At 61.0% G+C, this 57,671-nt stretch carries 46 protein-coding genes, 1 other RNA gene and 1 pseudogene (2 of these 48 only partly in view); 20 read left to right on the top strand and 28 right to left on the bottom strand.

Features of this window, described 5'->3' with window-relative positions; all coding sequences use genetic code 11:
- On the top strand, positions 1–777 hold the 3' portion of the coding sequence (locus tag AC1RBR_RS09190; protein WP_064586767.1) for a quinone-dependent dihydroorotate dehydrogenase. It extends 243 nt beyond the left edge of the window; 777 of the gene's 1,020 nt are visible here — the last part of the coding sequence; its start codon lies off the left edge, out of view; the stop codon is at positions 775–777.
- A gap of 267 nt (positions 778–1,044) precedes the next feature.
- On the opposite strand, the gene rmf is transcribed toward AC1RBR_RS09190, so the two are convergent.
- Positions 1,045–1,260, bottom strand: a complete 216-nt coding sequence (gene rmf, locus AC1RBR_RS09195; RefSeq protein ID WP_003223300.1) for a ribosome modulation factor — start codon at positions 1,258–1,260, stop codon at positions 1,045–1,047.
- A 531-nt stretch (positions 1,261–1,791) separates the two neighbouring features.
- Here rmf and rlmKL point away from each other — a divergent pair.
- Both rlmKL and AC1RBR_RS09205 read left to right on the top strand, forming a co-directional pair.
- Positions 1,792–4,062 carry a bifunctional 23S rRNA (guanine(2069)-N(7))-methyltransferase RlmK/23S rRNA (guanine(2445)-N(2))-methyltransferase RlmL gene (gene rlmKL / locus AC1RBR_RS09200; protein WP_097087615.1) on the top strand — a complete coding sequence of 757 codons (2,271 nt, stop codon included), beginning with the start codon at positions 1,792–1,794 and terminating at the stop codon, positions 4,060–4,062.
- A gap of 146 nt (positions 4,063–4,208) precedes the next feature.
- Positions 4,209–6,596 carry a sensor domain-containing diguanylate cyclase gene (locus tag AC1RBR_RS09205; protein ID WP_492563944.1) on the top strand — a complete coding sequence of 796 codons (2,388 nt, stop codon included), beginning with the start codon at positions 4,209–4,211 and terminating at the stop codon, positions 6,594–6,596.
- A 159-nt stretch (positions 6,597–6,755) separates the two neighbouring features.
- Here the strand turns inward: AC1RBR_RS09205 and dacB are convergent, their stop codons facing one another.
- Complete coding sequence (dacB, locus tag AC1RBR_RS09210; protein WP_166495587.1) at positions 6,756–8,216, bottom strand: D-alanyl-D-alanine carboxypeptidase/D-alanyl-D-alanine endopeptidase; 1,461 nt, start codon at positions 8,214–8,216, stop codon at positions 6,756–6,758.
- 235 nt (positions 8,217–8,451) lie between these two features.
- Here dacB and AC1RBR_RS09215 point away from each other — a divergent pair, with 235 nt between their 5' ends.
- Entirely contained in the window at positions 8,452–8,796 is a 345-nt protein-coding gene (locus AC1RBR_RS09215; protein ID WP_003223308.1) for a YggL family protein, read from the top strand.
- 127 nt (positions 8,797–8,923) lie between these two features.
- Here the strand turns inward: AC1RBR_RS09215 and AC1RBR_RS09220 are convergent, their stop codons facing one another.
- Entirely contained in the window at positions 8,924–10,114 is a 1,191-nt protein-coding gene (locus AC1RBR_RS09220; RefSeq protein WP_492563946.1) for a benzoate/H(+) symporter BenE family transporter, read from the bottom strand.
- A gap of 406 nt (positions 10,115–10,520) precedes the next feature.
- Between AC1RBR_RS09220 and AC1RBR_RS09225 the strand changes: the two genes are divergently transcribed.
- Complete coding sequence (locus tag AC1RBR_RS09225; RefSeq protein ID WP_007961054.1) at positions 10,521–11,285, top strand: GntR family transcriptional regulator; 765 nt, start codon at positions 10,521–10,523, stop codon at positions 11,283–11,285.
- Between the two features lie 183 nt (positions 11,286–11,468).
- Here the strand turns inward: AC1RBR_RS09225 and guaD are convergent, their stop codons facing one another.
- From guaD to xdhA, 4 genes are all read right to left on the bottom strand, one after another.
- Complete coding sequence (gene guaD / locus AC1RBR_RS09230) at positions 11,469–12,773, bottom strand: guanine deaminase (protein ID WP_492563947.1); 1,305 nt, start codon at positions 12,771–12,773, stop codon at positions 11,469–11,471.
- A 13-nt stretch (positions 12,774–12,786) separates the two neighbouring features.
- Positions 12,787–13,644: a xanthine dehydrogenase accessory protein XdhC gene (gene xdhC / locus AC1RBR_RS09235; protein ID WP_492563949.1), complete on the bottom strand. Its 858-nt coding sequence runs from the start codon at positions 13,642–13,644 to the stop codon at positions 12,787–12,789.
- Between the two features lie 116 nt (positions 13,645–13,760).
- The gene (gene xdhB, locus AC1RBR_RS09240; protein ID WP_492563950.1) at positions 13,761–16,160 is read right to left on the bottom strand and encodes a xanthine dehydrogenase molybdopterin binding subunit; all 2,400 of its coding nucleotides are present in this window, start codon (positions 16,158–16,160) and stop codon (positions 13,761–13,763) included.
- Entirely contained in the window at positions 16,153–17,607 is a 1,455-nt protein-coding gene (gene xdhA / locus AC1RBR_RS09245; protein WP_492563951.1) for a xanthine dehydrogenase small subunit, read from the bottom strand. Before xdhA ends, xdhB begins: the two co-directional genes overlap by 8 nt.
- 267 nt (positions 17,608–17,874) lie before the next feature.
- On the opposite strand from xdhA, the gene AC1RBR_RS09250 reads away from it, so the two are divergent.
- From AC1RBR_RS09250 to AC1RBR_RS09280, 7 genes are all read left to right on the top strand, one after another.
- Positions 17,875–18,534 carry a GntR family transcriptional regulator gene (locus tag AC1RBR_RS09250; protein ID WP_007961062.1) on the top strand — a complete coding sequence of 220 codons (660 nt, stop codon included), beginning with the start codon at positions 17,875–17,877 and terminating at the stop codon, positions 18,532–18,534.
- Between the two features lie 2 nt (positions 18,535–18,536).
- Entirely contained in the window at positions 18,537–22,025 is a 3,489-nt protein-coding gene (gene smc, locus AC1RBR_RS09255) for a chromosome segregation protein SMC (RefSeq protein ID WP_492563952.1), read from the top strand.
- Between the two features lie 259 nt (positions 22,026–22,284).
- Positions 22,285–23,148 carry a cell division protein ZipA gene (zipA, locus tag AC1RBR_RS09260; protein ID WP_027613270.1) on the top strand — a complete coding sequence of 288 codons (864 nt, stop codon included), beginning with the start codon at positions 22,285–22,287 and terminating at the stop codon, positions 23,146–23,148.
- A gap of 215 nt (positions 23,149–23,363) precedes the next feature.
- Positions 23,364–25,721, top strand: a complete 2,358-nt coding sequence (gene ligA / locus AC1RBR_RS09265) for an NAD-dependent DNA ligase LigA (RefSeq protein WP_492563953.1) — start codon at positions 23,364–23,366, stop codon at positions 25,719–25,721.
- Between the two features lie 240 nt (positions 25,722–25,961).
- Positions 25,962–27,125 carry a zinc-binding metallopeptidase family protein gene (locus AC1RBR_RS09270; protein ID WP_492563955.1) on the top strand — a complete coding sequence of 388 codons (1,164 nt, stop codon included), beginning with the start codon at positions 25,962–25,964 and terminating at the stop codon, positions 27,123–27,125.
- A 147-nt stretch (positions 27,126–27,272) separates the two neighbouring features.
- Positions 27,273–27,369: signal recognition particle sRNA small type (ffs, locus tag AC1RBR_RS09275), an RNA gene on the top strand.
- A 228-nt stretch (positions 27,370–27,597) separates the two neighbouring features.
- Positions 27,598–29,547 (top strand): hypothetical protein, encoded by a 1,950-nt coding sequence (locus AC1RBR_RS09280; protein WP_492563956.1) that lies wholly within the window; start codon positions 27,598–27,600, stop codon positions 29,545–29,547.
- Positions 29,548–29,672: 125 nt separating this feature from the next.
- On the opposite strand, the pseudogene AC1RBR_RS09285 reads toward AC1RBR_RS09280, so the two are convergent.
- Positions 29,673–29,974: pseudogene (locus AC1RBR_RS09285) on the bottom strand (amino acid ABC transporter substrate-binding protein); the annotation flags it as partial.
- 195 nt (positions 29,975–30,169) lie between these two features.
- On the opposite strand from AC1RBR_RS09285, the gene dnaX reads away from it, so the two are divergent.
- The 5 genes from dnaX (at position 30,170) to AC1RBR_RS09310 (ending at position 36,010) form a co-directional block, all read left to right on the top strand.
- A complete protein-coding gene (gene dnaX / locus AC1RBR_RS09290; protein ID WP_095138662.1) occupies positions 30,170–32,269 on the top strand; it encodes a DNA polymerase III subunit gamma/tau in 2,100 nt (699 codons plus the stop codon).
- Positions 32,270–32,336: 67 nt separating this feature from the next.
- Complete coding sequence (locus AC1RBR_RS09295) at positions 32,337–32,675, top strand: YbaB/EbfC family nucleoid-associated protein (protein WP_003223337.1); 339 nt, start codon at positions 32,337–32,339, stop codon at positions 32,673–32,675.
- A gap of 300 nt (positions 32,676–32,975) precedes the next feature.
- Positions 32,976–34,010 (top strand): NADPH-dependent curcumin/dihydrocurcumin reductase, encoded by a 1,035-nt coding sequence (gene curA / locus AC1RBR_RS09300; RefSeq protein ID WP_492563957.1) that lies wholly within the window; start codon positions 32,976–32,978, stop codon positions 34,008–34,010.
- A gap of 66 nt (positions 34,011–34,076) precedes the next feature.
- Positions 34,077–34,679 carry a recombination mediator RecR gene (gene recR / locus AC1RBR_RS09305; RefSeq protein WP_115985782.1) on the top strand — a complete coding sequence of 201 codons (603 nt, stop codon included), beginning with the start codon at positions 34,077–34,079 and terminating at the stop codon, positions 34,677–34,679.
- A gap of 182 nt (positions 34,680–34,861) precedes the next feature.
- The gene (locus AC1RBR_RS09310; protein WP_492563959.1) at positions 34,862–36,010 is read left to right on the top strand and encodes an acyl-CoA dehydrogenase family protein; all 1,149 of its coding nucleotides are present in this window, start codon (positions 34,862–34,864) and stop codon (positions 36,008–36,010) included.
- Positions 36,011–36,129: 119 nt separating this feature from the next.
- Here the strand turns inward: AC1RBR_RS09310 and AC1RBR_RS09315 are convergent, their stop codons facing one another.
- Together AC1RBR_RS09315 and fnr are read right to left on the bottom strand one after the other, a co-directional pair.
- Positions 36,130–36,678: an adenine phosphoribosyltransferase gene (locus tag AC1RBR_RS09315; RefSeq protein ID WP_003223345.1), complete on the bottom strand. Its 549-nt coding sequence runs from the start codon at positions 36,676–36,678 to the stop codon at positions 36,130–36,132.
- A 78-nt stretch (positions 36,679–36,756) separates the two neighbouring features.
- Complete coding sequence (fnr, locus tag AC1RBR_RS09320; RefSeq protein ID WP_003223347.1) at positions 36,757–37,491, bottom strand: fumarate/nitrate reduction transcriptional regulator Fnr; 735 nt, start codon at positions 37,489–37,491, stop codon at positions 36,757–36,759.
- A 155-nt stretch (positions 37,492–37,646) separates the two neighbouring features.
- On the opposite strand from fnr, the gene AC1RBR_RS09325 reads away from it, so the two are divergent.
- Positions 37,647–38,129: a hypothetical protein gene (locus AC1RBR_RS09325; protein ID WP_166495600.1), complete on the top strand. Its 483-nt coding sequence runs from the start codon at positions 37,647–37,649 to the stop codon at positions 38,127–38,129.
- Here the strand turns inward: AC1RBR_RS09325 and hemN are convergent.
- From hemN to AC1RBR_RS09365, 8 genes are all read right to left on the bottom strand, one after another.
- Positions 38,126–39,508, bottom strand: a complete 1,383-nt coding sequence (gene hemN, locus AC1RBR_RS09330; RefSeq protein WP_492563960.1) for an oxygen-independent coproporphyrinogen III oxidase — start codon at positions 39,506–39,508, stop codon at positions 38,126–38,128. The genes AC1RBR_RS09325 and hemN overlap by 4 nt on opposite strands.
- Positions 39,509–39,718: 210 nt before the next feature.
- On the bottom strand, positions 39,719–40,402 hold the full coding sequence (locus AC1RBR_RS09335; RefSeq protein ID WP_097087645.1) for a sulfite exporter TauE/SafE family protein: 684 nt from the start codon (positions 40,400–40,402) through the stop codon (positions 39,719–39,721).
- A complete protein-coding gene (gene ccoS, locus AC1RBR_RS09340; RefSeq protein ID WP_025110359.1) occupies positions 40,395–40,607 on the bottom strand; it encodes a cbb3-type cytochrome oxidase assembly protein CcoS in 213 nt (70 codons plus the stop codon). Before ccoS ends, AC1RBR_RS09335 begins: the two co-directional genes overlap by 8 nt.
- A gap of 22 nt (positions 40,608–40,629) precedes the next feature.
- Positions 40,630–43,080 (bottom strand): heavy metal translocating P-type ATPase, encoded by a 2,451-nt coding sequence (locus AC1RBR_RS09345; RefSeq protein ID WP_492563962.1) that lies wholly within the window; start codon positions 43,078–43,080, stop codon positions 40,630–40,632.
- A gap of 164 nt (positions 43,081–43,244) precedes the next feature.
- A complete protein-coding gene (locus AC1RBR_RS09350) occupies positions 43,245–43,784 on the bottom strand; it encodes a FixH family protein (RefSeq protein ID WP_166495603.1) in 540 nt (179 codons plus the stop codon).
- Positions 43,785–43,795: 11 nt separating this feature from the next.
- Positions 43,796–45,211, bottom strand: a complete 1,416-nt coding sequence (gene ccoG / locus AC1RBR_RS09355) for a cytochrome c oxidase accessory protein CcoG (RefSeq protein WP_095138670.1) — start codon at positions 45,209–45,211, stop codon at positions 43,796–43,798.
- Positions 45,212–45,433: 222 nt separating this feature from the next.
- Positions 45,434–45,844, bottom strand: coding sequence for a type II toxin-antitoxin system VapC family toxin (locus AC1RBR_RS09360; RefSeq protein WP_139055686.1), 411 nt, complete (start codon positions 45,842–45,844; stop codon positions 45,434–45,436).
- Positions 45,844–46,098 carry a type II toxin-antitoxin system Phd/YefM family antitoxin gene (locus AC1RBR_RS09365; protein WP_492567224.1) on the bottom strand — a complete coding sequence of 85 codons (255 nt, stop codon included), beginning with the start codon at positions 46,096–46,098 and terminating at the stop codon, positions 45,844–45,846. Before AC1RBR_RS09365 ends, AC1RBR_RS09360 begins: the two co-directional genes overlap by 1 nt.
- 627 nt (positions 46,099–46,725) lie before the next feature.
- On the opposite strand from AC1RBR_RS09365, the gene AC1RBR_RS09370 reads away from it, so the two are divergent.
- Positions 46,726–47,730 carry a metallophosphoesterase family protein gene (locus tag AC1RBR_RS09370; protein WP_492563963.1) on the top strand — a complete coding sequence of 335 codons (1,005 nt, stop codon included), beginning with the start codon at positions 46,726–46,728 and terminating at the stop codon, positions 47,728–47,730.
- Between the two features lie 56 nt (positions 47,731–47,786).
- Here AC1RBR_RS09370 and ccoP (AC1RBR_RS09375) read toward each other — a convergent pair whose 3' ends face one another.
- From ccoP (AC1RBR_RS09375) to ccoN (AC1RBR_RS09410), 8 genes are all read right to left on the bottom strand, one after another.
- Positions 47,787–48,770 (bottom strand): cytochrome-c oxidase, cbb3-type subunit III, encoded by a 984-nt coding sequence (gene ccoP / locus AC1RBR_RS09375; RefSeq protein ID WP_095138672.1) that lies wholly within the window; start codon positions 48,768–48,770, stop codon positions 47,787–47,789.
- Complete coding sequence (locus AC1RBR_RS09380) at positions 48,767–48,952, bottom strand: CcoQ/FixQ family Cbb3-type cytochrome c oxidase assembly chaperone (protein ID WP_003175465.1); 186 nt, start codon at positions 48,950–48,952, stop codon at positions 48,767–48,769. The genes ccoP (AC1RBR_RS09375) and AC1RBR_RS09380 overlap by 4 nt, the downstream gene beginning before the upstream one ends.
- A gap of 6 nt (positions 48,953–48,958) precedes the next feature.
- Entirely contained in the window at positions 48,959–49,567 is a 609-nt protein-coding gene (gene ccoO, locus AC1RBR_RS09385) for a cytochrome-c oxidase, cbb3-type subunit II (protein ID WP_492563964.1), read from the bottom strand.
- On the bottom strand, positions 49,567–51,009 hold the full coding sequence (ccoN, locus tag AC1RBR_RS09390; RefSeq protein ID WP_007969186.1) for a cytochrome-c oxidase, cbb3-type subunit I: 1,443 nt from the start codon (positions 51,007–51,009) through the stop codon (positions 49,567–49,569). The genes ccoO (AC1RBR_RS09385) and ccoN (AC1RBR_RS09390) overlap by 1 nt, the downstream gene beginning before the upstream one ends.
- A 482-nt stretch (positions 51,010–51,491) precedes the next feature.
- Positions 51,492–52,445: a cytochrome-c oxidase, cbb3-type subunit III gene (gene ccoP / locus AC1RBR_RS09395; protein ID WP_492563965.1), complete on the bottom strand. Its 954-nt coding sequence runs from the start codon at positions 52,443–52,445 to the stop codon at positions 51,492–51,494.
- Positions 52,442–52,639 (bottom strand): cbb3-type cytochrome oxidase subunit 3, encoded by a 198-nt coding sequence (locus tag AC1RBR_RS09400; RefSeq protein WP_253150099.1) that lies wholly within the window; start codon positions 52,637–52,639, stop codon positions 52,442–52,444. Before AC1RBR_RS09400 ends, ccoP (AC1RBR_RS09395) begins: the two co-directional genes overlap by 4 nt.
- Positions 52,640–52,644: 5 nt before the next feature.
- The gene (gene ccoO / locus AC1RBR_RS09405) at positions 52,645–53,253 is read right to left on the bottom strand and encodes a cytochrome-c oxidase, cbb3-type subunit II (protein WP_003223389.1); all 609 of its coding nucleotides are present in this window, start codon (positions 53,251–53,253) and stop codon (positions 52,645–52,647) included.
- Positions 53,254–53,263: 10 nt separating this feature from the next.
- On the bottom strand, positions 53,264–54,688 hold the full coding sequence (gene ccoN, locus AC1RBR_RS09410; RefSeq protein WP_041067879.1) for a cytochrome-c oxidase, cbb3-type subunit I: 1,425 nt from the start codon (positions 54,686–54,688) through the stop codon (positions 53,264–53,266).
- A 95-nt stretch (positions 54,689–54,783) separates the two neighbouring features.
- On the opposite strand from ccoN (AC1RBR_RS09410), the gene AC1RBR_RS09415 reads away from it, so the two are divergent.
- Complete coding sequence (locus AC1RBR_RS09415) at positions 54,784–55,461, top strand: alpha/beta family hydrolase (protein ID WP_492563967.1); 678 nt, start codon at positions 54,784–54,786, stop codon at positions 55,459–55,461.
- 1,010 nt (positions 55,462–56,471) lie between these two features.
- Here AC1RBR_RS09415 and AC1RBR_RS09420 read toward each other — a convergent pair.
- Entirely contained in the window at positions 56,472–56,939 is a 468-nt protein-coding gene (locus AC1RBR_RS09420; protein WP_492563969.1) for a hypothetical protein, read from the bottom strand.
- A 182-nt stretch (positions 56,940–57,121) separates the two neighbouring features.
- Positions 57,122–57,671, bottom strand: the end of a protein-coding gene (locus AC1RBR_RS09425; RefSeq protein ID WP_492563970.1) for a methyl-accepting chemotaxis protein. The gene runs 1,016 nt beyond the window's last position; the window shows 550 of its 1,566 coding nt (coding positions 1,017–1,566); the start codon falls outside the window, past its right edge; the stop codon is at positions 57,122–57,124.

Consider the following 57,671-nt stretch of genomic DNA (forward strand, 5'->3'; position numbering starts at 1 on the left):
GAAATCGGCACCGTGACCCCGCGTCCGCAGCCGGGCAACCCGAAACCACGGATCTTCCGTCTGCCGGAAGCCGAGGCGATCATCAATCGCATGGGCTTCAACAACCTCGGTGTGGATAACCTGCTGGCGCGGGTCGCGGCGGCCAAATACAAGGGCGTGCTGGGGATCAACATCGGCAAGAACTTCGACACCCCGGTCGAGCGCGCGGTGGACGACTATCTGATTTGCCTGGACAAGGTGTATGCCCACGCCAGCTATGTCACGGTCAATGTCAGCTCGCCGAACACCCCGGGCCTGCGCAGTCTGCAGTTCGGTGATTCGCTCAAGCAGTTGCTGGCGGATCTGGCCACGCGCCGCGCCGAACTGGCCCTGCGTCACGGCAAGCACGTACCGCTGGCGATCAAGATCGCTCCGGACATGACCGACGAAGAAACGGCGCAGGTGGCTCAGGCGCTGATCGAAACCGGGATGGACGCAGTGATTGCCACCAACACCACCCTGAGTCGCGTCGGCGTCGAAGGCATGGAGCACGGTGACGAGGCGGGCGGTCTGTCCGGCGCTCCGGTGCGTGACAAGAGCACGCATACCGTGAAGGTGTTGGCGGCTGAGCTGGGTGGTCGGTTGCCGATCATTGCGGCCGGTGGCATCACCGAAGGCAAGCATGCGGCCGAGAAGATCACGGCGGGGGCGAGTCTGGTGCAGATTTACTCGGGCTTCATCTATAAGGGCCCGGCGTTGATTCGTGAATCGGTCGACGCGATCGCCGCGCTGCGCTGAGGTTTTCTGAGGGCTTTTGTGGCGAGGGAGCTTGCTCCCGCTGGGTTGCGAAGCAGCCCCAAGTTTGTCAGGTATAGCGAGGATTCAGGATTTACGACTGCTGCGCAGCCGAGCGGGAGCAAGCTCCCTCGCCACAGGGGATTGCATTTGCAGGCATAAAAAAGGGCTCCTCGAAGGAGCCCCTGGGCCGTAGCCCGCCGTCCGGGAAGGACGTGCATGGTAAGTCGCTAGAAATTCAGATTGTCGTGTTGCAATAAGTGCCCTGTGTCAGCCGACGGCGTGAAGTTCGTTGAGTCTGTGGATTCCCGCAGTGCCGGTCATACCGTCCCAGTTGTCGCCGCGTCCTTCTCGCCAGCCGTTGATCCAGGCTTGACGTACCGACGGTAGAGTAAATGGGCAAAGCTCGCGGGATTTGCCACCAACGCCATATTGATATCCGCGCAAAAATGCTCTTTCCAACGGATCACGCTTAAGTCTTCTCATAGGGTGTTTCCCTCACTTGTTGACTGTTTTCGTCGCGTTGACCTCAATCGAGGTCTGGCAGAAAAACTCTGCCGTTGGGCGGCTCGCTGCCGGCGTGGCGAGCCAAGGTGTTGACGCCGTTGCGACGTCAACCTGTGGTCAGTTCTAACCAATGAGTCACACCGAGGGAATGATCGTTTTGTCATAAGGACGTAACGAAAATAGTGCTACAGCCATAAGTAACGACCGGTTTCATGAACGTTTTTTCTGCAAACCCCGGTATGATCGGCCCCGCGCTGGATGATGGGGTTAATCCTTTAGTGAGAATGACCCACGTTTACGCTCGGTTACTAAGCGACGAAGGGTCGCTTTAAGACTTTTTGTTTCATCAACTATTTTCTCTGTCCCGGCATCTAAGCTCTTTTAACCCGAGCAGCGGGGATGGAACGGCACACCTTCGTGCCACGCGGGCGCTCTTTTAGAAAAGCGCCTGATTGAAAACCGGATCGGCAATGCGTTGCCGGTTCACTAGCCAAAGGCTCTGGAAATACCATGTCCGACCGTTTCGAACTCTTCCTCACTTGCCCCAAAGGCCTTGAAGGCCTGCTCATCGAGGAAGCCGTCGGGCTTGGCCTTGAAGACGCCCGCGAGCACACCTCCGCCGTGCGAGGCATGGCGACCATGGAAACCGCTTATCGCCTGTGCCTGTGGTCGCGTCTGGCCAACCGGGTGTTGCTGGTGCTCAAGCGCTTCCCGATGAAAGACGCTGAAGACCTGTACCACGGCGTGCTTGACGTCGAGTGGCAGGATCACATGCTCGCCGACGGCACCCTGGCCGTCGAATTCAGCGGCCACGGCTCGGGCATCGACAACACCCACTTCGGTGCGCTGAAAGTCAAAGACGCCATCGTCGACAAACTGCGTACCCCGCAAGGCGACCGTCCGTCGATCGACAAGCTCAACCCGGATCTGCGCATTCACCTGCGCCTGGATCGCGGCGAAGCGATCCTGTCCCTCGACCTTTCCGGCCACAGCCTGCATCAGCGCGGTTACCGCCTGCAGCAGGGCGCGGCGCCGCTGAAGGAAAACCTCGCGGCAGCGATCCTGATCCGTTCCGGCTGGCCGCGCATTGCGGCCGAAGGCGGCGCGCTGGCTGACCCGATGTGCGGTGTCGGTACGTTCCTCGTCGAAGCCGGGATGATCGCCGCCGACATGGCGCCGAACCTGCGCCGCGAGCAGTGGGGCTTTACCGCATGGCTCGGCCACGTTCCGGCGCTGTGGAAAAAACTCCATGAAGAAGCGGTCGAACGTGCCGCTGCCGGTCTGGCCAAGCCGCCGCTGTGGATTCGCGGTTACGAAGCCGACCCGCGCCTGATTCAGCCGGGCCGCAATAACGTCGAACGCGCTGGTCTGAGCGAGTGGATCAAGATCTATCAGGGCGAAGTCGCGACCTTCGAGCCGCGTCCGGACCAGAACCAGAAAGGTCTGGTGATCTGCAACCCGCCGTACGGCGAGCGACTGGGCGACGAAGCCAGCCTGCTCTATCTCTACCAGAACCTCGGCGAGCGCCTGCGACAGGCCTGCCTGAACTGGGAAGCGGCGGTATTCACCGGCGCCCCGGATCTGGGCAAGCGCATGGGCATTCGCAGCCACAAACAGTATTCGTTCTGGAACGGCGCGCTGCCGTGCAAACTGCTGCTGATCAAGGTGCTGCCGGACCAGTTCGTCACCGGCGAGCGGCGGACTCCGGAACAGCGTCAGGCCGAGCGCGAGCAAGCAGCCTACGATCAGACCCCGAACGAGCCGCAAGAGCGCAAGTTCAACAAGAACGGCAACCCGATCAAACCGACGCCAGCCCCGGCGCCAGTGGTCGAGCAGCCGCGCCTGAGCGAAGGCGGGCAGATGTTTGCCAACCGCCTGCAGAAAAACCTCAAGGCGATGAGCAAGTGGGTCAAGCGCGAAGGCATCGACTGCTACCGCGTCTACGATGCCGACATGCCGGAATACGCCATGGCCATCGACCTGTACCACGACTGGGTGCACGTGCAGGAATACGCCGCGCCGAAGTCGATCGATCCGGAAAAAGCCTCGGCGCGCATGTTCGACGCCTTGGCGGCGATCCCGCAGGCGCTGAACGTCGACAAGAGCCGCGTGGTGGTCAAACGCCGCGAGCGTCAGAGCGGCACCAAGCAATACGAGCGTCAGGCGGCGCAGGGCAAGTTCAATGAGGTCAGCGAAGGCGGCGTCAAGCTGCTGGTGAACCTCACTGACTACCTCGACACCGGGCTGTTCCTCGACCACCGGCCAATGCGCATGCGCATTCAGAAAGAGGCGGCCGGCAAGCGCTTCCTCAATCTGTTCTGCTACACCGCGACCGCCAGTGTGCACGCGGCCAAGGGCGGTGCGCGCAGCACCACCAGCGTCGACCTGTCGAAGACTTACCTCGACTGGGCGCGGCGCAACCTGTCGCTGAACGGCTTCTCCGACAAGAACCGTCTGGAGCAGGGCGACGTGATGGCGTGGCTGGAAAGCAGCCGGGACGAGTACGACCTGATCTTCATCGACCCGCCGACCTTCTCCAACTCCAAGCGCATGGAAGGCATCTTCGACGTGCAGCGTGACCAGGTGCAGTTGATCGACCTGGCCATGGCACGCCTGGCCCCGGGTGGCGTGCTGTACTTCTCCAACAACTTCCGCAAGTTCCAGTTGGAGGAAAACCTCGCCGAGCGTTACGCGGTCGAGGAAATCAGCGCGCAGACCATCGATCCGGATTTTGCCCGTAACACCAAGATCCACCGCGCCTGGAAAATCACGGCACGTTGACGCTCGGACTGGTTGGATCCACAGAGCCTTGATTTTTAAAGGCTCTTGGATCCGATCAGCGCTAGCCAAATTAATGGCTAATAGCTATAACTCAACGCATGGCCAATGGGTTTTCCCCCGAAACAATGGCGTCGTGAGTTGCCCTTATGTCGTTGCACCCCGTGCGCCCAAAGATTCTGGGTTTTATCAGCGAAGACGTCTCGGCCTGGCTGGTCGCGCTGCTGGTATTGCTCGCCGGCGGGATTCTCACGGGGCTGCTCGCCTGGGCCTCCCTCAATCAGTTTCACCATCAACTGCGCCAACGCTTCCAATTGCTGGCCAATGAGCGTTACAGCCGCATCGAAGAACGTTTCCAGGATCAGGAACAGCGTCTCGATGGCCTGCGCCGTTTCTTCGCCAACTCCGATTCGGTCTCGCGCAGCGAATTCGACGGCTATGCCAAACCGCTTCTATTACGCACCCAGGCCTATTCCTATGCGCCACGGATCAGCCGTGCCGAACGCCCGGCGGTCGAACAGGCCGTGCGTAACGAAGGCTTCAGCACCTTCACCTTTCGTGAACTGACCGCTGACGGCCAGTTGCAGACCGCCGCTGATCGCCCCGAATACGTACCGGTGATCTACACCCAGAGCCAAAGCCGCTTGCCCACGCCGCTGGGTTACGACTTGCTGGCGCAACCCCTGCGCCGGGCGACGCTGGAACGCGCCGACCGCACCGGGCACATGGTGGTGTCGCAGCCATTGCATCTGGTGGGGATTGATCCGGCGTATGCCCGGGGCGTCTTGCTGCTGGCGCCGGTCACTCGTGAAGGGGCGCCGAAAGGGCCGCCGCAAGGCTATGTGATGGCGGTGATCAGCATGCAGCAGTTGCTGGCCGACGGACTGCCGGAGGAGCACCAGGATTTCCTCAATGTACGCATTCTCGACCTGTCCACCGATGAACAGCATGAAGTGCTCTACGAGTCCGCCAACCAGGCTGGGGCCAGTGATCTGTCCGCCACACGTCTGTTGCGCATGGCCGACCATGACTATCAAGTGGATATGCAGCCCAGCGAAGCGTTTCTGCAGGCCAACCATTCGTCAATCAGCAGCCTGGTGGTGCTGGGGGCGCTGCTGAGTCTGTTGCTCAGCGCACTGCTTTACGTGCTGGTCAGTCAACGCCAGCGCGCCTTGCGCATGGTCGAACTGCGCACCCAGGAACTGCACGCCCGCGAGCAGGAATTGCGCGGCACCCACGGTCAGTTGCGCGGGGTACTGAATGCCGCGACCCAGGTGGCAATCATCGCCACCGACCTGCGCGGGGTGATCAACACCTTCAACCCCGGCGCCGAACAGATGCTCGGCTACAGCAGCACCGATGTGGTCGGGCACATGACCCTGGAAAACCTGCATCTGCCGCGAGAACTGGCCGCGCGTTCGGCGGAGTTGAGTGCGCGTTACGGCAAGAGCATTCCGACCTGCCACGCGATGTTGGTCGAGGGCGGCGAAGTCGGCGGGCACGAGGCACGCGAGTGGACGCTGGTGCGCAGCGACGGCAGTCACCTGCCGGTAAATATGCTCGCCACCCCGGTGCTCGATGAGCAGGGGCTGTGGGTCGGGCATCTGGCGATCTGCATCGACATCACCGAGCGCAAGCGCGTGCACGAAGCGCTGGCGGCGCGGGATGTATTGCTGAAAAAACTCAGCGCGCACGTGCCCGGCGGCATCTACCAGTTCAAGATGGAATTCGACGGACGCTTCAGCGTGATTTATGCCAGCGACGGCATCCGCGAGATCTACGAGCTGGAGCCGGACGTGTTGCTGCTCAATGCCGAGGCGATTTTCACCCGCATCCATCCACAAGACGTCTCGCGAGTGCGCAGCTCGATCCGCGCTTCGGCGGACAGCCTCAGCCCATGGCGCGAGGAGTACCGTGTGCAGTTGCCCGAGCGCGGCCTGCGCTGGGTGCGCGGCGAGGCGACGCCGGAGGAGCTGCCGGGCGGCGGCGTACTGTGGCACGGCTACATCTCGGACATTTCCGACTTGAAACGAGTGGAAGAGGAATTGCGGGCGCTTTCGGTTACCGACTCGCTGACCGGCATCCACAACCGCCGCTACTTCCAGGAACGCCTGACCACCGAAATGGCCCGGGTCGAACGCGGCGGCGGTGAGCTGTCGGTGATCATGCTCGACATCGACCACTTCAAACGGATCAACGACCAGTACGGCCATGCCGTGGGCGACCGGGTGCTGCAAGCGGTGTGCGAGCGCATCGGCCATCGTCTGCGCCGAACTGATGTGTTCTGCCGCCTGGGCGGAGAGGAATTCATGGTGCTCTGTCCGGACATCGACGGCGAGCACGCGCACATGCTGGCGGTGGAGTTGTGGCAAGGCCTGCGCAGTGCGCCGGTGGATGTGGTCGGAGTGGTGACGGCCAGTTTCGGCATCGCCAGCTGGCGCCCGGGGGAGGGCGCGGATGCGCTGTTGCTGCGCGCGGATTCAGGGGTGTATGCGGCGAAGCAGGGCGGGCGTGATCGGGTGGAGCAGATGAGCTGAGCCGTTACACCAATCCTCTGTGGAACCCTGTTTTGTGGCGAGGGAGCTTGCTCCCGCTTGAGTGCGTAGCGCTCACAAAATCATTTGGGGCCGCTGCGCAGCCCAGCGGGAGCAAGCTCCCTCGCCACAGAGAGTTGCGTCCACAGGTTCGACGGTGGGTTACAGGGCCGAAGCGGTCTGCGGCAGGCGCGGCTGCTTGTACAGATCCAGCAGCACCTGATCCAGCACCGACGATGCGCCGAACGGCGCCTTGTCGTTGAGGATCGCCACCACCGCCCAGGTGTTGCCGTTGACGTCGCGGCTGAAGCCGGCGATCGCGCGCACGGTGTTCAGGGTGCCGGTCTTGACGTGGGCTTCGCCGCGCATCGCGGTGGTCTTCAGGCGTTTGCGCATGGTGCCGTCGGTGCCGGCAATCGGCATGGAGCTGATGTACTCGGCGGCGTACGGGCTATGCCAGGCGGCTTGCAGCATGTTGGCCATCTCGCGGGCGCTGACGCGTTCGGCGCGGGACAGCCCGGAGCCGTTCTCCATCACCAGGTGCGGCGCGGTGATGCCTTTTTTCGCCAGCCACTGACGAACCACCCGTTGCGCGGCCTTGGCGTCGTCACCGTCGGCTTCGTTGCGGTACTTCTGACCGAGGCTCAGGAACAACTGCTGGGCCATGGTGTTGTTACTGTATTTGTTGATGTCGCGGATGATTTCCGCCAGATCCGGCGAGTAGGCGCGGGCCAGCAGCTTGGCGCCGCTCGGGGTCGCGGCGAGGCGATCCTTGCCCTGGATGCTGCCGCCCAGTTCTTTCCAGATCGCGCGCACGGCACCGGCGGTGTAGGTCGCGTGGTCGAGCAGCGACAGATAAGTCTGTGAGCTGCAGCCTTCGCCCAACTGACCGGCGACGGTCACGGTGACGCTGCCGTCCGCCTGGGTCACCGGGTTGTAGCGCACACCCCCGGTGCACTGTTTGGAGTTGAGCGCCTTGACCGTGTTTTCGATGCGCACGCTGGCAATCGGCGGCTCCACCGAGATCAGCACCCGGCCTCCATCATTGCGCGCGACGAAGCGCAGGGCCTTGAGGTTGACCAGCAGCGAGTCGGGTTTGACCAGAAACGGCTTGTTCTCGTCGTTGCCGTCGTCGTTGAACTCGGGCAGTTGCGGCTGGATGAAGAAGCCGCGGTCGAGGATCAGGTCGCCGGTGACCTGGGTCACGCCGTTGGCGCGCAGATCGCGCATCAGCAGCCAGAGTTTTTCCATGTTCAGCTTCGGATCGCCGCCGCCCTTGAGGTACAGGTTGCCGTTGAGAATGCCGCCGCTCAAATCGCCGTCGGTGTAGAACTCGGTTTTCCACTGATGGTTGGGGCCGAGCATTTCCAGCGCGGCGTAGGTGGTGACCAGTTTCATGGTCGAAGCCGGGTTGACCGAGACGTCGGCGTTGTACATCGTCGGATTGCCCGGGCCGTCGAGCGGAATCATCACCAGCGACAGCGCGGTCGGCTGCAGCTTGCTGGCCTTGAGGGCTTTTTCGACGTTAGGGGTGAGGGCGGTATTGATAGTGGCAGCGGCAACCGGCAGGGCCAGGGGCAGAAGAAGGCCGGCAAGAAAGAGAGGACGCAACGATTTGATCATATGAAATAAAACCCTGCAGAAGAGGGGAAAAATAACGAGGGCATGGATGAAAAAGCCCTCAGTGGTCATGAAAGTGTCGGCATTATGCCCCAAGGTGTAACAGCTTGTGCCTTGCCCGAGGCGGCCATTTCGTTATTTTTTTTACAGGCGGTCGACCACCGCGCCCAGAGAGTCGGGCAATTGACCGCTTAAACTGGTAAAGTGCCGGCCGTTATTACTTAAGAGGATTGTTCCAATGGCGACTAACCGTTCCCAGCGTCTGCGCAAAAAACTGTGCGTTGATGAATTCCAAGAGCTGGGTTTCGAACTGAACCTGGACTTTAAAGAAGATTTGTCCGAAGAAGCCATTGACGCTTTCCTCGAAGCATTCATCAAAGAAGCCATGGAAGCCAACGGTCTGGGTTATGTTGGCGGCGATGACTTCGGTCTGGTTTGCCTGCAGAAGCGTGGCTCGGTCAACGAAGAGCAGCGCGCTGCCGTTGAAGCCTGGCTGAAAAACCGTAGCGAACTGACCGGCATGACCGTCAGCCCGCTGCTGGACGTCTGGTATCCGGAAAAGCCGATCAACGCGGCCAAGTGATACTGAAAAAAACGGCGACCTGAGGGTCGCCGTTTTTTTGCAAGATCAAAAGATCGCAGCCTTCGGCAGCTCCTACATGGGAGGGTGTACACCCTGTAGGAGCTGCCGAAGGCTGCGATCTTTTGCTTTAAGCTTTACGCCAGTTCAAAATCAGTAACGTCAAAACCCCCGCCACAATCCCCCAGAACGCCGAGCCGATGGAAAACAGCGTCAACCCCGACGCCGTGACCATGAAGGTGATCAGCGCCGCCTCGCGTTCCTTCACTTCGGTCATGGCAATGCTCAGGCCGTTGATGATCGAGCCGAACAGCGCCAGCGCGGCAATCGACAGCACCAGTTCTTTCGGCAACGCGGCAAACAGCGCCGCCAATGTGGCGCCGAACACCCCGGCAATCCCGTAGAAAATCCCGCACCAGACCGCCGCGGTGTAGCGCTTGTTGCGATCTTCATGGGCGTGCGGCCCGGTGCAGATCGCCGCGCTGATGGCCGCGAGGTTGATGCCGTGGGAGCCGAATGGCGCCAGCAGCAGCGAGGCGATGCCGGTGCTGGTGATCAGCGGCGAGGCCGGCACGTTGTAGCCGTCGGCGCGCAGCACGGCGATGCCGGGCATGTTCTGCGAAGTCATCGCCACCACGAACAACGGAATGCCGATGCTGATGGTCGCGGCCAGCGAGAAGTGTGGCGTGGTCCAGACTGGCGTCGCCAGTTCCAGATGGAAAGCGCTGAAATCCAGCAGGCCCATGAAGCCCGACAGCGCGGTGCCGATCAGCAATGCGGCGAGCACCGCGTAACGCGGCGACAGACGTTTTACCAGCAGATAAGTGAAGAACATCCCCAGCACCAGCCCGGTGCGGTGTTGCGCGGCGACGAAGATTTCGCTGCCGATCTTGAACAGAATCCCCGCCAGCAACGCTGCCGCCAGCGACGCCGGGATCTTTTTCACCAGGCGTTCGAAGCTGCCGGTCAGCCCGCAAATCGTCACCAGCACCGCGCAAGTGATGTAGGCGCCGATGGCCTCGCCGTAGCTGACGCCGCCCAGGCTGGTGATCAACAGGGCTGCACCCGGTGTCGACCAGGCAATCGTGATCGGTGTGCGATAGCGCAGCGACAAGCCGATCGAGCACACCGCCATACCGATCGAGATCGCCCAGATCCACGAGGAAATCTGTCCGCTGCTCAGGCCCGCCGCTTGCCCGGCCTGGAACATCAGCACCAGCGAACTGGTGTAGCCGGTCATCATTGCGATGAAACCGGCAACGATCGCCGAGGGCGAAGTGTCGGCGAGAGGGCGCAGGCGGGTGTAGGTGGCGTCGTTCATGACGGCGGTGTTCCTTTTATAGAAGCGGTGAATCCAACGAAATATTTGTGTCTGTCACATACCTGTGGCGAGGGAGCTTGCTCCCGCTGGGTTGCGAAGCGGCCCCAATGCAGGCACCCCGGTGCGCCAGACAGACGCTATCGGCTGCTTTACGACTGCTGCGCAGCCGAGCGGGAGCAAGCTCCCTCGCCACAGTGTTCGGTAGGCGGCGGTTTTGATGTTTAAGCCTAAACTCAATCGTAACGGATCGTTGCAATACAGCCGTGGTCACAAACAGCCATACAGTCGTGTTGCCACCATCCATTGTGTACAATCGCGCTGTTTTTTACGCGATACTTGCCAGCGACCTACTGTGCCGTATTACAGTCACGGTCTATTCGCCGCAGTTCTCCCGACTCGAGTGCCCATGAACGAACAGTTGCAACCCCTCAAGAAACAACCGCGAGCAGGCAAAGCCGGCCGCAGCGGAACCCAGGACGATATTGTCTACGCGCATATCTTCGAGGCCATCCTCGAACAGCGTCTGGCGCCCGGTACAAAATTGAGCGAAGAAGCGCTGGGGGAAATCTTCGGGGTCAGCCGCACCATCATTCGCCGCGCACTGTCGCGTCTGGCCCATGAAGGCGTGGTGCTGTTGCGGCCGAACCGTGGCGCCGTGGTCGCCAGCCCGAGCGTTGAAGAAGCGCGTCAGGTGTTCATGGCCCGCCGTCTGGTGGAGCGCGCGATCACCGAGCTGGCCGTGCAGCACGCCACTGCCGAGCAGATCGCCGAATTGCGTCAGATGGTCAACGACGAGCGCGACAGCTTCTCTCGTGGCGATCGCGGCGCCGGTATCCGTCTGTCGGGCGAATTCCACCTGAAACTGGCCGAAGCGGCGAAGAACGCGCCACTGATCAGCTTCCAGCGCAGTCTGGTCTCGCAGACCTCGCTGATCATCGCCCAGTACGAAAGCGGCAATCGCTCGCATTGCTCCTACGACGAGCACACCCAGTTGATCGACGCCATCGAAGCACGCAACGGTGAGCTGGCAGTGGACCTGATGATGCATCACATGGATCACATCGACAGCAAACTCAACCTCGATGAGGAAAGTGCGTCGGATGATTTGCATGCGGTGTTCTCGCATTTGTTGCAGACCAAGAAGCCTGGGCGCCCGGCGGCCAAGCTCTGACTGGCACCGAGTCGCGGCCTTCGCGAGCAAGCCCGCTCCCACATTGGATCTTCAGTGAATATAAAATTTGGCATCGACTGAGATCCCCTGTGGGAGCGGGCTTGCTCGCGAATACGGACAGATAGGCAACAAAAATCCCCCGGGGCTAACACCGCCGGGGGATTTTTTATGCCTCGGGAAAACTCAGCGCTGATGCACCAAAGCCCCTGCCGCATAAGTTTGCTGCACCGTGCGGTCATCGCCCAGCGTCATCAGCACAAACAACGTTTCAGCAATGTTGTTGGCCTGTTTCAGGCGGTAGCTCAGCAGCGGCGTGGCGTTGTAATCCAGCACCAGGAAGTCCGCATCGGAACCCGGCTGCAGGTTGCCGATCTTCTCTTCCAGACGCAGCGCCCGCGCACCGCCCAGCGTTGCCAGGTACAGCGACTTGAACGGACTCAGGCGCGCGCCCTGCAATTGCATGACTTTGTAGGCTTCGTTCAGGGTTTGCAGCAGCGAGAAACTGGTGCCGCCGCCGACGTCAGTACCGAGGCCGACATTCAGCTTGTGTTTCTCGGCCATCGGCAGGTTGAACAGGCCGCTGCCGAGGAAGAAGTTCGAGGTCGGGCAGAACGAGATTGCCGAGCCGGTTTCCGCCAGACGCGCACATTCGTCGTCACACAGGTGCACGCCGTGGGCGAACACCGAGCGCTCGCCGAGCAGTTGGTAGTGATCGTAAACGTCCAGATAGCCCTTGCGCTCCGGGAACAGTTCCTTGACCCACTCGATTTCCTTGAGGTTCTCGCTGATGTGGGTCTGCATGTACAGATCCGGGTATTCGGTCAGCAACTGGCCGGCGAGGGTCAGTTGCTCCGGGGTGCTGGTCGGGGCGAAACGCGGGGTGACCGCGTAGTGCAGACGGCCCTTGCCGTGCCAGCGTTCGATCAGCGCCTTGCTCTCGACGTAGCTCGATTCGGCGGTGTCGGTCAGGTAGTCCGGCGCGTTGCGGTCCATCATCACCTTGCCGGCGATCATCCGCAGGTCGAGCTTGTCGGCGGCCTCGAAGAACGAGTTCACCGATTGCGGGTGCACGCTGCCGAACACCAGTGCGGTGGTGGTGCCGTTACGCAGCAGTTCCTTGATGAAGATATCGGCCACGTCGTCGGCGTGGGCCTTGTCACCGAACTGGCTTTCGCACGGGAAGGTGTAGGTGTTGAGCCAGTCCAGCAGTTGCTCGCCGTAGGCGCCGACCATGCCGGTTTGCGGCAGGTGGATGTGGGTGTCGATGAAGCCCGGGGTGATCAGCGCATCTTGATAGTGGGTGATCTCGATGTCCGCCGGTAGGGTCGGCAGCAATTCAGTGGCGTGGCCGAGGGCGCTGATCTTGCCGCCATCGACCACCAGCAGGCCGTCCTCGAAATATTCGTAGGAGGCTTCGATCCCGACTTCGGCAGGGTCGGCGATGCTGTGCAGGATGGCGGCGCGGTAGGCTTTGCGAGTCAGAGGCATGAGGGTTCTCTAATCAGTTTGAGGCTTTGAGTTTGGCGGCCTGACTGCGCCGGGAAACCGGCAGCAGTCTGGCAATCGGTTCGGCGCTGGCGCTGTGCTGGCCGAAATTGGCGTTATAGGTGGCGATGATTTCGCCGGCGATGGAGATGGCGATTTCCACAGGCAGTTTGCCTTTGACGTCGCCGATGCCCATCGGGCAGCGCATGCGTTGCACGACGCCGCTGTCGAAACCGCGATCACGCAGGCGATGTTCGAACTTGGCCCGTTTGGTCTTGGAGCCGATCAGGCCGAAGTAGGCAAAGTCGTTGCGCTTGAGGATCGCGGCAGTGAGTTCCAGGTCGAGCTGATGGTTGTGGGTCATGACGATGCAGTAGCTGCCGGCGGGCAGGTCGTCGATTTCATCCACAGGCTCTTCGGCGACGATTTTACGCACGCCATGGGGGATCTGTTCGGGGAATTCCTCTTCCCGCGAATCGATCCAGCGCACCCGGCACGGCAGGTTGGCGAGCAACGGCACCAACGCGCGGCCGACATGCCCGGCGCCGAACACCGCAATCTGCGCCTGCACCTGGCCCATCGGTTCGAACAGCAACACGGTGGCGCCACCGCAGCACTGGCCAAGGCTGGCGCCGAGGCTGAAGCGCTCCAGATGGGTGTCCTGCTTGCCGCTGGCGAGCATCTCGCGGGCGATCTGCATGGCTTTGTATTCCAGATGCCCGCCACCGATGGTGTCGAAGGTCTGTTTCGCGCTGACGACCATTTTCGAGCCGGCATTGCGCGGGGTCGAGCCGAGTTCTTCGATGATCGTAACCAGCACACAGGGTTCGCCCTGGTTCTGCAGGTCGGCGAGGGCGTCGATCCAGTTGTACATAGTCACCTCGACATCTGTCGTTGTCTGTTCGGGCCTATTCGCGAGCAGGCTCACTCCTACATTTGGAATGCGTTCCCCTGTAGGAGTGAGCCTGCTCGCGATAACCGCGCCTCGGTCTAGAGCGGAGCCAGCTCAGCTTCAGCAGCAACTGCTTTCACAGTCTTGAGCTGGCGCATCTGCTCACACCCCCACAGCACCCGCTCCGGGGTCGCCGGCGCATCGATCTGCGGCTGATGCTTATAGTCACCGAGGCTCGCCACCGCGTCCTTGATCGCGCACCACGCGGCAATCCCGAGCATGAACGGCGGCTCACCCACAGCCTTGGAATGGAACACCGTGTCTTCCGGGTTCTTGCGGTTTTCCACCAGCTTCACCCGCAGGTCCAGCGGCATGTCCGCCACGGCCGGGATCTTGTAGCTGGCCGGGCCGTTGGTCATCAGCTTGCCCTTGTTGTTCCAGACCAGCTCTTCCATGGTCAGCCAGCCCATGCCCTGGACGAAACCGCCCTCGACCTGACCGATGTCGATCGCCGGGTTCAACGAGGCGCCGACGTCGTGGAGGATGTCGGTACGCAGCATCTTGTACTCGCCGGTCAGGGTGTCGACGATTACTTCGCAGCACGCCGCGCCGAAGGCAAAGTAGTAGAACGGCCGACCACGGGCCTGGCTGCGGTCGTAGTAGATTTTCGGGGTCTTGTAGAAGCCGGTGCTCGACAGCGAGACCTGATTGAAATACGCCAGTTGGATCAGTGCCTCGAAGGTCATGATGTGGTCACGCACGCGCACATGGCCGTTGTGGAATTCCACGTCTTCTTCGCTGACCTTGTAGTGCCGCGCGGCGAATTCCACCAGACGCTGCTTGATGATCTCGGCGGCGTTCTGCGCGGCCTTGCCGTTGAGGTCGGCGCCGCTGGAAGCCGCAGTCGGCGAGGTGTTCGGCACTTTATCGGTGTTGGTCGCGGTGATCTGCACCCGATCCATTTCCACCTGGAACACTTCGGCCACCACCTGCGCGACTTTGGTGTTGAGGCCCTGGCCCATTTCGGTGCCGCCGTGGTTCAGGTGGATGCTGCCGTCGGTGTAGACGTGGATCAGCGCGCCGGCCTGGTTGAGGAAACTGGCGGTGAAGGAAATGCCGAATTTCACCGGGGTCAGCGCCAGGCCTTTTTTCAGGATCGGGCTGTTGGCGTTATAGCGACGGATCGCTTCACGGCGCTCGGCGTACTGGCTGCTTTCTTCCAGTTCGGCGGTCATCTCGTCGAGCATGTTGTGCTCGACGGTCTGGTAGTAGTGAGTGACGTTGCGCTCGGTCTTGCCATAGTAGTTGGCCTTGCGCACGGCCAGTGGATCGAGGTTGAGGTGACGGGCAATCGCGTCCATCACTTCTTCGATGGCGACCATCCCTTGTGGGCCGCCGAAACCGCGGTAGGCGGTGTTCGACGCGGTGTTGGTCTTGCAGCGGTGGCCATTGATGGTCGCGTCACCGAGGTAGTACGAGTTGTCCGAGTGGAACATCGCCCGGTCAACGATCGAGGCGGACAGGTCCGGCGAACAGCCGCAGTTGCCGGCCAGGTCCATGGCGATGCCGTGCAGGCGCCCGCTGCTGTCGAAGCCGACGTCGTACTCGACATAAAACGGGTGGCGCTTGCCGGTCATCAGCATGTCTTCGACCCGTGGCAGACGCATCTTGGTCGGCTGGCCGGTGAGGTGCGCGATCACCGCGCACAGGCACGCCGGGCTGGCGGCCTGGGTTTCCTTGCCGCCGAAACCACCGCCCATTCGGCGCATGTCGACGACGATCTTGTTCATCGACACGTCGAGCACTTCGGCCACCAGTTTCTGCACTTCGGTGGGGTTCTGCGTCGAGCAGTAGACGATCATGCCGCCGTCTTCGGTGGGCATCACCGAGGAGATCTGCGTCTCCAGATAAAAGTGTTCCTGGCCGCCGATGTGCAGCGTGCCCTGGATGCGATGTTCGGCGGTGGCCAATGCCGAAGCCGAGTCGCCACGCTGGTGGGTGTGGCTGTCGAGCACGAAGTGGCGTTTGCGCAAGGCTTCGACCACGTCCAGCACCGGCTCGAGATCTTCGTACTCGATGATTGCCGCCATCGCCGCTTTGCGTGCGGTTTCCAGGTCTTTCGCCGCCACGGCCAGCACCGGTTGCCCGACGAATTGCACGTCATCGATGGCCAGCAGCGGATCGCCCGGCAGCAACGGGCCGATGTCTTTCAGGCCCGGCACGTCTTCGTGGGTGATCGCAATGCGCACGCCTTCGAAGGCGTAGCAGGGCTTGGTGTCGATGCTGATGATTTTCGCGTGGGCGCGGTCTGACAGTCGTGCGTAAACGTGCAGCTGATTGGGGAATTCCAGGCGATCATCGATGTACTGCGCTTCACCGGACACATGCTTGGCGGCGCTGTCGTGCTTGACGCTGCGGCCGACACCGGTGGTCAGGTCCTTGGCGAACAGTTCCGCCAGTTCGGCTTGAGTCTTCTCTACGGCGTGATGGTTAGACATAAGCGGTCACCCGAGTCTCGATGTGCGGTGTTTGCAGTTCGATGAAGTATTTGCGCAGCAGGTTCTGCGCGCTGAGCAGGCGATATTCCTTGCTGGCGCGGAAATCCGAGAGCGGCGTGAAATCTTCGGCTAGCGCAGCGCAGGCGCGTTCGATCACGGCGTTGTTGAACGGCTGGCCGAGCAGCACGGCTTCGCAATGGGCGGCGCGTTTGGGGATCGCGGCCATGCCGCCGAACGCCATGCGCGCATCAGTGATCACGCCGTTTTCCACGCGCAGATTGAATGCGGCGCAGACGGCGGAGATGTCATCGTCCAGACGCTTGGAGACCTTATAGGCGCGGAAGCGCTGCTCGGCGGTGGCACGCGGGACAATAATCTTCTCGATAAACTCGCTTTCCTGACGGGCGGTGACCTTGTAGTCGATGAAGTAATCTTCCAGGTTCAGCGTGCGCCGGGTTTCACCTTTGCACAGCACCACCTGCGCGCCGAGGGCGATCAGCAGCGGAGGCGAATCACCAATCGGCGAGGCGTTGCCGATGTTGCCGCCGAGGGTGCCCTGGTTGCGGATCTGCAGCGAGGCGAAGCGGTGCAGCAATTCGCCGAAGTCCGGGTACTCGGCAGTCAGCGCTTCGTAGCAGTCGGAGAGGGCGGTGGCGGCGCCGATTTCGATACGGTCAGCGAAGCTTTCGATGCGCTTCATTTCGGCGACGTTGCCGACGTAGATCATCACCGGCAAGGTGCGATGGAACTGGGTGACTTCCAGCGCCAGATCGGTGCCGCCGGCCAGCAGCCGCGCTTGTGGGTAAGCGTCGTACAGATCGGCCAGATCGGCGACGGTCAGCGGCACCAGGCAACGCTTGTCGCCACTGTTGAGTTCACCGATATCGGTCGGGGCAATGGCTTTGAGGCGGGCGATGGTCTCGGCTTCGCGGGCATCGAACTGATCCGGTTGCTTGCCACAGCAGGATTGCTCGGCGGCGGCGAGGATCGGCCGGTAGCCGGTGCAGCGGCAGAGGTTGCCGGCCAGCGCTTCGTGCGCCTTGGCCGGATCCGGTGCATCGCTGTTCTTTTGCAGGGCGAACAGCGACATGACGAAGCCGGGGGTGCAGAAGCCGCACTGCGAGCCGTGGCACTCGACCATGGCTTTCTGCACGCTGTGCAGTTCGCCCTGGTGCTTGAGGTCTTCGACGCTGATCAGTTGCTTGCCGTGCAGCGACGAAACAAAGGTCAGGCACGAATTGAGGCTGCGATAGCGAATGTGTTCGCGGCCGGCGTCATCCGTTTGCAACTCGCCGACCACCACGGTGCAGGCGCCGCAGTCGCCGCTGGCGCAGCCTTCTTTGGTGCCGGACTTGCCCACATGTTCGCGCAGGTAATTGAGCACGGTCAGATTCGGGTCCAGGGCGTGCTCGCTACGGAGTTCCTGGTTAAGTAAAAACTGGATCACGGAAGGCCTCGCAGACTCATTATTGTTGTTAACCGACTTCAACCGAATTTAGCAGGTCTGACTTTTCGGTCAATGGTTTTCTGACTTAAAGGTCAGGAAAAACGATTTTGTCGATTAACCTGTGCTCTATTGAGTATTGACCCTGAGCGGATTCACTGCTTTTTTGCTTGAATCGTGCCAAAAAGCGCCGTGCGGGCACTCCGCCATGCACCTGCATTTGCGCTACACTGCGCCGCTTGTGCAGATCGAAGAGTTTGAAGGACAACCATGACGTTCAAGGCGCCGGACAGCCTCGCCGAGCAAATCGCTCACCACCTCGCCGAACGCATCATTCGCGGCGAAATGAAGCCGGGAGAGCGCATCCAGGAACAGAAGGTCACGCTGGCCCTCAATGTCAGCCGCGGATCGGTCCGCGAAGCCCTGCTGATCCTCGAACGCCGCCACCTGATCGCGATCCTGCCGCGACGTGGTGCCCATGTCACCGAACTCACCGCGCACAAGGTGCAGAGCCTGTGCACGCTGATGAGCGAGCTGTACATCCTGCTCGGCAATGCGGTCGCCAATGGCTGGCAGACCCAGGCCGACATGGCGCCGTTCGTGCAGATTCAGCAGCGCCTGACCGCCAGCTACGAGCGTCAGGACATCCGCACCTTCGTCGACGACAGCTTCGCCGTGATGCGCGCTGCGTACCCGTTTGCCAACAACCCGTACCTGCAAGAGACCGTCGAGAACCTGCAGCCGGCCATGAGCCGAGCGTATTTCCTCGCCCTCGAACAGCGCAAGGCCGAAATGAGCGAGTTCCTCGAACTGTTCGAACGCCTGCTGGCCGCTGTCCTCGCCCGTGATTTGCCGCAGATCCGCATCGTGCTGACGGCTTACGCCCAGCGCAGCTGCGATCTGGTGGTCTCCGCCCTGACGGTTGCCTGAGCGTGCGGCTGAAGTGCATCAAGCTGGCGGGGTTCAAGTCCTTCGTCGACCCGACCACGGTGAACTTCCCCAGTAACATGGCGGCGGTCGTCGGGCCGAACGGTTGCGGCAAGTCGAACATTATCGACGCCGTACGCTGGGTGATGGGCGAAAGTTCGGCGAAGAACCTGCGTGGCGAGTCGATGACCGACGTCATCTTCAACGGCTCGACCAGCCGTAAACCGGTGAGCCAGGCGAGCATCGAACTGGTGTTCGACAACTCCGACGGCACGCTGGTCGGCGAGTATGCGGCTTATGCCGAGATCTCCATTCGCCGCAAAGTCACCCGCGACAGCCAGAACAGCTATTTCCTCAACGGCGCCAAATGCCGTCGTCGCGACATTACCGACATCTTCCTCGGCACCGGCCTCGGCCCGCGCAGCTACTCGATCATCGAGCAGGGGATGATCTCCAAGCTGATCGAAGCCAAACCGGAAGACCTGCGCAACTTCATCGAAGAAGCGGCGGGCATCTCCAAATACAAGGAGCGCCGGCGCGAGACCGAAAACCGCATCCGCCGCACCCACGAAAACCTTGCGCGTCTGACCGACCTGCGCGAAGAGCTTGAGCGCCAGCTCGAACGCTTGCACCGGCAGGCCGAGTCCGCGAAGAAGTATCAGGAATACAAATCCGAAGAGCGCCAGCTCAAGGCGCAACTGTCGGCCCTGCGCTGGCAGGATCTGAACGATCAGGTCGGCCAGCGCGAATCGATCATCGGTACTCAGGAAGTCAGTTTCGAAGCACTGGTCGCCGAGCAGCGCAATGCCGATGCCGCCATCGAGCGCTTGCGCGACGGGCACCATGAACTGTCCGAGCGCTTCAATCTGGTGCAGGGCCGCTTCTATTCGGTCGGCGGCGACATCGCCCGGGTCGAGCAGAGCATCCAGCACGGCCAGCAGCGCTTGCGCCAGTTGCTGGACGATCTGAAAGAAGCCGAGCGTGCGCGTCTGGAAACCGAATCGCACCTGGGCCACGACCGCACGCTGCTGCTGACCCTTGGCGAAGAGCTGGACATGCTCATTCCCGAGCAGGAAGTCACCAGCGCCGCCGCCGAAGAAGCCGCCGCTGCGCTGGAAGATTCCGAAAGCGTCATGCACGGCTGGCAGGAGCAGTGGGATACCTTCAACCTGACCGCTGCCGAACCCCGGCGCCAGGCCGAAGTGCAGCAGTCGCGGATCCAGCAGCTGGAAACCAGCATGGAGCGCCTGGCCGATCGGCAAAAGCGTCTCGCTGAAGAGCGCGATCTGCTTTCCGCCGACCCGGAAGACGCGGCGATCATGGCGCTCAACGAGCAACTCGCCGAATCCGAAGCGACCCTCGAAGATTTGCAGACCAGTGAAGAAGCGCAGGTCGAAAAACTTGAACAACTGCGTCAGGAATTGCAGCAGGCACTGACCGCGCAGCAGCAGGCGCAGGGCGATTTGCAGCGCCTCAACGGGCGACTGGCGTCGCTGGAAGCCTTGCAACAAGCCGCGCTCGACCCCGGCACCGGCACCGCCGAATGGCTGAAGGAACACAACCTCGCCCAACGCCCGCGTCTGGCCGAAGGGCTGAAGGTTGAGGCTGGTTGGGAGCTGGCGGTGGAAACCGTGCTCGGCGCCGATCTGCAAGCGGTGCTGGTGGACGACTTCAACGGCTTCGATCTTTCCGGTTTCACCCAAGGCGATCTGCGCCTGCTCAGCCCCGCCAGCGATGGTGTGCGGGTAGCGGGCAGTCTGCTGGATAAGGTCGAGGCGCAGATCGATCTGTCGCCATGGCTCGGCCAGGTCAAACCGGTCGACAGCCTTGAGCAGGCCTTGGCCCTGCGCGGCCAGTTGAGTGCCGGGCAGAGCCTGATCAGTCGCGACGGTTACTGGGTCGGTCGGCATTTTCTGCGGGTACGTCGCGCCAGTGAAGCCGAGAGCGGCATGCTCGCCCGTGGCCAGGAAATCGAGACGCTGCAGGCCGAACGCGGAGAGCGCGAAGCCACGGTCGAAGCCATGGAAACCCGGCTGCAAACCCTGCGTGCGCAACAGCGGCAGCAGGAGAACGGTCGTGAACACTTACGTCGTTTGCTGCAGGACGAGGCACGCTCACAAGGTGAATTGAAAGCCCAGTTGTCTGCCGGTAAAGCCAAGGCCGAACAACTGACGCTGCGCCGCACCCGCCTTGATGAAGAGCTGATCGAACTCGGCGAGCAGCGCGAACTGGAACACGAACAGATCGGCGAAGCGCGCATGCAATTGCAGGAAGCGCTCGACGCCATGGCACTGGATACCGAGCAGCGCGAATTGCTGCTGGCCCAGCGTGACAGCCTGCGCGAACGCCTTGATCGCGTGCGTCAGGAAGCCCGTCAGCACAAGGATCACGCCCATCAACTGGCGGTGCGTCTCGGTTCGTTGCGCGCGCAACATGACTCCACGCGTCAGGCGTTGGAGCGTCTGGAGATGCAGGCCGAGCGCCTGACCGAAAAGCGTGAGCAGTTGAGCCTGAATCTGGAGGAGGGCGAGGCACCGCTGGAAGAGCTGCGCCTGAAACTCGAAGAGCTGCTCGACAAACGCATGACCGTCGACGAAGAGCTGAAGACTGCGCAGATCGCGCTGGAAGACGCCGACCGCGAACTGCGCGAGGCGGAAAAACGCCGGACCCAGGCCGAGCAGCAATCGCAACTGATTCGTGGCCAGCTCGAACAGCAGCGCATGGAATGGCAAGCGCTGACCGTGCGGCGCAAGGCGTTGCAGGATCAATTGCTCGAAGACGGCTACGATCTCAATGGCGTGCTCGCGACATTGACCCCCGAGGCCAGTGAACGCGCCGCCGAAGAAGAACTCGAACGGATCAATGCGCGGATTCAGCGCCTGGGCGCGATCAACCTCGCGGCCATCGACGAATACACGCAACAATCCGAGCGTAAACGTTATCTGGATGCGCAGGACGCCGATCTGGTCGAAGCACTGGAGACCCTGGAAAACGTCATTCGCAAGATCGACAAGGAAACCCGTAACCGCTTCAAAGATACCTTTGATCAGATCAATGGCGGATTACAGGCACTTTTCCCGAAAGTTTTCGGTGGTGGCAGCGCGTATTTGGAACTGACGGGCGAAGATCTACTCGATACAGGGGTGACGATCATGGCGCGGCCGCCAGGAAAGAAGAACAGCACCATCCATTTGCTCTCCGGCGGGGAAAAAGCCCTGACCGCACTGGCACTGGTTTTTGCGATCTTCAAATTGAATCCGGCGCCGTTCTGCATGCTCGATGAAGTTGACGCGCCACTGGATGACGCTAACGTTGGACGCTACGCACGATTGGTTAAAGAGATGTCGCAGACCGTGCAGTTCATCTATATCACCCACAACAAGATTGCCATGGAAATGGCCGATCAACTGATGGGCGTGACGATGCACGAGCCGGGTTGTTCGCGATTGGTTGCAGTGGATGTCGAGGAGGCGATGGCGATGGTGGACGCCTGAGTCAGCGTGGTGTCGGAAGGGTATGAGTAGTCTGTAGGACTTTTTTACCGACTTCGACTTGCTGGCCAATCGACATATTCGCGCAAGCCAATGTGACAGACGGTGTAAAGTTGTCTTTGGTCGTGCTAGTTTAATGTCAATTTTTCGTATACGTGGGCAAAACGCCTGTCAGAACATAGAGTTGGCGCCACGTTTTAAAGCGGTTTGCACAATGTAAACCCCTTATTTTTCAGCATTTTTTATAGAGGCACGGGATTACATGGAAATCGGTCTGCGCGAGTGGCTGATCGTCATCGGCATCATTGTGATAGCCGGTATTCTTTTCGATGGCTGGCGCCGTATGCGCGGCGGCAAGGGAAAACTGAAATTCCGTCTTGACCGAAGTCTGTCCAACCTGCCGGACGAGGACACCAGCGCCGAGCTGTTGGGCCCGGCCCGCGTCCTGGACACACATAAAGAGCCGCAACTGGACGAACACGATCTGCCGTCGGTGAGCATGCCGGCCCGCGAAGCACGCGAGCCTCGCGAATCTGGTTCGAAACGTGGCAAGCGCGGCAGCAATGGTCCGGCCCAGGGCGATCTGAACCTCGATCTGGATCTGGACGGCGGCCCGAGCTTCAGCAGCCGTGATGATGACTTCGTCGACGACAGCAAGCCTGCGCCAGCCGTTGCCGACAAGGATCAGCCGCAAGCCGAAGAAGTCCTGGTGATCAGCGTGATCTGCCGCGACGCCGCCGGCTTCAAAGGCCCGGCATTGCTGCAGAACATTCTCGAAAGCGGTCTGCGTTTTGGCGAGATGGATATTTTCCACCGTCACGAAAGCATGGCCGGCAACGGTGAAGTGCTGTTCTCCATGGCCAACGCGGTCAAGCCGGGTATCTTCGATCTGGACGACATCGACCATTTCAGCACCCCGGCGGTGAGCTTCTTCCTCGGCCTGCCAGGTCCGCGTCATCCGAAGCAGGCCTTCGACGTGATGGTGGCGGCGGCGCGCAAGCTGTCGCAGGAACTGAACGGCGAGCTGAAAGACGACCAGCGCAGCGTGCTGACCGCGCAGACCATCGAGCACTACCGTCAGCGCATCGTCGAATTCGAACGCCGCGCCCTGACCCAGAAGCGCTAAGGCCAGAGCGCAGTTGTGGAGGGGGCTTGCTGTGGCGAGGGAGCTTGCTCCCGCTGGGCTGCGAAGCAGCCCCAAAATCACGGCGGCTTCGCCACTGAGCGGGACGATGCGACGATTCGACAAGCTCCCTCGCCACAATGTCCATAGCCTTGAGCTATTGTGATTTAGAAGATTGAGCAGCCTCGGCTGCTCTTTTGCTTTATGAGAGAACACCCATGACCGCCGCCAAAAACCGCATTCTAGAGCTGCGTGCTGAACTCGATCAGCACAACTACCGTTATCACGTCCTCGACGAGCCGAGCATTCCGGATGCCGAGTACGACCGGTTGTTCCACGAGCTCAAGGCGCTGGAAGCGGCCAATCCGGAACTGATCACCAGCGACTCGCCGACCCAGCGTGTCGGCAGCGTGGCGCTGACCGCGTTCACCCAGGTGCGTCACGAAGTGCCGATGCTCAGCCTCGGCAACGCCTTCGAAGAAACCGACATGCGCGAGTTCGACCGCCGGGTGACCGAAGGTCTGGATCTGCCGGCCGGCGATCTGTTCGGTGGCGGTGCGGCGGTGGAATACAGCTGCGAACCGAAACTCGATGGCCTGGCGGTCAGCCTGCTGTATCAGGACGGCGTGCTGGTACGCGGCGCCACCCGTGGCGACGGCACCACCGGTGAAGACATCAGCGTCAACGTGCGCACCGTGCGCAACATCCCGTTGAAGCTGCATGGCGCAGGCTGGCCGGCGACTCTGGAAGTGCGTGGTGAAGTGTTCATGTCCAAGGCCGGTTTCGAGCGCCTCAACGCCTCGCAACTGGAAGTCGGCGGCAAAACCTTCGCCAACCCGCGCAACGCCGCGGCCGGCAGCCTGCGTCAGCTGGATTCGAAGATCACCGCCAACCGCCCGCTGGAATTCTGCTGCTACGGCATCGGTCAGGTGTCCCACGATATTTCCGACACTCACATCGGCAACCTCAAGCAATTGCAGAAGTGGGGCATGCCGATCAGCCACGAGCTGAAACTGGCCAAAGGCATCGGCGAATGCCTGGATTACTACCGTGACATCGGTGAGCGACGTAACTCGCTGGCTTATGAAATCGACGGCGTGGTGTTCAAGGTCAACAGCATCGCCGATCAGCGTGAGCTGGGCTTCCGTGCCCGCGAACCGCGCTGGGCGATCGCGCACAAATTCCCGGCCATGGAAGAACTCACCGAACTGCTCGACGTGGAGTTCCAGGTCGGTCGCACTGGCGCGGTCACTCCGGTGGCGCGGCTGAAACCGGTCAAGGTCGCGGGCGTCACCGTGGCCAACGCCACCCTGCACAACATGGACGAAGTGGCGCGCCTGGGCCTGATGATCGGCGATACGGTGATCATCCGTCGCGCCGGTGACGTGATCCCGCAGGTGGTGCAAGTGGTCACCGAGCGTCGCCCGGAGAATGCGCGTCCAGTGGCGATTCCAGAGAACTGCCCGGTCTGCGGCTCCCATGTCGAGCGCACGCAACTGGTCAAGCGCAGCAAAGGCAAGGAAACCATCAGCGAAGGCGCGGTGTACCGCTGCGTCGGCCGTCTGGCCTGTGGCGCGCAACTGAAGCAGGCGATCATTCACTTCGTCTCGCGCCGGGCGATGGACATCGAAGGCCTTGGCGATAAGAGCGTCGAGCAACTGGTCGATGAAGGTCTGGTCAGCTCGCCGGCCGATCTGTACGCGTTGAAGTTCGACGACATTGTCGATCTGGAAGGCTTCGCCGAGGTCTCCAGCAACAAGCTGCTGGCGGCCATCGAAGACAGCAAGCAACCGGGGCTGGCGCGGTTCATTTATGCGCTGGGCATTCCCGATGTCGGCGAGGAGACGGCCAAGGTGTTGGCGCGCTCGCTGGGTTCGCTGGAGCGCGTGCAGCAGGCGTTGCCGCAAGTGCTGACCTACCTGCCGGACATCGGCCTGGAAGTGGCGCACGAGATTCACAGCTTCTTTGAAGATCCGCATAACCAGCAGGTGATCACCGAGTTGCTCGGGCATGGCCTGCAGATTCAGGATCAAGGCGAACTGGGTGCCGAGTTTGCCGCCAGCACCACCCTCGGCGGTCTGCTCGACAAGCTGCACATTCCCTTTGTCGGCCCGGGCGGTGCGCAGAAACTGGCAGACAAGTTCGGTTCGCTGGACGCGGTAATGAATGCCGACTGGCTGGACATGCGTCAGGCGCTGCCGGAGAAGCAGGCCAATTCGGTGCGCGAGTTTTTTGCTGTGCCCGAGCATCGGCAGATCGCCGAGGCCGCCGAGAAACAGCTGCGGGATTTCGGCATGCACTGGCTGAGCGAGAAGAAAGTCGTCGAAGGCCTGCCGTTGTCCGGCGAAACCTGGGTGCTGACCGGCAAGGTCGAGCTGATGAGCCGTGATGTGGCCAAAGAACACCTGGAAAGCCTCGGCGCCAAGGTGGCTGGCTCAGTCTCGGCGAAAACTCACTGTGTGGTCGCAGGGCCCGGTGCCGGCTCGAAACTGACCAAGGCCAATGAGCTGGGGGTGAAGGTGATGGATGAAGAGGCGTTTATCGCGTTCCTCAAAACCCACGGTATCTCGGCCTGATACCGTTTAGTTCGGCAGTCTGCTTTTGTGGCGAGGGAGCTTGCTCCCGCTCGGCGACGAAGTCGTCGTAAACCCTGAAAACCCGGTATACCTGAAAGAAAGCAGGGGGAGCGCTTCGCACTCCAGCGGGAGCAAGCTCCCTCGCCACATCGGCAGTGTCACTCAGCAGCTGCGCTGTATTCGGGAACATTGTTGACTGCAGGATGATCTAGTCTTGGCAAGCCCCAGGGAGAGATCGCCATGTACCGCTTTTTCGAGCAGCTCAGTTCTCGCATTGTCGCGCCGTTCATGGGCGAATCTTCACGCAACAGCAAAATCTGGCCGTGCCGCTGCGGCCAGTCGCTGTTCTTTCGCAACAGTCAGTGTCTGGCTTGCAACGCCATGCTGGGCTATCAGCCTGAAGAAAGTCGCCTGACCTCGCTGCAACCGGGGCCGCAGGACGGCAGTTGGACACTCGATGCCGATCCCGACGCCGGATTGTTTCGTCGCTGTGCCAACCTCGATACGCCCGCCGCGTGCAACTGGTTGCTGCCGGATAACGGCCACGACAGCCTTTGCATCGCTTGCAGCCTCAACCGCACCATCCCCGACCTGTCGGTTCCGGAAAACCCCGAACGCTGGCGCAAAGTCGAAATCGCCAAGCGCCGGCTGGTGGCGCAACTGATCACCCTCGGCCTGCCGGTCATCCCGAAAACCGTGGATGAACACACCGGTCTGGCCTTCGACTTCATCGGCGTCGACCTTGAAGGTAACGCGCCGATGACCGGCCACGCCAACGGCCTGATCACCCTCGACATCAAAGAAGCCGACGACGCCCACCGCGAGCAGGTGCGGGCGGCGATGCATGAACCCTATCGCACGCTGCTCGGGCATTTCCGGCATGAGGTCGGGCATTATTATTGGGATCGTCTGATCGCCAATGGTCCGTGGCTGGAACCGTTCCGCAACCTGTTCGGCGACGAGCGCGCCAGTTACGCCGAAGCGCTCGACCGTCATTATCAACAGGGTGCGCCGCAGGATTGGCCGCAACACTACGTCAGCGCCTACGCGACCATGCACCCGTGGGAAGACTGGGCCGAAACCTGGGCGCATTACCTGCACATGATGGATGCGGTGGACACCGCGCTGGGCTTTGGCATGAGTGCGCGGGAAATGGACTTCGACTATCAGCCGTTTCCGCCCAGTACCCTGTACGACCCGGAGCACCCCGGCGGGGCGGCGTTTCTGTCGTTCGTCAATGCGTGGATCGAACTGGCGGGCATGCTCAACGAGCTGTCACGCAGCATGGGCCAGCCGGATTTCTACCCGTTCGTGCTGCCGGCGGCGGCGATTGCCAAGCTGCACTTCATCCATCTGGTGATCCAGCAGGCGGGCGGCAAGGCGGACGAGGTGTTGACCCTGTAAGAGCTGCCGCAGGCTGCGATCTTTTCGGGCACAGCGCATGTCCTTGAACCCGTTCATATTTTTTATCTGAAACCAACGGTTGTAACTTCATCTCAGATAGGTACAATGGCGCGGCTCGCCGACAGGTGAGTGTCGTTATGGTGACCCCATCGGTCCCCCCGCAACGATTACCCGTGAACCTGGTCAGAGCCGGAAGGCAGCAGCCACAGCGGGAACATTGTGTGCCGGGGTGTGGCTGGTGGGGTTACCACCTTAACGAACGAAGATCGCTACAACAGAACTGCATGGGTTTCGCCCACTGCGGTTTTTTTATGCCCGCGATTTGGGCTTTCACGCCAGCTCCTGTAGGAGCGAGCCTGCTCGCGAAGGCTGCCCCCCGATGCCTGTTCAGCCACCAAGGTTGAACAGTGGCATACTCCACCGTCTTGCTGCGCGCGTCGTTGACAAGTTCGCGCCCTGGCTACGAGGTTGTATGCACCCGGAACATCACGATTTATCCACCGCCGTGTACTTGCCCGTGACGGACGAGACCTGCGCGAGTCTGTTGCAGCCCGATGGCGCGAAAACCCTTGGCGAGCTGACGGATGCGCAACTGGCCGCCGTGCTGGTCATCCAGAATCTGGCCCAGGCCGCGGAAAAGGATCTCACCGCCGCTGCGGCGGAGAAGGTGCTGGCGCGACTGATCGCCTGGGCGGTCGATGGCGGGGCAGGGCTGCTGTCCGAGGCGCAACGACTGTTCGACCCGCGCCAGTTGTACTTCGGCCTGAACGCTATCAGGGGTTTGAACCTGCGTTTACTGTTGGCCGAAGAGGTGTCGGCGCAGGATTACCTGCTGCCCGATGGCAAGTGGGATGACGAGTTCAAGACGCGCCACCACGCGATCAACAATCCGTTCAGCCAGCAGATGATCAGCCCGGCGCATCGCGAGCGCTGGCTCAGCGCCGCGCAAGACAAACTGGTCAGAACTTTCCGCGCCAACCTCGATGAAGACCTGCACGTGCAAGGCTATGCCGGGATCGGCAAGAGCCACCTGGTCGGTGCCCTGACCGAGTGCCTGGACCCCGGGAAAACCCTGTTGCTGGCACGTACCCCGGAAAAACTCGCGACCCTGTGTCAGCGCATGGGCGTTGCCAGTGAGCGCAAGCCCGGCATCACCTTTGAAGCGTTCGCCCGCGGGCTGATCTACGGACGCAAACCGCAGCCGTCAGGCGCCGCCGGCCGGGTCGCGAGCAAACAGAGTCTGGCCCAGGAGTTGAATATCCTTGGCTTTCGCGAGCATGACTCGCAACGAACGCTGAACGTCTGCCTGGAAACCCTTGAGCGCTATTGCCAATCCCGGGACTACAGCCTGTCGGCGCATCATCTGCCGTATTTCAAGCTGTCCTTGTCCAGCCTTGAGTCGAAGGTACTGCTGGAGTATTCGAGCCGCGTCTGGACTTACCTCGAGGCCAATCCGGCGTGGGGCCGGCAGAGCGGCTTCGAAGCGTTGTTGCTGATCAAACGGGCAAGTCTGGCGGGCTGCGTGGTGCCGCCGCGTTATACCCATGTGCTGATCGACGAGAGCCAGGACATTCCCGCTTCGCTGCTGCAGATTATCGAGCGTGGCCGACAGGTGCTGATCACATTGGGCGATGAGTACCAGCACGCCGAGCGCGACCTGGTGAAAAGAAAGCGTGAGGTGCGCCAGAGCGATATCACCTACTCGGTACGCTCGGGTCGTAACGTCGAGCGTCTGGTCAATCCGCTGATTTCCCGGCACTCGGAAAAGAGCAAGGTGCCGTTCGAAGGCGCGCGTGAAGCGGACGTCGGCATCGAGTTTTATCCGCAGGGCTTTGTCCCGCCGGAAGGTTGCGTGGTGCTGACGGCGTCCCCTTGGGACACCATGAAGTGGGCCATGCAGCTGCACGATGCCAATTGCCTGTTCAGTTTTGCCGACATGAAGGCGCAGCGCGATCTTGAGCACTTCATGATCAGCGCCATCGAGTTGTTCAGGGTCGATTACTACAGTTCCACGCACAGTGAGAAGGGGCCGCATCGCTATTTCAGCGACTTGCCCAAGTGGCAGCAGGTGCGCGGTGCCAACCAGTTCGACGAAGCGTTTTTGTGGGTCGAGGCCGAGCTGGAGAAAGGCTTCAAGGTGGCTGACCTGACCCGGCTCAACCGGATGATCGGCGGCCCCGGCAAAAGCTGTCTGCTGATGCAGGCGCACGAGGCGGGCGGCATGGAGTTCGACCGGGTTCTGCTGACGCCCGAGCTGCTGACCAACGTGCAGTTCAAGGACGCCTACGCGTTCGATCAGCGGATCTGCGCCGTGTACATCGCCATCTCCCGCGCCCGGCAGCAGCTTTACCTGCCGTACGACGTGGTCGAATGGATCGAATTTCACGACTACCAGAAATTCCGCGAGTCGCACGGCTACTGAATAATTCTCCGTTTAAAATGCCCCCACCCCTGTGGGAGCGGGCTTGCTCGCGAAGGCGGTGTGCCAGGTAACGAATCAGGTGACTGACACACCGCCTTCGCGAGCAAGCCCGCTCCCACAATGGGTTATGGGGTGGCTTCAGCGGACCCGGTATACAACCGGATAATCTCATCAATCTCCCCCGACATTTTCATCCGCAGCAACGTGCGCAGGATCCGCTGCACCGGCACCAGTCCAGCGTCCATTGATTGCTCACCGCATAGCGGTAGCGGCCGGCCAGGAGTTTTTCCAGCACTTGTTCCTGATTACGCGCGTCTTCGCGTTGCAGACGATCGGCGTCGAACAGCGGTTGCAGGGTCGGATAGGTATAGCCGAGCACGGTGCCGATCGATTGGCGGGGGAGGTTGGCGGGATCGACCCGGGGCGGCCGCGCTCACGCTCAGACTGATCCCCAACAAAGCTCCCAAGGCCCAACGCATCAATGCTCCGATGAGTCTCGATCACGAGCGAAATTGCCCCGCCAACAGCAGCTTGGCCAGATTAGACGAGCACACCGGATGCAATTTTGCCCTTGCTCCGCTAGCATTAGCCGCTTCAGCTTCCTTCGTTGCGACGGTTTTCGATGAGTTATCAGGTTCTTGCACGTAAATGGCGTCCGCGCTCGTTCCGCGAAATGGTCGGCCAGACCCATGTGCTCAAGGCTCTGATCAATGCCTTGGACAGCCAGCGGCTGCACCATGCGTACCTGTTCACCGGTACGCGCGGGGTCGGTAAGACCACCATTGCGCGGATCATTGCCAAATGCCTGAACTGTGAGACAGGTATCACTTCCAGCCCCTGCGGCGAGTGTTCGGTGTGCCGCGAGATCGATGAGGGGCGCTTCGTCGACCTGATCGAGATCGACGCCGCGAGCCGGACCAAGGTCGAAGACACCCGCGAGCTGCTCGACAACGTGCAGTACGCGCCGAGCCGTGGGCGCTTCAAGGTCTACCTGATCGACGAAGTGCACATGCTCTCCAGCCATTCCTTCAATGCGCTGCTGAAAACCCTTGAAGAGCCGCCGCCGTACGTCAAGTTCATCCTGGCGACCACCGACCCGCAGAAACTTCCGGCAACGATTTTGTCGCGTTGCCTGCAGTTCTCGCTGAAGAACATGACGCCCGAGCGCGTGGTCGAGCATCTGACCCACGTTCTCGGCGCCGAAAACGTGCCGTTCGAAGACGACGCGCTGTGGCTGTTGGGCCGCGCCGCTGACGGCTCGATGCGTGACGCCATGAGCCTGACCGACCAGGCCATCGCTTTCGGTGAAGGCAAGGTATTGGCCGCCGACGTGCGGGCGATGCTCGGCACGCTGGATCACGGCCAGGTCTTCGACGTGCTGCACGCGCTGATCGAAGGCGACGCCAAAGCGTTGCTCGAAGCCGTGCGCCATCTGGCCGAGCAAGGCCCGGACTGGAACGGCGTGCTCTCGGAAATTCTCAATGTGCTGCACCGTGTCGCTATCGCGCAGGCGTTGCCGGAAGGTGTCGATAACGGCCATGGCGACCGTGATCGGGTGCTGGCGCTGGCGCAGGCGCTGCCGGCCGAAGACGTGCAGTTCTATTACCAGATGGGCCTGATCGGTCGCCGCGACTTGCCGCTGGCGCCGGATCCCCGTGGTGGTTTCGAAATGGTCCTGCTGCGGATGCTGGCCTTCCGGCCCGCGGACACCGCGGACGCCCCGAGGCAACCGCTAAAGCCAGTGGGGATCAGCCAGGCCACAGTTGATTCCGCAAACTCAGTGGCTGCCGCGCCCAAGCCTGCGCCGGTAGTCGCTGCGGCTGTTGCGCCGGCACCGGTGGTTGCTCCAGCGCCGGCCCCGGCTCCTGAGCCAGCGCCTGTGGTTGCTGCTGCACCCGCGCCAGCGCCAGAAGCAGATCCTGAGCCTGAGCCTGTCGTCGCCGAGGCGGCGGTCGACCTGCCGTGGAACGACCCGGTCGAACCCGAGCCAGAACCTGAGCCGGTGCAGCAACCAGCCGTCGAGCCGGTACTGGAAACCGCCAGCGAGCAGCCCGAGTTGCCGCCGATGCCGCTGCCGACCCCGGACAGCGTGGTGCCGGATGCACCGGAGTGGGCCGCTGCACCGATTCCCGAGCCGTCGGTCGCCGACGTCGATGCCGCCACTCCAGGCATGGACCTCGACGACGAGCCGCCGTTGGACGAAGACTACATCGAGCCGGACATGGATTCGGCCTACAGCTACCTTGACGATCTGGCCAGCGAACACACCGCCGAGCCGGCACCGGAACCCGAGCCGGAGCCTGCCGCCGCGCCGGCCACCGGTCTGGCGTTGCAATGGCTGGAGCTGTTCCCGCAACTGCCGATCTCCGGCATGACCGGCAGCATCGCCGCTAACTGCACGCTGATCGCGGTCGATGGCGACCATTGGCTGATGCACCTGGACCCGGCGCACAGCGCGCTGTTCAACGCCACGCAGCAGCGGCGCCTGAACGATGCGTTGAACCAGTTCCACGGTCGCACGCTGACCCTGACCATCGAACTGATCAAGCCCGAACAGGAAACCCCGGCGCAGGCCGCGTCCCGTCGTCGGGCCAACCGTCAGCGCGAGGCGGAGGAATCGATCCACGGTGATCCGTTCATCCAGCAGATGGTCCAGCAGTTCGGTGCGGTCGTGCGACACGATACTATTGAACCTGTCGACGCCTTGGTCGCCCAAGGCTAATAACTGAGGGCGTCCGGCCTCGCTGGCCGGGCGCTGTTTTGATCCAAGTACTTTTGAGGTGATTCCCATGATGAAAGGTGGCATGGCCGGCCTGATGAAGCAGGCGCAGCAGATGCAGGAAAAAATGGCCAAGATGCAGGAAGAACTGGCCAACGCCGAAGTCACCGGCAAGGCCGGTGGCGATATGGTCACCGTGGTAATGACCGGTCGTCACGACGTGAAAAGTGTCAGCATCGACCCAAGCCTGGTTGAAGGCCTGAGCGAAGACGATAAGGAAATGCTCGAAGCCGTGGTCGCTGCCGCCGTCAACGACGCCGTGCGCAAGATCGAAGCCAACAGCCAGGAAAAAATGGGCAGCATGACCGCCGGCATGAACCTGCCAGCAGGAATGAAACTGCCATTCTGATTCGCCTTTGCGGGTTGGATGAGCTACACAAAATGCCAGGCATCGCGCCTGGCATTTTTGTTTCTACCTCTTGGGCGTTCAGTATTCATTTGTGGCGAGGGAGCTTGCTCCCGCTCGGCGACGAAGTCGTCGTAAACCCTGAAAACCCGGTATACCTGAAAGAAAGCAGGGGAGCGCTTCGCACTCCAGCGGGAGCAAGCTCCCTCGCCACAGGAGTCGAGTAGAAACATCGAACGCTGTGATGTCACCAAGGTCTGCTCCCTATACCCCCTGAACTCATCATTCACAGGAGACGCTGACATGTCCGACCCTCTGACCCTCAATCAACGCTTCGTCCTCGCCTCGCGCCCGGTGGGCGCGCCGACTCCGGAAAACTTCCGTCTGGAGCGCGAAGCGTTGCCTGATCTCGAAGACGGCCAGGTGTTGCTGAAAACCTTGTACCTGTCGCTCGACCCGTACATGCGCGGACGCATGAGTGACGCACCGTCCTACGCCGCGCCGGTACAAATCGGCGAAGTGATGACCGGCGGCGCTGTCAGCCGTGTCGAGAATTCGCGTCATCCGAAATTCCACCAGGGCGATCTGGTGGTCGGCCTCACCGGCTGGCAGAGCCACAGCATCAGCGACGGCCGCAACATCATGCCGATCCCGTCCGGCCTTCCAAGCCCATCAATGGCCCTCGGTGTGCTGGGCATGCCGGGGATGACTGCGTACATGGGGCTGATCGACATCGGTCAGCCGAAAGAGGGCGAGACCCTGGTGGTCGCTGCGGCGTCCGGTGCCGTCGGCTCGGTGGTCGGTCAGGTAGCGAAAATCAAGGGCCTGCGCGCCGTGGGTGTGGCCGGTGGTGCCGACAAATGCAAATACGTGGTCGAGGAGTTGGGTTTTGATGCCTGCATCGATCACAAGGCACCGGACTTTGCCGAACAACTGGCCAAGGCCTGCCCGGACGGCATCGACATCTATTACGAAAACGTTGGCGGGCATGTGTTCGATGCCGTGGTGCCGCTGCTCAATCCCAAGGCGCGGATTCCGCTGTGCGGGCTGATTGCCGGTTACAACGCCACTGAAGCGCCGCAAGGCCCGGATCGTCTGCCGATGCTGCAGCGCACCCTGCTGACCAAGCGTGTGAGGATTCAGGGCTTCATTGTGTTTGATGACTACGGCGACCGTCAGCCGGAATTCATCAGCCACATGGTGCCGTGGGTGCGCGACGGCAAGGTCAAATTCCGCGAAGACGTGGTGGAAGGCCTGGAGCAGGCGCCCGAGGCGTTTATTGGTCTGCTGGAGGGGCGCAACTTCGGCAAACTGGTGGTGAAGGTTGCCCAGGACTGAGCATTTGACGCTGGCCAGAGGCGCGGGTATAAACCGCGTCTCGTTGTTTTGTCGGACTTTTTACCCATGAGCTTCAGCCCTTTGATTCGCCAACTGATCGACGCCCTGCGCACTTTGCCGGGTGTGGGTCAGAAAACCGCCCAGCGCATGGCGTTGCAGTTGCTCGAACGTGACCGCAGCGGTGGCACGCGACTGGCTCAGGCCCTGAGCCAGGCCATGGAAGGGGTGGGTCACTGCCGTCAGTGCCGCACGTTGACCGAAGACGATCTGTGCCCGCAATGCGCCGACACGCGCCGCGACGACACGCTGCTGTGCGTGGTGGAAGGGCCGATGGACGTGTATGCGGTGGAGCAAACGGGTTTCCGTGGACGCTACTTCGTGCTCAAGGGCCACCTGTCGCCGCTCGACGGTCTCGGGCCGGAGGCCATCGGTATTCCGCAGCTGATGGCGCGCATTGAAGAGGCGGGCAGCTTTACTGAAGTCATCCTCGCCACCAACCCGACGGTGGAAGGTGAGGCGACCGCGCATTACATCGCCCAATTGCTCAACAACAAAGGCCTGATCGCCTCGCGGATTGCCCATGGCGTGCCGCTGGGTGGGGAGCTGGAGTTGGTGGATGGCGGGACGCTGGCGCATTCGTTCGCCGGGCGTAAGCCGATTTCCCTCTGAGTTCAGCGGTGCCTTGACTGGCGCCTTCGCGAGCAAGCCCGCTCCCACATTGGAATGCATTTTCCTGTGGGAGCGGGCTTGCTCGCGAATGGCGCACCTCGGTCTGACTGATACACACAAACATATTGAAAACCAAGCAAGCGCTCGGTTAACGTCGACCAACCCTTCAGTGGAGTTCGCCGATGCCTGCTTTCCAGGATTACTTCGACCCCAGCCACCAAATGGTCCGCGACAGCGTCAGACGTTTCGTCGAGCGCGAAATCCTGCCGGACATCGATGCGTGGGAAGAAGCCGAAAGCTTTCCCCGTGAGCTGTACCAGAAGGCCGGGGCGGCGGGGATTCTCGGCATCGGTTATCCCGAAGCGCTGGGTGGCAGCCACGAAGGTGATGTGTTCGCCAAGGTTGCCGCCAGCGAAGAACTGATGCGCTGCGGCTCCGGTGGTCTGGTCGCCGGCCTCGGTTCGCTGGATATCGGCCTGCCACCGATCGTCAAATGGGCCCGGCCCGAGGTGCGCGAGCGCGTCGTGCCGCAAGTGCTCAGCGGCGAGAAAATCAGCGCCCTGGCGGTCACCGAGCCCGGCGGCGGTTCCGACGTCGCCAACCTGCAAACCCGCGCCGTACGTGACGGCGAGTTCTACCGGGTCAGCGGCAGCAAAACCTTCATCACCAGCGGCGTACGTGCCGATTTCTACACCGTCGCGGTGCGCACCGGAGCGCCGGGTTTCGGCGGCATCAGCCTATTGCTGATCGAGAAGGGCGCCCCAGGCTTCACCGTAGGCCGCCAACTGAAGAAAATGGGCTGGTGGGCCTCGGACACCGCTGAACTGTTCTTCGACGACTGTCGGGTGCCTGTGGGCAATCTGATCGGCGCCGAGAACATGGGCTTCGCCTGCATCATGGGCAATTTTCAGAGCGAACGATTGGCACTGGCGCTGATGGCCAACATGACCTCGCAGCTCGCCCTCGAAGAAGCCCTGAAATGGGCGCGCGAGCGTGAGGCCTTCGGCAAACCCATCGGCAAATTTCAGGTGATCAAGCATCGGCTGGCCGAGATGGCCACGGCGCTGGAAGTATCGCGCGAGTTCACCTACCGCCAGGCGGCGAAGATGGCGGCGGGGCAGAGCGTGATCAAGGAGATTTCCATGGCCAAGAACGTTGCCACGGATACTTCGGACCGGATTACCACCGAGGCAGTGCAGATTCTTGGCGGCCTGGGTTTCATGCGCGAGAGTCTGGTGGAGCGGCTGTATCGGGATAACCGCATTCTGTCGATCGGCGGCGGGACGCGGGAGGTGATGAACGAGATCATCAGCAAGCAGATGGGGCTTTGAATCTTTGGTGAGGCTACTGGCCCCTTCGCGAGCAAGCCCGCTCCCACATTGGATCTGTGGCGTTCACAAATCCTCTGTGGGAGCGGGCTTGCTCGCGAAGGCGGCATTACAGACGCCGCTTACTTGTCAGTCAAAGCAAACTGCGTCAGACAGAAAGTAGGGATGCCCATATCTTCCAGACGCTGCGACCCACCCAGCTCCGGCAGATCGATAATCGCCGCCGCCTCATGCACCCGCGCGCCCATGCGGCGGATCAGGTTGGCGGCTGCGATCAGCGTGCCACCGGTGGCGATCAGGTCATCGAACATCACCACCGAATCGCCTTCGCACAGGCTGTCGGCGTGCACTTCGAGGAAGGCTTCGCCGTACTCGGTCGCGTAACCTTCGGCCAGCACGTCCGCCGGCAGTTTGCCTTGCTTGCGGAACAGCACCAGCGGCTTGTTCAACTGATAGGCCAGCACCGAGCCGATCAGGAAACCGCGCGCATCCATCGCGCCGATGTGGGTGAAGTCGGCTTCCACATAACGGTGGGCGAAGCTGTCCATCACCAGGCGCAGGGCCTTTGGCGACTGGAACAGCGGGGTGATGTCGCGAAAAATCACGCCCGGTTTCGGGAAGTCGATCACGGGGCGGATCAGGGATTTGATGTCGAAGGAGTCGAAGACCATCGTCGAGGTGTCCTGGCAGGGCTGCAAACGGCGCAGTATACCCGCGGCTGAAACGCTTCGCTCAACCGCGGATCGAGATCAGCCTTCGAGGGAGCCACCGGCCAGGGCGCAGAGCTGGATCGGGTCGAGGATGTGGATCTCTTTGCCCTCGGCGGCGATCAGTTCGTTCTGCTGGAAGCGGGTGAACACCCGCGACACGGTTTCCACCGCCAGGCCCAGATAATTGCCGATTTCGTTGCGCGACATGCTCAGACGGAACTGGTTGGCCGAGAACCCGCGAGCGCGGAAGCGGGCCGACAGATTGACCAGGAACGTGGCGATGCGCTCATCGGCGGTTTTTTTCGACAACAGCAGCATCATTTGCTGGTCGTCACGGATCTCGCGGCTCATCACCCGCATCAACTGACGGCGCAGTTGCGGCAGTTGCAGGGCCAGTTCATCAAGGCGTTCGAAAGGAATTTCGCAGACCGAGGTGGTTTCCAGGGCTTGGGCCGACACTGGGTGTTTCTCGGTGTCCATGCCGGACAGGCCGACCAGTTCGCTCGGCAGGTGGAAACCGGTCAGTTGTTCTTCGCCGCTGTCGCTCAGGCTGAAGGTCTTCAGGGCGCCGGAGCGTACTGCATAAACGGAATCGAAGGTGTCGCCCTGGCGGAACAGGAACTCACCCTTTTTCAACGGGCGGCCACGTTTTACGATTTCGTCCAGCGCATCCATGTCTTCCAGATTCAGAGAAAGTGGCAGGCAGAGAGGGGCCAGGCTGCAATCCTTGCAATGGGCCTGGTTGTGAGCGCGCAGTTTGACTGGCTCGGACATTTCTTAAATCCTTGTGGGAAAACACACATAAGACGTAAGGGTAACCCACGGAAGGACATTCAGGCCAGCCTGTGGCGAGTTTGTCCCGCGGGCGTAAAGCCGCAGGGCAAGTGGCCGATAAAGGGGTATCACCACGCATGCAAGGAATCGCTTCGATGGCCGCCATTGACACGCTGAACCCCGGTAACAGCGGCGTTGCGTCTGCGCCGAGCACCGCCAGGACAGGGACCAGTGACGAGCAGAATGCCGCCTCTGCGCCGTTGGCAACCCCGACCTTGGTCGAGGGCGTCAAAGTGTCGCTGTCCGGCGCCTCCATCGAAAAATCCTTCAGTGTCGGTGGCGAGAACAGCGACATTGAAGATAGCGGCTTGCCCGAGAACGTCCAGCAGTTGCTGAAGATGATCCGCAAACTGCAAAAAGAGATCGCCGAGAAGAAAGCCCGGATGGCGGCGGTCATGTCCGACAGAACCCTGACCAATGAAGCCAAAGTCAATATGCTCGCCGCGCTGCGCGGTGCCATCGCCGCCCTGAATACCGGGCTGATCAGCGCCAATCTGGCCCTGTCCAAAGTCATGGATCAGTCCGGCCTCACCTCCGAGCAGAACCTCAAGCTCGGCTCGTTGCTGACGAAAAACTAGATCACCCGCGAGAATCGCTGGCGGTTCTGCTGTTCCAGATACGCGTCGAACACCATGCACACCGAGCGCACCAGCAGGCGTCCGGCCGGCAGCACTTCGATCCGCTCGCGTTCCAGATTGATCAGCCCATCGTTGGCCATGCCTTGCAGTTGCGGCCACAGCGCACCGAAGTAGCCCTGAAAGTCGATGTTGAACGCTTGCTCGATTTCGGCGAACTCCAGGCTGAAATTGCAGATCAGTTGCTGGATCACCGCGCGGCGCAGGCGATCGTCGGCATTGCACACCAAGCCACGGCTGGTCGCCAATTGCGCGGCGGCGAGGGTGTTCTGGTACTGGTTCAGATCGCTGTTGTTCTGGCAGTAGAGATCGCCGATCTGGCTGATCGCCGACACCCCCAGACCAATCAGGTCGCAATGGCCGTGGGTGGTGTAGCCCTGGAAATTGCGTTGCAGGGTCTGTTCCTCCTGGGCAATCGCCAGCTCATCGTCGGGCAGGGCGAAGTGATCCATGCCGATGTAGCGGTAGCCGGCGGCGGTCAGTTGTTCGATGGTGCGCTGGAGCATCTCGAGTTTTTGCGCAGGGCTTGGCAGCTCGTGGCTGTTGATCCGCCGCTGCGGCATGAAGCGCTCCGGCAGGTGCGCATAATTGAACACCGAGAGCCGGTCCGGCTGCAGGCTGATGACTTCTTCGACGGTGCGCGCGAAATTCTCCGGGGTCTGCTTGGGCAGGCCGTAGATCAGGTCGATGTTGATCGAGCGAAATTGCAGGGTGCGCGCGGCGTCGATTACTGCGCGGGTTTCTTCCAGGCTCTGCAGGCGATTGACCGCGCGTTGCACCGCCGGATCAAGGTCTTGCAGGCCGATGCTGACCCGATTGAAGCCGAGTTCGCGTAACAGACCCATGGTCGACCAGTCGGCCTCGCGTGGATCGATCTCGATGCCGTAGTCGCCGGAATCGTCATCCAGCAGATTGAAGTGTTTGCGCAGGTGCGCCATCAACTGCCGCAGTTCGTCGTGGCTGAGAAAGGTCGGAGTGCCGCCGCCGAAGTGCAGTTGCTCGACTTTCTGCGCCGGTTCCAGGTGGCAGGCGATCAACTGGATTTCCTGCTCCAGCCGTTGCAGATACGGCTGCGCGCGACCGCGATCCTTGGTGATGACCTTGTTGCAGGCGCAGTAGTAACAAATGTTCGCGCAGAACGGCACGTGCACGTACAGCGACAACGGGCGCTGCGCCTTGCGGCTGTCGCGCAGGGCATGGAACAGGTCGAAGGTACCGACCTGGCTGTTGAGTTGCACGGCCGTCGGGTACGAGGTGTAGCGCGGCCCCGCCAGGTCGTAGCGGCGGATCAGATCAGTGTCCCAACGAATGGCGTCGAGCATGCGGGCATTCCCCCGGATAGGCTGGCAGTGTGGCGAGTCTATCGGGGTGCGGCGACGGGGCTGTTGATTTGCATCAACGGCGGATTGGTAGTGACTGCTTTTGTGGCGAGGGAGCTTGCTCCCGCTGGACTGCGCAGCAGGCCCCTGGTTTTGCTGTCGAATCGGGGGGCGCTTCGCACCCCAGCGGGAGCAAGCTCCCTCGCCACAGAATTAGTGACCCATCAACCAATGTTGGTGAGGGCCCGGAAGCGTCCAGATCCCGAACACAATCACCAACAACCCCCCAGCCATGCGCACGCTGCGTTTGCGCAGTAACGCGGTCACCCGCTCGGCCGCCAGCCCGGTCGCCAGCAGCACCGGCCATGTGCCCAACCCGAACGCGAGCATCAACAACGCACTGTCCAGCGCATTGCCCTGGCTCGCCGACCACAGCAGCGTGCTGTAAACCAGTCCACACGGCAGCCAGCCCCACAGCGCGCCGAGCAATAACGCACGGGGCAGTGTCGACACCGGCAGCAGCCGATTGGCCACTGGCTGAATGTAACGCCACAAACCACGACCCAGGCTTTCGATGCGGGTCAGGCCGCTCCACCAGCCGGCCAGATACAGGCCCATGGCGATCAGCAGCAGTCCGGCGAGGATGCGCATGACCATCGCCGCCGGGCTGTTGGCCACCGCCCAACCGGCGAGGCCGATCAGCAAACCGGCGGTCGCGTAACTGAGGATGCGTCCGAGGTTGTACGCCAGCAGCAGACGAAAGCGTCGGCTGCGCTGCTCCTTGGGAATCGCCAGGGTCAGCGCGCCCATCAGGCCGCCGCACATGCCCAGGCAATGCCCGCCACCGAGCAGGCCGAGGATCAGTGCCGAGACCAGCAGAGGCGCCAGCTCAAGCATGGGGTGGCGCCTTGTCCTGTGGTTTGTCGGATTTGGCTTCGTCCACGGCGGCGGTGTGGTTCGGGTCCTGATCGTCGAACAGGATGCTGTGGGCCGGGCCGTCGAGGTCGTCGTACTGTCCGCTGTCCACCGCCCAGAAAAAGATGTACACGGCGATGGCCACGATCAGCAGGGCGGCCGGGATCATCACGTAAAGAGCTGGCATCGGTACTCCAGGCCCGCGCGGCTCAGGCCGGCAACGGGCGGGTTTCTGAACGGGTGCTGGCGACCGGCGCGCTCGGCAGGCGAGTCAGGCGCAGGGCGTTAAGCACCACGGTCAACGAACTGATCGACATGCCGACCGCCGCCCACACCGGAGTGATCCAGCCGAGGGCGGCGAACGGCAACATGAGGCCATTGTACAGCGCCGCCCACAGCAGGTTCTCGATGATTACCCGACGGGTTCTGCGCGCTAACGTGAAGGCTTGCACCAGCGCGTCAAGGCGGTTGGACAGCAGCACCGCGTCGGCACTGGTTTTCGCCAGATCGGTGGCCGAACCCATGGCCACGCTGATATCGGCAGCGGCCAGCACCGGCACGTCGTTCACGCCATCGCCGAGCATCAACACCTTGCGTCCTTCTTGATGCAGCTGCTGCAGCACCTGCAGTTTGTCATCCGGGCGCAGACCACCACGGGCCTCGTCGATACCCAGCTCGGCGGCGACACTGGCGACCATCGGCGAGCTGTCGCCGGAAAGCAGCAGCGTGCGCCAGCCACACGCCTTGCACGCGGCGAGCAGGGCGGGCGCATCGTCGCGCAGGCGATCGTCGAGGACGAACCAGGCCAGCGGCCCTTGATCGTCCCCCAACAGCAGCCATTGGCCCGGCTCATCCGGCATTGCCGGGATCGACGAGTCGCTGAGGGCGCAGACAAATTCTGCCTGACCAATGCGCAAACGCTGCGCGCCCACCAGCCCTTCGAGGCCAAGTCCCGGCGTGCTGTGCACTTCTTCAGCCGCCAGTGGCGCGCGCCCGAAGGCACGAGCAATCGGGTGCTCCGAACGATTTTCCAATGCGGCGGCAAGGCTCAGGCACTGGTCACTGTTCAACGCGCCCAGTGGACGGATCGAACGCAAAACCAGCCGCCCCTCGGTGAGGGTGCCGGTCTTGTCGAAGATCACCGTGTCAATCTGATTCAGGCCTTCCAGCACATGGCCGCGCGTCAGCAACAGGCCGAGTTTGTGCAGGGTGCCGGTGGCGGCGGTCAACGCCGTCGGGGTTGCCAGCGACAGCGCGCAAGGGCAGGTCGCGACCAGCATCGCCAGCACGATCCAGAACGCCCGCGACGAATCCAGCTGCCACCACAACAGGCCGATCGCTGCGGCGGCAATCAGCGACAACAGCAGGAACCACTGCGCAGCGCGGTCGGCGATTTCAGCCAGTCGCGGCTTCTCGGCCTGGGCGCGATCGAGCAGGCGGACGATGGCCGACAGGCGCGTGTCCTGACCCAGTGCCAGTACCTCGACGGTGAGCGCGCCCTCGACGTTCAGCGTACCGGCGGTGACCGCATCGCCAAGGGTACGCGGTTGCGGCAGGTATTCGCCGGTCAGCAGCGATTCGTCGATGCTCGACTGGCCGTCGAGGATCTTGCCATCCGCCGGAAGGATCGAACCCGGTTGCACCAGCACACGGTCGCCCAGGCGCAATTCGCTGAGCAGGATGCGTTCGCTCTGGCCATTGGCGTCGAGGCGCAGGCACGAGGCGGGCAACAGGTTCACAAGCTGCGCGGTGGCAGCGGCGGTGCGCTCGCGGGCGCGGCGTTCCAGATAGCGCCCGGCGAGCAGGAACAGCGCAAACATGCCGACCGCATCGAAATACAGCTCACCGACCCCGGTGATCGAGGTCCAGATCCCGGCGATGTAGGCGCTGCCGATCGCCAGTGACACCGAGACGTCCATGGTCAGGTGGCGGGTGCGCAGATCGCGCATCGCGCCCTTGAAGAACGGCGCGCAGCTGTAGAACACGATCGGTGTGGTCAGGAACAGCGCGACCCAGCGCAGGATCGTGTGCAGTTCGGGGCTGAGGTCGATGTTGAATTCCGGCCAGGTGGCCATGGTCGCCATCATTGCCTGGAACCACAGCAATCCGGCGACGCCGAGCTGGCGCAGGGCGAGGCGGTTTTCGCTGGCCAGTTGTTCGCTGGCGCGGTCGGCCTGATACGGATGGGCGGCGTAACCGATGTGGCGCAGCTCGGCGAGGATCTGGCTCAGCGGCAATTGTGCGTCGGCCCATTGCACATGCAGGCGATGGTTGGACAGGTTCAGCCGCGCCTCGGCCACTGCCGGCAGGGTGCGCAGGTGTTTCTCGATCAACCAGCCGCAGGCAGCGCAACTGATGCCTTCCATCAGCAGGGTGGTTTCGGCGAGTTCGCCCTCGTGACGGACGAAGGGTTTTTGCACGTCGGCGCGGTCGTACAGCGCCAGTTCATCGGTCAGTTGCACCGGCAAGGCTTCGGGATTGGCCGAAGCTTCGCTGCGATGCTGGTAATAGCTTTCCAGACCACCGGCAACGATGGCTTCGGCCACGGCCTGGCAGCCGGGGCAGCAGAACTCGCGGGACTCCCCGAGCACGACGGCGGTGAAGCGACTGCCTGACGGGACGGGCAGGGCGCAGTGGTAGCAGGGGAGTGGGGTGGTCATTTGTGATGCCGTACAAATCTATTGTGGCGAGGGAGCTTGCTCCCGCTCGGCTGCGAAGCAGTCGTATGGCAGCGAACTCATTCTGCCTGAATGAACCGGGAAGCTGGTTATAGGGGCGCTTCGCACCCCAGCGGGAGCAAGCTCCCTCGCCACAGTGCAGATTTTTATTTATCCAGGTCTTCGGCGCCCTGCAGCGGTTCATCACCGAGCAGCAGGTCCTTGTCGTGGCTGACCTGTTCTTCTTCGAACATACGCCACACGTGGTCGTCCTGCGTGCCCAGCAATTCGACAAAACGCCGGCCTTCGACCTTGTCACCGAGCTGGCCAATGTAACGGCCGGTTTCGGTTTCGCTGCGGGTCAGGACGATCTTGCGATCCTTCTCCGGCTGGGTCGGCGAGATCAGGTTCAGTTCCAAGGTTTTCGGTTGGCTGTCGCCGCTCAGGCGCAGGTCGACTTCGCCGGTCAGGTCATCCAGATGCACGCTGGCGCGCATCTTCAGATCCTGCGCCAGCAGCTCGCGATCCAGCGAGCGGTTGATGCCCTTGCCGGCCTCGTAGTAGTTGTCGTTGACCAGGTTGTCCGGGTTGTTTACTGCAATGGTCACCATCGACAGGGTCAAGGTCACCGAACAGGCCAGAATCCCGATGATGATCCACGGCCAAAGGTGCTTGTACCAAGGGCTGGCGACGTTTGCTGCGGGCATGTTCAGTTCTCTCAACGGGTTTGTGGGCCGATGAATCGGCTCTTGGCTTCTACGTGAACGCTGTCGTCATCGGCATCCTTGAGGATGAATTTCACCTCGTTGGTGCTTGATGGCAATTGTTCCGGTGCGCTCGACAACTCCACCGGCATGCTGAAGATTTCGCCGGCCGGCACCTTGATCTCGCGTTTGCCTTGCAGGCGCAGATCCGGCAGACCGGCGGCTTCCAGCACGTAAGTGTGGTCGCGCTGATCCTTGTTCATGATCTTCAGGCTGTAGACGTTTTCGATCCGGCCTTCGGCGTTCTCGCGGTACAGCACGCGATCCTTGCTGACGTCGAAGCCGACCAGCGAACGCATGAAGAACGCGGTCACCAGCAGGCTGATCATTGCCAGCAACACCACCGCGTAGCCAATCAGGCGTGGCCGCAGTTTATGGGTTTTCTGGCCGGACAGGTTGTGTTCGGTGGTGTAGCTGATGAGGCCACGCGGGTAGTCCATCTTGTCCATGATTGCGTCGCAGGCGTCGATGCACGCGGCGCAACCGATGCACTCGATCTGCAGACCGTCACGGATGTCGATACCGGTCGGGCACACCTGAACGCACATGGTGCAATCGATGCAGTCGCCCAGCCCCATGGCCTTGTAATCGACACCTTTCTTGCGCGGGCCACGGCTTTCGCCGCGACGCGGATCGTAGGAAACGATCAGGGTGTCCTTGTCGAACATCACGCTCTGAAAGCGCGCATACGGACACATGTAGATGCACACCTGTTCGCGCAGCCAACCGGCGTTGCCATAGGTAGCGAGTGTGAAGAAACCGACCCAGAAGTATGACCAGCCATCGGCCTGGCCGGTGAAGAACTCGATTACCAGCTCGCGGATCGGCGAGAAGTAACCGACAAAGGTCATGCCGGTAACGAACCCGATCAGCAGCCACAGCGAATGCTTGGCGAGCTTGCGCAGGAATTTGTTGCCGCTCATCGGCGCTTTATCGAGTTTGATCCGCTGGTTGCGGTCGCCTTCGGTGACCTTCTCGCACCACATGAAAATCCACGTCCATACGCTTTGCGGACAGGTGTAGCCGCACCAGACGCGGCCGGCGTAAACGGTGATGAAGAACAGGCCGAATGCCGCGATGATCAGCAGGCCGGACAGCAGAATGAAATCCTGCGGCCAGAAGGTCGCACCAAAGATGAAGAACTTGCGTTCCGGCAGGTTCCACCACACCGCCTGATGCCCGCCCCAGTTCAGCCACACCGTACCGAAATACAACAGGAACAGCGCGGCGCCGCCGATCATCCGCAGATTGCGGAACAGGCCGGTGAAGGCACGGGTGTAGATTTTTTCTCGAGAGGCGTAAAGGTCGACGCTGCTGTTCGCGTTTTGGCTCGGTGGTGTGACGTCGTGTACCGGAATCTGGTTGCTCATCATTGCATCCCACGGCAGTGGACAAATGCCTCGGTCGATACGTGCCGACCGCGGTCAGAAAGGGGTGTTGCAGTGTCGCAATGATACGCCTGTCGCTCTAACTCAAGGGTGCGACCTTTGGTCGCGTTGGGAAAAAGGCATTATTGGTGTAGCGAATGCAGCAAAGCCTGATGCAGATCAATTGACTTGTTGAGTATGGACGGTTTTGGGGTGGCGGCTAATTCAATGTTCCCATGGGTTGATCAGGGCGACGCCGCTCGAGCGGAAATCACCGACATTGCGCGTGACCACCGTGAGTCCATGCACCAGGGCCGTGGCAGCGATCAACGCATCGCTTTCATTGGCCTGGTCGGGTACATGCAGGCTGGCACAACGCAGTGCCACCGCGGCATCAACCGGCAGGATTCGGGCTTCGAATGCCGGCATGACGTGACGCGTCAGCCAACTGCGCAACAGCTTTCCTTGAGCAGGATCACGCCGTTCCATTCGCAGTACTCCGGTTTCCAGTTCTTTCAAAGTAATGGCGGAAATGTACAGGCGCGGGGCGATGACGCCTTTGGCCCAACTGACCACATTGGCATCGGCCTGCGGCTTGCGAAGTTCGGAAATCACATTGGTGTCGAGTAAATACATCAGGACAGATCCACGGGACGATGAATGATGATTGCGCGCTCGGTTTCGAAATCGATGTCGGCAGCCTCCGGCATGACCAACAAATCGACAATGCTCGTGTTTGCGCCGCTCAGTTTCTGATATTCCTCAATGCTCAACAGAACATGAGAGGCCTTGCCACGGTCGGTGATGATCACTGGACCCAGACGCGCAGCCTTTTTGGCGCTGCTGGTGTCCTGATTGAATTCACGGCTGGAGATGGTGGTGATTGCCATCATGGTTGACCTCTCGCAATACAGATGTAGCAACGTTACTACTTCGCCTTGGGGGCGGCAATCGAGGAAGACAGGACTCAGCCGTCCGTTGGTCGGTCCGTGGCAGGCATCAGTCGAGCCAGCCTCGCACAAGGCGCAGACCGGCTCGGATTGATTCAGACGTGGCGTCAAGACTCAGGGAAGTCTGCCGCCGCCCAGGCTCTCGAGACTGCCGGTATTTCTGTGGGGCTTTGTGGTGCTTCTGGAGTCGGGTTGCAACGGATTACCCAGTGTCACGGCAATCGATTCCACGGGGTGGTTCGATGGATCGATTGCCTGATCGTTGTCTGTGAGTTTCTGATCAACCGGGAGAGGGTTTTTACTGTCATTCAACATAGCGGCTTCATCCTTGAAGTGGCTCCGATGAGGGTCAACGGGCTGTGGACGACCCTACAGAGCATAGCGAATCGAGTCCATCAGGCATGTGTCTCAAAGTATTAATTTCGAAGGTGATTTTAATATTCTGGAAATATCATTAGTTAATTAATGGGTTTTGTTTTCTTGTTTTTTTCGAATAGCTTAGTGGCTGTTCTGCAGCGTGTTAGTTGCATGTTCATTTGTCGAAAATTAACGGAATAATGGAATGTTATGAAAATCAAGGAAGTTAAAATTTTTTTCGTGTGTCTGTGTCTGTTGTCACTGACTTCTCTCGCCAGTGCCAATGAAGGTGCTCCGCAACACATGGTGTTCGCCTCGGATCCGCAATACCCGTGGACGGAGAAATCGGACAGTGGTGAAGATGAATCGAGTGCAGATTTCGAGAAGCGCGCGAAATGGCTGGTGGAAACCCAGTTCGCGAGCATTGCCCAGTTCCGCACCGAGATGGGCGGGCAGGACACCGTGCCTTTGATGATCAACGGTGACATGACCGCATTCGGCCATGGCTGGCAGCGCTCCTACATCGGTTCGATGCTGAAGAAACACTTTGGCGATCACGTGCTCTACGGATTGGGTAATCACGATTATCAGAACAACGTGAAAGACTGTTTCAGCGAAAATTGTGCAGCGGGCAGTATTGTTGATTACCGTGATCATCATGTCGATAAAGTCGATGAGTTCGATCTGGAAATTACCGGTAGTTTTTTGAACAAGCATTATCTGGGTAGTCTGGCTTATTCAAAGAATATCGGTGAAGTGCACTTGGTGCAGTTGAACAATGAGCCCACTTACACGGTGAAAATTTCCCATGCGTTGAATCCGACCACCTTCGACATCAGGGAGTCGCTGGACTGGCTGGAAAATGATTTGCGAACGGCGCGCGCGCAGGGTTACGCGATCATTATCAACATGCACAAACCCTATGAGTGGAAAGGCAGTTGGGATCAAGAGAAGCGCTTTCGCGAAATGATTGAAAAGTATCAGGTGACGGCGATGTTCGCCGGGCATTTCCACGGCGAGGGTGGCAGCCAGACCTCCATGGGGGGCGTGCCGGTGTTTCTCAGCGGATCGGCCTCTCAGCAGACCTACCTGACCGCCAGTTTTTCCAAGGATCGCAAGCAATTGGAGGTGAGTCTGGTCGAGGACAATCAGTGGCGCAAACGTACGCCGGTGGCCACCGTGCCGGTGAAGTCGATCTGGGCCAGTGCCCCATAAAAAAATCCCCCGCCAGAGCACTGGCGGGGGATTCTTCATTGCATCAAGCGTTGGCCTTACTGGGCCTCTGCTTCCGGGGCTTTTTCACCGTGGGACAGGCTGTAGACGTAGGCCGCCAGCAGGTGCACCTTGTCGTTGCCTTGCAGTTGTTCCTGCGCCGGCATCTGGCCCTGACGGCCGTAGCGGATGGTCTGCTGCAGTTGTGCGAAGCTCGAACCGTAGATGAACGCGCCCGGGTGGGTCAGGTCAGGCGCGCCCATGGCCGGGGTGCCTTTGCCGGCCGGGCCGTGGCAGGCCACGCAGTTGGCTGCGAACAGTTTCTGGCCGTTGGCCGGGTCAGCCTTGGTGCCTTCCGGCAGTTTGCGGCCATCGAGCTGGGTCACCACGAAGGCAGCCACGTCGGCTACGCCTTGCTCGCCAATGACGTCGGCCCAGGCCGGCATCACCGCGTGACGACCGCCCATGATGGTGGTCTTGATGGTTTCCGGCTCGCCGCCCCATCGCCAGTCAGCGTCGGTCAGGTTCGGGAAACCATAGGCGCCCTTGGCGTCGGAACCGTGGCACACCGAGCAATTGGAGGCGAACAGACGGCCACCCATTTTCAGTGCTTGCGGATCCTTGGCGACTTCCTCGATCGGCATCGCCGCGAACTTGGCGAAGATCGGACCGAACCTGGCGTCCGAGCGGGCCATTTCCTTTTCCCACTCGTGCACGCCGGTCCAGCCGGTCTGGCCGTTGGCGAACGCGGTCTGCTTGTCGTTATCGAGGTAGTTGTAGCCCGGCAGCAGGCCTTTCCAGTTGCCCAGGCCCGGGTACAGCACCAGATAACCCAAGGCAAACACGATGGTGCCCACGAACAGCATGAACCACCATTTCGGCAGCGGGTTGTCGTACTCCTCGATCCCGTCGAAGGAGTGGCCCACCGTCTCGTCCGTCTGCTCGCTGCGCTGGCCCTTGCGGGTCGACAGCAGCAGCCAGGTCAGGGAAAAGATCGTACCGAGACTGAGGACTGTGACGTACAGACTCCAGAATGTAGTCATTCTTTGTTACTCCTAGAAGCTTGCTCGACGTGCTTGATGGCTTCGGGATCATCCGCAAAAGGCAGCAAGGTTGCGTCTTCAAACTCCGACTTGCGCTTGGGGCTGAACACCCACAACGCCAAACCGATGAAGGCCACCATCACGACAACGGTGCCCAGGCCGCGAATCATCCCGATATCCATGAAGAATCACCGTTTGCTTTTGATGATGGTGCCCAGGCCCTGAAGGTAGGCCACCAGCGCGTCCATTTCGGTTTTGCCCTTCACGGCATCTTTTGCACCGGCGATGTCTTCGTCGGTGTAAGGGACGCCGAGCGTGCGCAACACTTCCATCTTCTTGGCCGTGTCTTTGCCGTCGAGCTTGTTTTCCACGAGGAACGGGTAAGCCGGCATTTTCGACTCAGGCACCACGTTGCGCGGGTTATACAGGTGCGCACGTTGCCAGTCATCGGAGTAACGACCGCCGACGCGAGCCAGATCCGGGCCGGTACGTTTGGAACCCCAGAGGAACGGGTGGTCCCAGACACTTTCACCGGCGACCGAGTAGTGGCCATAGCGTTCGGTTTCAGCGCGGAACGGACGGATCATCTGCGAGTGGCAGCCGACACAACCGTTGGCGATATAGACGTCGCGGCCTTCCAGTTCCAGTGCCGAGCGCGGCTTCATGCCTTCGATCGGTTTGTTGGTGACGTCCTGGAAGAACAGCGGAACAATCTGGGTCAGGCCGCCAATGCTGACGGCGATGACCATGAAGAAGGCCAGCAGGCCAATATTCTTCTCGACAGCTTCATGCTTCATCAGTGAGCTCCAACAACAGCGATCTGGGCGGCGGCTTCGGCTTCAGCCGCGTTCGAGGCGCGCACGGTGCGCCAGACGTTGTAAGCCATCAGGAACATGCCGCTGGCGAAGAAAGCACCGCCCAGGGCACGGACGATGTAGCCCGGGTGGCTGGCCTGCAGCGCTTCGACGAACGAGTAGGTGAGGGTGCCGTCATCGTTGATTGCACGCCACATCAGGCCTTGAGTGATGCCGTTGACCCACATCGAGGCGATATACAACACGGTACCGATGGTCGCGAGCCAGAAGTGCGCGTTGATCAGGCCGACGCTGTGCATCTGCGCACGGCCGAACAGTTTCGGGATCATGTGGTAGATCGCGCCGATCGAGATCATCGCTACCCAACCAAGAGCGCCGGCGTGAACGTGGCCGATGGTCCAGTCGGTGTAGTGCGAGAGCGAGTTGACGGTCTTGATCGCCATCATCGGACCTTCGAAGGTCGACATGCCGTAGAACGCCAGCGACACCACGAGAAAGCGCAGGATCGGGTCGGTGCGCAGCTTATGCCAGGCGCCCGACAGGGTCATCATGCCGTTGATCATGCCGCCCCAGCTTGGCGCCAGCAGGATGATCGACATCGCCATGCCCAGCGACTGTGCCCAGTCCGGCAGCGCGGTGTAGTGCAGGTGGTGCGGGCCGGCCCAGATGTACAGGGTGATCAGGGCCCAGAAGTGCACGATCGACAGACGATAGGAGTAGATCGGACGTTCGGCCTGTTTCGGCACGAAGTAGTACATCATCCCGAGGAAACCGGTGGTCAGGAAGAAACCCACGGCGTTGTGGCCGTACCACCACTGGATCATCGCGTCGGTCGCGCCCGAGTAGGCGGAGTAGGACTTGAAGAAACTCACCGGCAAGGAGGCGTGGTTGACGATGTGCAGCATCGCGGTCACGACGATGAACGCGCCGTAGAACCAGTTACCGACATAGATGTGCTTGGTCTTGCGCTTGGTGATGGTGCCGAAGAACACCAGCCCGTAGGAGACCCAGACAATCGCCAGCAGAATGGCCAGCGGCCATTCCAGTTCGGCGTATTCCTTGGTGGTGGTGTAACCCAGCGGCAAGGTAATGATTGCGCCGACGATAACCGCCTGCCAGCCCCAGAAGGTGAAGGCGGCGAGGCTGTCGGAGATCAGTCGCGTCTGGCAGGTTCGCTGCACGACATAGTAGGAAGTGGCAAACAGTGCACAACCACCGAAGGCGAAAATCACCAGGTTTGTGTGCAACGGGCGCAGGCGTCCAAAGCTCGTCCACGGCAGACCGAAGTTCAACTCCGGCCAGACCAGTTGCGAGGCGATGAAGACACCGAGCCCCATGCCAAGGATCCCCCAGACCACCGTCATGATGGCGAACTGGCGGACTACCTTATAGTTATAAGCAGTCGGACTGATTGCTGTGCTCATTCTAAGGTTCCACGGTTTAGGTGTTTTATTAGGATTAAAATCGGCCGCAAGTATGCAGAGAGCAGGGGGTCATTGCAACGCGCCATGACCTGGGTCAATGCTTTCCAACGCTGATTCTGCGGCCTTTCCATACGCCGCGTAAGGTCAAAATTGGCCTCGGACAAAATGTCGCAGCGGACGAAAAAAGCGAGGGGGTCAGGTCGCTTGTAACGGGGTGTGTTCAAACGCTCAGTTCGGGTGACGGGCGGTAAATGGCACGACAGCCGGTATCTACCGGCGTTTGCGGCCACATCAGTCAGCCGGTTCGCAGAACACAGCAGTCAGCGTTGACCTGGAACCAGCACAAGCCAGTCCGCATCGAGCAAGCGTAGACCCGAATCCGGGGAACCGAAAGGAGAGGGTGTGACGGGGTGCGACAATGCGTCGCAAAGGGGCGGGATGCTGCCGCACCGAGAATGGTGCGGCAGAGGTGTGCGCAATGCTTACTGTTTGTTGTCTTCAGTAATCAGTTTTTCTGTATTCAATCCATTGCTCAGGCTGTACACATAAGCGGCGAGCAATTGCACTTTATCATTGCCCAACAGTTCGTTCTGTGCCGGCATGTGACCCTGGCGACCATGGCGAATGGTCTGCTCAAGCTGCGTCAAACTGGTGCCATAGATAAACCCGGCCGGGTGCGTCAGATTCGGCGCCCCCATGGCTTCAGTGCCGTGGCCGGTTGCCCCATGACAGGCTACGCAGGTGGTGCTGAACGCTTGCTGTCCGGCTTGCAGGTCAGCCTTGCTGTCCGCTGGCAGCGGCAGGCCGGCCAGTTCGTGACGCACATACGCGGCGACGTTCTTCACCCCGGCTTCGCCCAGCACTTCGCCCCAGGCCGGCATCGCCGCCATCCGCCCACCCATGATGGTGGTCTTGATGGTCTCGGCGTCGCCGCCCCAGCGCCAGTCCTTGTCGGCCAGGTTAGGGAAGCCGAAAGCGCCCTTGGCGTCGGAACCGTGGCACACCGAGCAGTTGGAGGCGAACAGTCGGCCACCCATTTTCAGCGCCTGCGGATCCTTCGCTACTTCCTCCACCGGCATGGCGGCGAATTTGGCGAAGATCGGCCCGAATTTGGCGTCGGCCTTGTTCATTTCCTTTTCCCACTCGTGCACGCCGGTCCAGCCGTCCTCGTAGCCGGGCAGAATACCTTTCCAGTTACCCAGGCCCGGATACAGGATCAGATAACCCACGGAAAACACCAGCGTGCCGGCGAACAGCATGAACCACCACTGCGGCAGCGGGTTGTCGTACTCCTCGATGCCATCGAAGCTGTGGCCCATGGTCTGGTCGACGCTGCCCTTGGTCTCGCCCCGGCGGGTGCCGATCAGCAGCCAGGTCAGGCCGATCAGGCTGCCGATGGTCAGTACGCAGATCCACGTACTCCAGAAGGTGGTCATGGCCGGGTACTCCTTGGTTCAGATACTGGTTGGGTGTCGGGTTGCGGCTCGTCGGCGAACGGCAGCAGGCGCGCTTCGGCGAACTCCGGCGTGCGCTTGCGGTTGAATACCCAGATCGTCAGGCCGACGAAGGCAACGAACACCACGACGGTGCCGAGGCCGCGAATCAACCCTGAGCTCATCTCAATGACCATCGTGCTCACCTCTTGCTCTTGATCGCAGTGCCGAGCACTTGCAGGTAGGAGACGAGAGCGTCCATTTCGGTCTTGCCCTTGAGGCTGGCGACTGCGCCGCTGATGTCGTCGTCGGTGTACGGCACGCCGAGGGTGCGCATGGTCTTGAGCTTGGTTTCGGTGTGGCTGCTGTCGACCGCTTGCGTCACCAGCCATGGGTAAGCCGGCATTTTCGACTCGGGCACCACGTTGCGCGGGTTGTACAAGTGCGCGCGGTGCCAGTCATCCGAATAACGCGCGCCGACTCGGGCCAAGTCCGGCCCGGTACGTTTCGAACCCCACAGGAACGGGTGATCCCAGACGCTCTCACCGGCCACCGAGTAGTGCCCGTAGCGTTCGGTTTCCGCGCGGAACGGGCGGATCATCTGCGAGTGGCAACCGACGCAGCCTTCGCGGATGTAAATGTCGCGGCCTTCCAGTTGCAGCGCGGTGTAGGGCTTCATGCCTTCCACCGGTTTGTTGGTGACGTCCTGGAAGAACAGCGGGACGATCTGGGTCAGGCCGCCGATGCTCACGGCGAACACCATCAGCAGCATCAGCAGGCCGACGTTCTTTTCAATCGTTTCGTGTTTCATGGCGGACTCCTCAGGCCATCTGCGCGGCAGCAACGACGTCAGCAGGCTGCGAGGCCCGCACGGTGCGCCAGGTGTTGTAAGCCATCAGGAACATGCCGCTGAGGAAGATCGCCCCACCCACCAGACGCACGATGAAGCCTGGGTGGCTGGCCACCAGGGTTTCGACGAAGGAGTAAGTCAGCGTGCCGTCCTCGTTGACTGCGCGCCACATCAGGCCCTGAGCGATGCCGTTGACCCACATCGAGGCGATGTAAAGCACGGTGCCGATGGTCGCGAGCCAGAAGTGCGCGTTGATCAGGCCGATGCTGTGCATCTGCTCTTTGCCGAAGACTTTCGGGATCATGTGGTACAGCGCGCCGATCGAGATCATCGCCACCCAGCCGAGCGCGCCGGCGTGAACGTGGCCGATGGTCCAGTCGGTGTAGTGGGAGAGGGCGTTGACCGTCTTGATCGCCATCATCGGACCTTCGAAGGTCGACATGCCGTAGAACGCCAGCGACACCACGAGGAAGCGCAGGATCGGGTCGCTGCGCAACTTATGCCAGGCGCCCGAGAGCGTCATCATGCCGTTGATCATGCCGCCCCAGCTCGGTGCCAGCAGAATCAGCGACATCACCATGCCCAGCGACTGTGCCCAGTCCGGCAGCGCGGTGTAGTGCAGGTGGTGCGGGCCGGCCCAGATGTACAGGGTGATCAGCGCCCAGAAGTGCACGATCGACAGGCGATACGAATACACCGGACGTTCGGCCTGTTTCGGCACGAAGTAGTACATCATCCCGAGGAAACCGGCGGTGAGGAAAAAGCCTACGGCGTTGTGGCCGTACCACCATTGCACCATCGCGTCGGTTGCACCGGCATATACCGAGTAGGACTTGGTGAAGCTCACCGGCAACTCAAGGTTGTTGACGATGTGCAGGATCGCCACGGTGATGATGAACGCGCCGAAGAACCAGTTGCCGACGTAGATGTGCTTGGTCTTGCGCTGCATGATCGTGCCGAAGAACACGATGGCGTAGGCGACCCAGACGATGGTGATCAGGATGTCGATCGGCCATTCCAGTTCGGCGTATTCCTTGGAACTGGTGTAACCCAGTGGCAGGCTGATCGCCGCCAGCAGAATCACAAGCTGCCAGCCCCAGAAGCAGAACGCGGCGATTTTCGGCGCGAACAATTGCGTCTGGCAGGTGCGTTGCACCGAGTAGAACGAACTGGCGAACAGCGCGCAGCCACCGAAGGCGAAGATCACCGCGTTGGTGTGCAGCGGGCGCAGACGGCCGAAACTGGTCCAGGGCAAATTGAAGTTGAGTTCCGGCCAGACCAATTGGGCCGCGAGAAAAACCCCGAGCCCCATGCCGACGATGCCCCACACCACCGTCATAATGGCGAATTGGCGGACCACCTTGTAGTTGTAGGCGGTACTGATAGAAGTGTTCATGGTTCCCCATCCACGGTTCAGCCGAAGTGAGCGCGCGCAGAAAACGCCGCGAATCCTTCGTCTGGAGTTATAGGCAGACTAAAAGCGAGGCAAGCATGGACAAACAGCACAAGGCCAGTATTGACGGGGATCAATGGGCGCAGTGCGTGCGGGATCGTGGGTGGCTTTGGGACGCCGCTGTTGGCGAGGCTTCGGCGACTTTGATCCTGGCGCATGGGGCAGGGGCGCCGATGGACAGTGAGTGGATGACGGATATGGCTGGGCGCCTTGCTGCATCGGGCGTGAACGTGTTGCGGTTCGAGTTTCCGTATATGGCGCAGCGGCGGGTGGATGGTAGTAAACGGCCGCCTGATCCGGCGCCGAAACTGCTGGAATGCTGGCGTGAGGTGTATGGCTTGGTGCGACTTCATGTCGCTGGGGTTTTGGCGATTGGCGGGAAATCGATGGGCGGGCGGATGGCCAGTCTTTTGGCTGACGAATTGGGCGCCGATGCGCTTGTCTGTCTCGGTTATCCGTTTTATGCGGTTGGGAAGCCTGAGAAACCGCGGGTTGAGCATCTGGCTTCTTTGCGGACTCGGACGTTGATTGTTCAGGGGCAGCGGGATGCGCTGGGTAATCGGGACGCTGTCGAGGCTTACGATCTATCGCCGAGTATTGAGGTGTTTTGGTTGGCCTCTGGGGATCATGATTTGAAGCCGCTCAAGGTTTCCGGGTTTACGCATTCGGACCATTTGGCTTCGGCGGTGGAGAAGGTTGCCGGGTTTCTTCGTTGAGGTTTGGTTGGGGGGTATATCCGTTGCTGCGGTAACGGCGACTTAGGGTTTCGCCCTTACGGCGACTCACTTTTTTTACAAGCGCCTAAAAAAAGTAAGCAAAAAAACGCTTGCTCCTACGTTCGGCCCGCTCGCTGGGGCTCGGGGTTCCTTCGCTCCGGGATCCATCCGGGCGCAGCGCCTACGGTTTGCTTCGCTGCACCTACTCTCGCTGTGTTTGGCTGCGCCAAACGGTCGCTGCGCTCCCACGCCCGGATGAACCCCTCCACTCAGCCTTCCGATGTCGCCCGTGGATCAAGATCAAAAGCTGCAGCCGAGCTTGCGCTCATCCTGTTGAGTGGTGAGGAGCAAGAGCGGTGCGCGTTCTGCTCTTGCTTTTGTGTGGGAGCCCGCCTGCTGGCGATGGCGGCCTGACAGCCGACCATTCTCTTACTGATGTCCCCGGCCCCACTGTGGGAGCGGGCTTGCTCGCGAAGGCGGCCTGACAGCCGACCATTCTCTTACTGATGTAACCCGGCCCCACTGTGGGAGCGAGCCCGCTCGCGAAGGCGGCCTGACAGCCGACCATTCTCTTACTGATGTAACCCGGCCCCACTGTGGGAGCGGGCTTGCTCGCGAAGGCGGCCTGACAGCCGACCATTCTCTACTGATGTAACCCGGCCCCACTGTGGGAGCGGGCTTGCTCGCGAAGGCGGCCTGACAGCCGACCATTCTCTTACTGATGTAACCCGGCCCCACTGTGGGAGCGGGCTTGCTCGCGAAGGCGGCCTGGCAGCCGACCATTCTCTTACTGATGTAACCCGGCCCCACTGTGGGAGCGGGCTTGCTCGCGAAAGCTGTCTGCCAAGCGCCATCCATTTCAAACAGGCAATAAAAAACCGGAAACTTTCGCTAACCGGTTTTTCAGGATCAAAAGATCGCAGCCTGCGGCAGCTCCTACAAGGAGTCATTCTTGCAAATTACATTGAAGGGGTACTCCTCCGGAGTTGCTGCGAGCACGCCTGCCAATGTTAGCGAGCTTCAGACGGCCTCAGTCTCGTCATGGTGAAAGTCCCCTTGGGATTCAGACGATAGCGATGACTTTTGAACACGGCCTCGAATGATCCCGTAGCGATATCCGTTTCAGCATCATATTTAACGCTGAGGATCGCCGAGTCGGCGTCCACCGAAGCCATTCCGATAAATCCCGGCGGCGCAGGGATCCAATGGCTGTGGACAAATGTCAGCCCGTCGTCGAGGTTATAGACGCCCGTGAGTGCCTCATCGGATTGATAGGGCAGAGTCATGGAGAACGAAAAATAGCTTTCATCGTCGAAATTTCCTGTTCCACCACTGATGGACCAATACCGCTGACCCAAGAACTCGTCCTGATAGAAGGATCTGAATTTCGCTGTTTTCCGTTTACCGCCCAATCTCCATTGAAACCTGTCATCACTGACGAGTGGTTTTTTCGGGAGAAACATAACGTGAGTGGTCATTGTTAAACCTGCCTTTTCGATTGAGAGGAGGTGTTACAACCGACTGCAATTACGGTTTCTCTTGATACCCGCTCGGATAACGGTGCGTCTACTGTCAGATCTGACAGGTGCACAAGCAAAAAAAAACCCGGAAGCTTTCGCTGTCCGGGTTTTTTACGGGGAGACCAGCAAGAGTTTTGCTTTTAGCGGTTGAACCGCTCCACCAGCGAATACTGGGTATTCGCCGTCTTGGTCAGCTCTTCACTCAGCAATGCCGAGTTATGCGCTTGCTCGGACGTCTGGTCTGCCAGTTCCGAAATGTTGCTGATGTTGCGGCTGATTTCTTCAGCAACAGCACTTTGCTCTTCGGTGGCCGCGGCGATCTGCGTGGTCATGTCGGTGATGTTGGCCACGGCTTCGCTGATGCCGACCAGTGCCTGATCCGCTTCCAGCACTCGTGCCACACCTTCTTCCGCCTGGCGATGGCCGGCTTCCATGGTCTGCACGGCACTCGAAGCCGTCTGCTGCAGCTTGGCGATCAAGGCATGGATCTGCCCGGTGGATTCGCTGGTGCGTTGCGCCAGTTGGCGAACTTCATCAGCCACCACGGCAAAACCACGGCCCATCTCGCCGGCACGTGCCGCTTCGATGGCGGCGTTGAGGGCGAGCAGGTTGGTCTGGTCGGCGATGCCTTTGATCACGTCGACCACGCCGCCGATTTCGTCGCTGTCCTTGGCCAGTTGGGTGACGGTC

The organism is Pseudomonas sp. GW823-FHT01D03 (assembly GCF_058798255.1).

Bases quoted from the DNA above. Each gene is read 5' to 3' on its own strand.
- rmf (WP_003223300.1), bottom strand. From the start codon at position 1,260: ATGAGAAGACTTAAGCGTGATCCGTTGGAAAGAGCATTTTTGCGCGGA.
- rlmKL (WP_097087615.1), top strand. From the start codon at position 1,792: ATGTCCGACCGTTTCGAACTCTTCCTCACTTGCCCCAAAGGCCTTGAA.
- AC1RBR_RS09205 (WP_492563944.1), top strand. From the start codon at position 4,209: ATGTCGTTGCACCCCGTGCGCCCAAAGATTCTGGGTTTTATCAGCGAA.
- dacB (WP_166495587.1), bottom strand. From the start codon at position 8,216: ATGATCAAATCGTTGCGTCCTCTCTTTCTTGCCGGCCTTCTTCTGCCC.
- AC1RBR_RS09215 (WP_003223308.1), top strand. From the start codon at position 8,452: ATGGCGACTAACCGTTCCCAGCGTCTGCGCAAAAAACTGTGCGTTGAT.
- AC1RBR_RS09220 (WP_492563946.1), bottom strand. From the start codon at position 10,114: ATGAACGACGCCACCTACACCCGCCTGCGCCCTCTCGCCGACACTTCG.
- AC1RBR_RS09225 (WP_007961054.1), top strand. From the start codon at position 10,521: ATGAACGAACAGTTGCAACCCCTCAAGAAACAACCGCGAGCAGGCAAA.
- guaD (WP_492563947.1), bottom strand. From the start codon at position 12,773: ATGCCTCTGACTCGCAAAGCCTACCGCGCCGCCATCCTGCACAGCATC.
- xdhC (WP_492563949.1), bottom strand. From the start codon at position 13,644: ATGTACAACTGGATCGACGCCCTCGCCGACCTGCAGAACCAGGGCGAA.
- xdhB (WP_492563950.1), bottom strand. From the start codon at position 16,160: ATGTCTAACCATCACGCCGTAGAGAAGACTCAAGCCGAACTGGCGGAA.
- AC1RBR_RS09250 (WP_007961062.1), top strand. From the start codon at position 17,875: ATGACGTTCAAGGCGCCGGACAGCCTCGCCGAGCAAATCGCTCACCAC.
- zipA (WP_027613270.1), top strand. From the start codon at position 22,285: ATGGAAATCGGTCTGCGCGAGTGGCTGATCGTCATCGGCATCATTGTG.
- ligA (WP_492563953.1), top strand. From the start codon at position 23,364: ATGACCGCCGCCAAAAACCGCATTCTAGAGCTGCGTGCTGAACTCGAT.
- AC1RBR_RS09270 (WP_492563955.1), top strand. From the start codon at position 25,962: ATGTACCGCTTTTTCGAGCAGCTCAGTTCTCGCATTGTCGCGCCGTTC.
- AC1RBR_RS09280 (WP_492563956.1), top strand. From the start codon at position 27,598: ATGCACCCGGAACATCACGATTTATCCACCGCCGTGTACTTGCCCGTG.
- dnaX (WP_095138662.1), top strand. From the start codon at position 30,170: ATGAGTTATCAGGTTCTTGCACGTAAATGGCGTCCGCGCTCGTTCCGC.
- AC1RBR_RS09295 (WP_003223337.1), top strand. From the start codon at position 32,337: ATGATGAAAGGTGGCATGGCCGGCCTGATGAAGCAGGCGCAGCAGATG.
- curA (WP_492563957.1), top strand. From the start codon at position 32,976: ATGTCCGACCCTCTGACCCTCAATCAACGCTTCGTCCTCGCCTCGCGC.
- recR (WP_115985782.1), top strand. From the start codon at position 34,077: ATGAGCTTCAGCCCTTTGATTCGCCAACTGATCGACGCCCTGCGCACT.
- AC1RBR_RS09310 (WP_492563959.1), top strand. From the start codon at position 34,862: ATGCCTGCTTTCCAGGATTACTTCGACCCCAGCCACCAAATGGTCCGC.
- AC1RBR_RS09315 (WP_003223345.1), bottom strand. From the start codon at position 36,678: ATGGTCTTCGACTCCTTCGACATCAAATCCCTGATCCGCCCCGTGATC.
- fnr (WP_003223347.1), bottom strand. From the start codon at position 37,491: ATGTCCGAGCCAGTCAAACTGCGCGCTCACAACCAGGCCCATTGCAAG.
- AC1RBR_RS09325 (WP_166495600.1), top strand. From the start codon at position 37,647: ATGGCCGCCATTGACACGCTGAACCCCGGTAACAGCGGCGTTGCGTCT.
- hemN (WP_492563960.1), bottom strand. From the start codon at position 39,508: ATGCTCGACGCCATTCGTTGGGACACTGATCTGATCCGCCGCTACGAC.
- AC1RBR_RS09335 (WP_097087645.1), bottom strand. From the start codon at position 40,402: ATGCTTGAGCTGGCGCCTCTGCTGGTCTCGGCACTGATCCTCGGCCTG.
- ccoS (WP_025110359.1), bottom strand. From the start codon at position 40,607: ATGCCAGCTCTTTACGTGATGATCCCGGCCGCCCTGCTGATCGTGGCC.
- AC1RBR_RS09345 (WP_492563962.1), bottom strand. From the start codon at position 43,080: ATGACCACCCCACTCCCCTGCTACCACTGCGCCCTGCCCGTCCCGTCA.
- AC1RBR_RS09350 (WP_166495603.1), bottom strand. From the start codon at position 43,784: ATGCCCGCAGCAAACGTCGCCAGCCCTTGGTACAAGCACCTTTGGCCG.
- ccoG (WP_095138670.1), bottom strand. From the start codon at position 45,211: ATGAGCAACCAGATTCCGGTACACGACGTCACACCACCGAGCCAAAAC.
- AC1RBR_RS09360 (WP_139055686.1), bottom strand. From the start codon at position 45,844: ATGTATTTACTCGACACCAATGTGATTTCCGAACTTCGCAAGCCGCAG.
- AC1RBR_RS09365 (WP_492567224.1), bottom strand. From the start codon at position 46,098: ATGGCAATCACCACCATCTCCAGCCGTGAATTCAATCAGGACACCAGC.
- AC1RBR_RS09370 (WP_492563963.1), top strand. From the start codon at position 46,726: ATGAAAATCAAGGAAGTTAAAATTTTTTTCGTGTGTCTGTGTCTGTTG.
- ccoP (WP_095138672.1), bottom strand. From the start codon at position 48,770: ATGACTACATTCTGGAGTCTGTACGTCACAGTCCTCAGTCTCGGTACG.
- AC1RBR_RS09380 (WP_003175465.1), bottom strand. From the start codon at position 48,952: ATGGATATCGGGATGATTCGCGGCCTGGGCACCGTTGTCGTGATGGTG.
- ccoO (WP_492563964.1), bottom strand. From the start codon at position 49,567: ATGAAGCATGAAGCTGTCGAGAAGAATATTGGCCTGCTGGCCTTCTTC.
- ccoN (WP_007969186.1), bottom strand. From the start codon at position 51,009: ATGAGCACAGCAATCAGTCCGACTGCTTATAACTATAAGGTAGTCCGC.
- ccoP (WP_492563965.1), bottom strand. From the start codon at position 52,445: ATGACCACCTTCTGGAGTACGTGGATCTGCGTACTGACCATCGGCAGC.
- AC1RBR_RS09400 (WP_253150099.1), bottom strand. From the start codon at position 52,639: ATGGTCATTGAGATGAGCTCAGGGTTGATTCGCGGCCTCGGCACCGTC.
- ccoO (WP_003223389.1), bottom strand. From the start codon at position 53,253: ATGAAACACGAAACGATTGAAAAGAACGTCGGCCTGCTGATGCTGCTG.
- ccoN (WP_041067879.1), bottom strand. From the start codon at position 54,688: ATGAACACTTCTATCAGTACCGCCTACAACTACAAGGTGGTCCGCCAA.
- AC1RBR_RS09415 (WP_492563967.1), top strand. From the start codon at position 54,784: ATGGACAAACAGCACAAGGCCAGTATTGACGGGGATCAATGGGCGCAG.
- AC1RBR_RS09420 (WP_492563969.1), bottom strand. From the start codon at position 56,939: ATGACCACTCACGTTATGTTTCTCCCGAAAAAACCACTCGTCAGTGAT.